Source organism: Streptomyces sp. NPDC029296, from assembly GCF_055569255.1.
The window spans coordinates 170,851-223,144 of record NZ_JBVHXT010000008.1 but is presented as its reverse complement, the minus strand read 5'-3'; the positions used below and the strand labels follow the sequence as shown (position 1 = coordinate 223,144).

Annotated in this window: 45 protein-coding genes; 24 read left to right on the top strand and 21 right to left on the bottom strand. The window is 73.2% G+C overall.

Going from position 1 to position 52,294, the window contains the following annotated elements; translation table 11 throughout:
* On the bottom strand, nucleotides 1-1,408 hold a 1,408-nt coding region (locus tag ACZ4W9_RS09830), incomplete at its 3' end, for an ABC transporter substrate-binding protein (RefSeq protein WP_467934439.1).
* 117 nt (nucleotides 1,409-1,525) lie between these two features.
* Between ACZ4W9_RS09830 and ACZ4W9_RS09825 the strand changes: the two genes are divergently transcribed.
* Together ACZ4W9_RS09825 and purU are read left to right on the top strand one after the other, a co-directional pair.
* Nucleotides 1,526-2,026, top strand: a complete 501-nt coding sequence (locus tag ACZ4W9_RS09825; protein ID WP_467934438.1) for an SCO4402 family protein — start codon at nucleotides 1,526-1,528, stop codon at nucleotides 2,024-2,026.
* A gap of 46 nt (nucleotides 2,027-2,072) precedes the next feature.
* Nucleotides 2,073-2,954: a formyltetrahydrofolate deformylase gene (purU, locus tag ACZ4W9_RS09820; protein ID WP_467934437.1), complete on the top strand. Its 882-nt coding sequence runs from the start codon at nucleotides 2,073-2,075 to the stop codon at nucleotides 2,952-2,954.
* Nucleotides 2,955-2,976: 22 nt separating this feature from the next.
* Here the strand turns inward: purU and ACZ4W9_RS09815 are convergent, their stop codons facing one another.
* Nucleotides 2,977-3,495 (bottom strand): EF-hand domain-containing protein, encoded by a 519-nt coding sequence (locus ACZ4W9_RS09815; protein WP_467934435.1) that lies wholly within the window; start codon nucleotides 3,493-3,495, stop codon nucleotides 2,977-2,979.
* A gap of 197 nt (nucleotides 3,496-3,692) precedes the next feature.
* Nucleotides 3,693-4,067, bottom strand: a complete 375-nt coding sequence (locus ACZ4W9_RS09810) for an STAS domain-containing protein (RefSeq protein WP_318202867.1) — start codon at nucleotides 4,065-4,067, stop codon at nucleotides 3,693-3,695.
* Nucleotides 4,068-4,407: 340 nt separating this feature from the next.
* Here ACZ4W9_RS09810 and ACZ4W9_RS09805 point away from each other — a divergent pair, with 340 nt between their 5' ends.
* On the top strand, nucleotides 4,408-4,965 hold the full coding sequence (locus ACZ4W9_RS09805; RefSeq protein ID WP_467934434.1) for a sigma-70 family RNA polymerase sigma factor: 558 nt from the start codon (nucleotides 4,408-4,410) through the stop codon (nucleotides 4,963-4,965).
* Nucleotides 4,962-6,434 (top strand): zf-HC2 domain-containing protein, encoded by a 1,473-nt coding sequence (locus ACZ4W9_RS09800; protein ID WP_467934433.1) that lies wholly within the window; start codon nucleotides 4,962-4,964, stop codon nucleotides 6,432-6,434. Before ACZ4W9_RS09805 ends, ACZ4W9_RS09800 begins: the two co-directional genes overlap by 4 nt.
* Nucleotides 6,435-6,464: 30 nt before the next feature.
* Here ACZ4W9_RS09800 and ACZ4W9_RS09795 read toward each other — a convergent pair whose 3' ends face one another.
* The gene (locus ACZ4W9_RS09795) at nucleotides 6,465-8,048 is read right to left on the bottom strand and encodes an alpha/beta hydrolase (protein WP_467934431.1); all 1,584 of its coding nucleotides are present in this window, start codon (nucleotides 8,046-8,048) and stop codon (nucleotides 6,465-6,467) included.
* A gap of 743 nt (nucleotides 8,049-8,791) precedes the next feature.
* Between ACZ4W9_RS09795 and ACZ4W9_RS09790 the strand changes: the two genes are divergently transcribed.
* A complete protein-coding gene (locus tag ACZ4W9_RS09790; protein WP_467934454.1) occupies nucleotides 8,792-9,265 on the top strand; it encodes an ATP-binding protein in 474 nt (157 codons plus the stop codon).
* A 465-nt stretch (nucleotides 9,266-9,730) separates the two neighbouring features.
* Nucleotides 9,731-11,002, top strand: coding sequence for an MFS transporter (locus ACZ4W9_RS09785; protein WP_467934430.1), 1,272 nt, complete (start codon nucleotides 9,731-9,733; stop codon nucleotides 11,000-11,002).
* Here the strand turns inward: ACZ4W9_RS09785 and ACZ4W9_RS09780 are convergent.
* Nucleotides 10,895-11,929: a GlxA family transcriptional regulator gene (locus ACZ4W9_RS09780; RefSeq protein ID WP_467934429.1), complete on the bottom strand. Its 1,035-nt coding sequence runs from the start codon at nucleotides 11,927-11,929 to the stop codon at nucleotides 10,895-10,897. The genes ACZ4W9_RS09785 and ACZ4W9_RS09780 overlap by 108 nt on opposite strands.
* A 71-nt stretch (nucleotides 11,930-12,000) precedes the next feature.
* On the opposite strand from ACZ4W9_RS09780, the gene ACZ4W9_RS09775 reads away from it, so the two are divergent.
* Nucleotides 12,001-13,311, top strand: a complete 1,311-nt coding sequence (locus ACZ4W9_RS09775) for an MFS transporter (protein WP_467934427.1) — start codon at nucleotides 12,001-12,003, stop codon at nucleotides 13,309-13,311.
* A 37-nt stretch (nucleotides 13,312-13,348) separates the two neighbouring features.
* On the opposite strand, the gene ACZ4W9_RS09770 is transcribed toward ACZ4W9_RS09775, so the two are convergent.
* From ACZ4W9_RS09770 to ACZ4W9_RS09755, 4 genes are all read right to left on the bottom strand, one after another.
* Nucleotides 13,349-14,599 (bottom strand): flavin-containing monooxygenase, encoded by a 1,251-nt coding sequence (locus ACZ4W9_RS09770; RefSeq protein ID WP_467934426.1) that lies wholly within the window; start codon nucleotides 14,597-14,599, stop codon nucleotides 13,349-13,351.
* Between the two features lie 112 nt (nucleotides 14,600-14,711).
* Nucleotides 14,712-15,218: a carboxymuconolactone decarboxylase family protein gene (locus ACZ4W9_RS09765; RefSeq protein WP_467934425.1), complete on the bottom strand. Its 507-nt coding sequence runs from the start codon at nucleotides 15,216-15,218 to the stop codon at nucleotides 14,712-14,714.
* A gap of 85 nt (nucleotides 15,219-15,303) precedes the next feature.
* Complete coding sequence (locus ACZ4W9_RS09760) at nucleotides 15,304-15,972, bottom strand: pyridoxine/pyridoxamine 5'-phosphate oxidase (protein ID WP_467934423.1); 669 nt, start codon at nucleotides 15,970-15,972, stop codon at nucleotides 15,304-15,306.
* Between the two features lie 456 nt (nucleotides 15,973-16,428).
* Entirely contained in the window at nucleotides 16,429-17,262 is an 834-nt protein-coding gene (locus tag ACZ4W9_RS09755) for a LysE family translocator (protein ID WP_467934422.1), read from the bottom strand.
* A gap of 82 nt (nucleotides 17,263-17,344) precedes the next feature.
* On the opposite strand from ACZ4W9_RS09755, the gene ACZ4W9_RS09750 reads away from it, so the two are divergent.
* Nucleotides 17,345-17,797 carry an Lrp/AsnC family transcriptional regulator gene (locus ACZ4W9_RS09750; RefSeq protein ID WP_467934421.1) on the top strand — a complete coding sequence of 151 codons (453 nt, stop codon included), beginning with the start codon at nucleotides 17,345-17,347 and terminating at the stop codon, nucleotides 17,795-17,797.
* 75 nt (nucleotides 17,798-17,872) lie between these two features.
* Here the strand turns inward: ACZ4W9_RS09750 and ACZ4W9_RS09745 are convergent, their stop codons facing one another.
* Nucleotides 17,873-18,508 (bottom strand): TetR family transcriptional regulator, encoded by a 636-nt coding sequence (locus ACZ4W9_RS09745; RefSeq protein WP_467934453.1) that lies wholly within the window; start codon nucleotides 18,506-18,508, stop codon nucleotides 17,873-17,875.
* Nucleotides 18,509-18,642: 134 nt separating this feature from the next.
* Here ACZ4W9_RS09745 and kbpA point away from each other — a divergent pair, with 134 nt between their 5' ends.
* Both kbpA and afsK read left to right on the top strand, forming a co-directional pair.
* Entirely contained in the window at nucleotides 18,643-19,377 is a 735-nt protein-coding gene (kbpA, locus tag ACZ4W9_RS09740; RefSeq protein WP_467934419.1) for an AfsK-binding protein KbpA, read from the top strand.
* Between the two features lie 178 nt (nucleotides 19,378-19,555).
* On the top strand, nucleotides 19,556-21,964 hold the full coding sequence (gene afsK / locus ACZ4W9_RS09735; protein WP_467934418.1) for a protein serine/threonine kinase AfsK: 2,409 nt from the start codon (nucleotides 19,556-19,558) through the stop codon (nucleotides 21,962-21,964).
* 190 nt (nucleotides 21,965-22,154) lie between these two features.
* On the opposite strand, the gene afsS is transcribed toward afsK, so the two are convergent.
* The 3 genes from afsS to ACZ4W9_RS09720 form a co-directional block, all read right to left on the bottom strand.
* A complete protein-coding gene (afsS, locus tag ACZ4W9_RS09730) occupies nucleotides 22,155-22,346 on the bottom strand; it encodes a regulatory protein AfsS (protein WP_467934416.1) in 192 nt (63 codons plus the stop codon).
* A gap of 225 nt (nucleotides 22,347-22,571) precedes the next feature.
* The gene (afsR, locus tag ACZ4W9_RS09725) at nucleotides 22,572-25,535 is read right to left on the bottom strand and encodes an SARP-family global regulator AfsR (protein WP_467934415.1); all 2,964 of its coding nucleotides are present in this window, start codon (nucleotides 25,533-25,535) and stop codon (nucleotides 22,572-22,574) included.
* Nucleotides 25,536-25,953: 418 nt separating this feature from the next.
* The gene (locus ACZ4W9_RS09720; protein WP_467934414.1) at nucleotides 25,954-27,354 is read right to left on the bottom strand and encodes a CehA/McbA family metallohydrolase; all 1,401 of its coding nucleotides are present in this window, start codon (nucleotides 27,352-27,354) and stop codon (nucleotides 25,954-25,956) included.
* 131 nt (nucleotides 27,355-27,485) lie between these two features.
* On the opposite strand from ACZ4W9_RS09720, the gene ACZ4W9_RS09715 reads away from it, so the two are divergent.
* Nucleotides 27,486-30,071, top strand: a complete 2,586-nt coding sequence (locus tag ACZ4W9_RS09715; RefSeq protein WP_467934413.1) for a bifunctional FO biosynthesis protein CofGH — start codon at nucleotides 27,486-27,488, stop codon at nucleotides 30,069-30,071.
* Between the two features lie 58 nt (nucleotides 30,072-30,129).
* Complete coding sequence (locus tag ACZ4W9_RS09710; protein ID WP_467934412.1) at nucleotides 30,130-30,693, top strand: hypothetical protein; 564 nt, start codon at nucleotides 30,130-30,132, stop codon at nucleotides 30,691-30,693.
* Here ACZ4W9_RS09710 and ACZ4W9_RS09705 read toward each other — a convergent pair.
* Nucleotides 30,686-31,204, bottom strand: coding sequence for a DUF2165 domain-containing protein (locus tag ACZ4W9_RS09705; protein WP_467934410.1), 519 nt, complete (start codon nucleotides 31,202-31,204; stop codon nucleotides 30,686-30,688). The genes ACZ4W9_RS09710 and ACZ4W9_RS09705 overlap by 8 nt on opposite strands.
* 202 nt (nucleotides 31,205-31,406) lie before the next feature.
* On the opposite strand from ACZ4W9_RS09705, the gene ACZ4W9_RS09700 reads away from it, so the two are divergent.
* Nucleotides 31,407-32,522, top strand: coding sequence for an ADP-ribosylglycohydrolase family protein (locus tag ACZ4W9_RS09700; protein ID WP_467934408.1), 1,116 nt, complete (start codon nucleotides 31,407-31,409; stop codon nucleotides 32,520-32,522).
* Between the two features lie 6 nt (nucleotides 32,523-32,528).
* On the opposite strand, the gene ACZ4W9_RS09695 is transcribed toward ACZ4W9_RS09700, so the two are convergent.
* From ACZ4W9_RS09695 to ACZ4W9_RS09685, 3 genes are all read right to left on the bottom strand, one after another.
* Complete coding sequence (locus ACZ4W9_RS09695) at nucleotides 32,529-34,088, bottom strand: sodium:solute symporter family protein (protein WP_467934407.1); 1,560 nt, start codon at nucleotides 34,086-34,088, stop codon at nucleotides 32,529-32,531.
* Nucleotides 34,089-34,287: 199 nt separating this feature from the next.
* Nucleotides 34,288-35,985: an MFS transporter gene (locus tag ACZ4W9_RS09690; protein ID WP_467934406.1), complete on the bottom strand. Its 1,698-nt coding sequence runs from the start codon at nucleotides 35,983-35,985 to the stop codon at nucleotides 34,288-34,290.
* Between the two features lie 343 nt (nucleotides 35,986-36,328).
* The gene (locus ACZ4W9_RS09685) at nucleotides 36,329-38,818 is read right to left on the bottom strand and encodes a D-alanyl-D-alanine carboxypeptidase (protein ID WP_467934404.1); all 2,490 of its coding nucleotides are present in this window, start codon (nucleotides 38,816-38,818) and stop codon (nucleotides 36,329-36,331) included.
* A gap of 337 nt (nucleotides 38,819-39,155) precedes the next feature.
* On the opposite strand from ACZ4W9_RS09685, the gene ACZ4W9_RS09680 reads away from it, so the two are divergent.
* From ACZ4W9_RS09680 to ACZ4W9_RS09670, 3 genes are all read left to right on the top strand, one after another.
* Nucleotides 39,156-39,911 (top strand): GOLPH3/VPS74 family protein, encoded by a 756-nt coding sequence (locus ACZ4W9_RS09680; protein ID WP_467934403.1) that lies wholly within the window; start codon nucleotides 39,156-39,158, stop codon nucleotides 39,909-39,911.
* 258 nt (nucleotides 39,912-40,169) lie between these two features.
* Nucleotides 40,170-41,027, top strand: a complete 858-nt coding sequence (locus ACZ4W9_RS09675) for a helix-turn-helix domain-containing protein (RefSeq protein ID WP_467934402.1) — start codon at nucleotides 40,170-40,172, stop codon at nucleotides 41,025-41,027.
* A gap of 181 nt (nucleotides 41,028-41,208) precedes the next feature.
* Nucleotides 41,209-41,400, top strand: coding sequence for a DUF397 domain-containing protein (locus ACZ4W9_RS09670; protein WP_467934401.1), 192 nt, complete (start codon nucleotides 41,209-41,211; stop codon nucleotides 41,398-41,400).
* A 163-nt stretch (nucleotides 41,401-41,563) separates the two neighbouring features.
* Here ACZ4W9_RS09670 and ACZ4W9_RS09665 read toward each other — a convergent pair whose 3' ends face one another.
* Both ACZ4W9_RS09665 and ACZ4W9_RS09660 read right to left on the bottom strand, forming a co-directional pair.
* Entirely contained in the window at nucleotides 41,564-42,070 is a 507-nt protein-coding gene (locus ACZ4W9_RS09665; RefSeq protein WP_467934399.1) for a glutathione peroxidase, read from the bottom strand.
* A gap of 56 nt (nucleotides 42,071-42,126) precedes the next feature.
* Nucleotides 42,127-43,125, bottom strand: coding sequence for an ArsR/SmtB family transcription factor (locus ACZ4W9_RS09660; protein ID WP_467934398.1), 999 nt, complete (start codon nucleotides 43,123-43,125; stop codon nucleotides 42,127-42,129).
* A 155-nt stretch (nucleotides 43,126-43,280) separates the two neighbouring features.
* On the opposite strand from ACZ4W9_RS09660, the gene ACZ4W9_RS09655 reads away from it, so the two are divergent.
* The 3 genes from ACZ4W9_RS09655 (at nucleotide 43,281) to ACZ4W9_RS09645 (ending at nucleotide 46,585) form a co-directional block, all read left to right on the top strand.
* Complete coding sequence (locus tag ACZ4W9_RS09655; protein ID WP_467934397.1) at nucleotides 43,281-44,474, top strand: MFS transporter; 1,194 nt, start codon at nucleotides 43,281-43,283, stop codon at nucleotides 44,472-44,474.
* Nucleotides 44,475-44,557: 83 nt separating this feature from the next.
* Nucleotides 44,558-45,748 (top strand): PD-(D/E)XK nuclease family protein, encoded by a 1,191-nt coding sequence (locus ACZ4W9_RS09650; RefSeq protein WP_467934452.1) that lies wholly within the window; start codon nucleotides 44,558-44,560, stop codon nucleotides 45,746-45,748.
* A gap of 63 nt (nucleotides 45,749-45,811) precedes the next feature.
* A complete protein-coding gene (locus ACZ4W9_RS09645) occupies nucleotides 45,812-46,585 on the top strand; it encodes a hypothetical protein (protein WP_467934450.1) in 774 nt (257 codons plus the stop codon).
* Nucleotides 46,586-46,795: 210 nt separating this feature from the next.
* Here ACZ4W9_RS09645 and ACZ4W9_RS09640 read toward each other — a convergent pair whose 3' ends face one another.
* A complete protein-coding gene (locus ACZ4W9_RS09640; protein ID WP_467934395.1) occupies nucleotides 46,796-47,332 on the bottom strand; it encodes a GNAT family N-acetyltransferase in 537 nt (178 codons plus the stop codon).
* Nucleotides 47,329-48,606 (bottom strand): XRE family transcriptional regulator, encoded by a 1,278-nt coding sequence (locus ACZ4W9_RS09635; RefSeq protein ID WP_467934394.1) that lies wholly within the window; start codon nucleotides 48,604-48,606, stop codon nucleotides 47,329-47,331. Before ACZ4W9_RS09635 ends, ACZ4W9_RS09640 begins: the two co-directional genes overlap by 4 nt.
* A gap of 313 nt (nucleotides 48,607-48,919) precedes the next feature.
* Between ACZ4W9_RS09635 and ACZ4W9_RS09630 the strand changes: the two genes are divergently transcribed.
* From ACZ4W9_RS09630 to ACZ4W9_RS09610, 5 genes are all read left to right on the top strand, one after another.
* The gene (locus tag ACZ4W9_RS09630; RefSeq protein ID WP_467934393.1) at nucleotides 48,920-49,330 is read left to right on the top strand and encodes an ATP-binding protein; all 411 of its coding nucleotides are present in this window, start codon (nucleotides 48,920-48,922) and stop codon (nucleotides 49,328-49,330) included.
* The gene (locus ACZ4W9_RS09625; RefSeq protein ID WP_467934391.1) at nucleotides 49,327-49,668 is read left to right on the top strand and encodes a hypothetical protein; all 342 of its coding nucleotides are present in this window, start codon (nucleotides 49,327-49,329) and stop codon (nucleotides 49,666-49,668) included. The genes ACZ4W9_RS09630 and ACZ4W9_RS09625 overlap by 4 nt, the downstream gene beginning before the upstream one ends.
* Nucleotides 49,665-50,138, top strand: coding sequence for a hypothetical protein (locus ACZ4W9_RS09620; protein WP_467934390.1), 474 nt, complete (start codon nucleotides 49,665-49,667; stop codon nucleotides 50,136-50,138). The genes ACZ4W9_RS09625 and ACZ4W9_RS09620 overlap by 4 nt, the downstream gene beginning before the upstream one ends.
* On the top strand, nucleotides 50,135-50,827 hold the full coding sequence (locus ACZ4W9_RS09615) for a hypothetical protein (RefSeq protein ID WP_467934389.1): 693 nt from the start codon (nucleotides 50,135-50,137) through the stop codon (nucleotides 50,825-50,827). The genes ACZ4W9_RS09620 and ACZ4W9_RS09615 overlap by 4 nt, the downstream gene beginning before the upstream one ends.
* Before the next feature lie 109 nt (nucleotides 50,828-50,936).
* A complete protein-coding gene (locus ACZ4W9_RS09610) occupies nucleotides 50,937-51,428 on the top strand; it encodes a P-loop nucleotide/nucleoside kinase family protein (RefSeq protein WP_467934387.1) in 492 nt (163 codons plus the stop codon).
* The last annotated feature ends 866 nt before the right edge of the window (nucleotides 51,429-52,294 follow it).

Here is a 52,294-nt window from a genome sequence, read left to right as displayed (position 1 = left end):
CCTGACCCTGGACGACGACCCGTACCGGGCCTACCGCGCGCAGATCTTCCTGAACGGCTGGAACCTGGGCCAGTACATCAACCACGTCGGCCCGCTCCAGCACCGAGGTCGTGTCGGCGACCCCGTTCTTGTCGCCGATGCGCTGCCCGGCCGCGACCAGCCGGCCGTCCCGGACCACCTGGAGGGTGACGTCGGCGTTGACCAGCCGCGGGAAGCCGACCGCGGCGAGCCTGCCCGCGTAGGGCCAGCTCAGGGTCGGGGTCAGGCCGTTGGTGGAGATCCGCAGGCCGTCGTTGAGGGTGCGCCGCACGGTGTCGGCGCTCACCTCGCCGTCGCCGATCTTCTCCAGGACGGCCCGGAGCACGGTGTAGGCGATCCACGTGGTCTGCACCCCGGCGTCGGCGGGGTCGATGCGGTCGTCGTCGAAGGCCGCCTCGCTGATCACCTTCTTCATCGGACCCCAGCGCGGATCGGAGGCGGCCGGGTACCAGCCGGTGATGTACGCCCCCTCGTACGGCCCGGACGCCCCGCCCGTGGCGTTGATCACCGTCTGGTCGACGCTGCCGAGCACGGTGGCCGTGCGCACGTCCGGGTGGTTCGCCCGGGCCCGCCGGAAGGAGTCCATGAAGGTGTCCGTGCGGTCGCCGAGCGCGGGCACCACACAGCCCTTGCGGGCCGGGTCCTCGGTCGCGTAGCGCAGCGCCCGGTCGGCCTGGCCGCCGTACTCGGTGGCGTCCTCGGCGGCGAGCTGGTCGCCGGCGTCCGCGTGCCCGCCCGCCTTCAGGCCCGCGTCGAGCAGCACGGGCAGCTGGTCGCCGGCGATGCTGTCGGGGCGGACCAGGGCGACGTTGCCGCAGCCCGCCGCCAGGGCCCTGCCGAGGCCGGCCAGCAGGGCGGGCTGGCCGCCGTTGACCGGGTAGGACATGGAACCGGTGAACTCGTCGTTGGTGACGCCGTAGCCGCCGATGTAGGGGATGCCGGCGCCCTCCAGCGGGGCGAGGTAGGAATCGCCGAACTGGCTGTAGGAGCCGACCACCGCGACCGCGTGCTCGGCCGCCGCCCGCTTCGCGCACCGCGCCGCGCCCACGCTGTCGTTGTGGTCGTTGCAGGTCAGCACCTTCAGCTCGCGGCCGTTGACGCCGCCGTGCGAGTTGACCCACTTCGCGTAGGCGAGGGCCATCGCGGGCATGCCGGGCTTGTTGGTCGCGTCGGTGTCCTGCGGGGCCCAGGTCATCACGGTGACCGGGTCGTTCCCGGAGCCCCCCGTGGCACCGGGGACGAGTCCGCACGCGGCGGTGAACGACGCGCACAGGGCCATGGCGCCCGCGGCGAGGGCGGTGCCCCGGACGGGGCCAAGGAGGCGGGAAGAGGCGGAAAGGGTGGTGCGAGTGCGTCGCCTGCCGGTCATGCACCCGCACGATTCCCTCACACCGCTAACCCGGGAGTGACCCACGGTCAATGAAAGGTGACGCGGGGGTGAATTACGGGGTCCGCTGGGCCGGGGGCGGCGCGGAACGTACGATCGGTGACCGTGCAAGGTTCGGAGAACTCTTCCCGTCGCGGCCGCCGCTCCTCCACCATGGGCGGCATGCCCCTGAACGACATGCCGTGGTGGCGGTGGCGCAGCAACGTGCGCTCGGCGCTGCACATGCTCTCCGACCCGGTGTTCCAGCGCGAGGTCTGGCTGGCCGGCGTGGACGGCTACGGCGACGTCACGGACGCCGTGTACCGGCTGGTGGAGGACACCTGGCTGGACAACTGGTCGGCGGAGAAGTACGTCGGCACCATATTCCGGGACTCGCAGGAGGCGGCGCTCGTCGACACCGCCGTGCTGCGGGTGCTGCGGATCATGCACGAGGTCGGTCCGGACGCGCCGGTCGCCGCGTATCTGGACCACCCCTCCTGGCCGGACGCGGTGCGGGCGGCGCGTGACGCGCACGTGCGGATGTCGGTGAGCGACGGGGAGGACCCGGACACGGCGCCGAAGAGCCTCGAGGTCCTGCGGATCCTGACGCGTTCCGCTTAGCGGACGGCGGCCCGCGCGGGGCGGCCGGTATGGGACCCTGTGGTGCATGACCGATCAGTCCGCTTCCGCCGCCGCCCCGGCCGACCAGTACGTCCTGACGCTTTCCTGCCCGGACAAGCAGGGCATCGTGCACGCCGTGTCCAGCTATCTGTTCATGACCGGCTGCAATATCGAGGACAGCCAGCAGTTCGGCGACCACGACACGGGACTGTTCTTCATGCGCGTCCACTTCTCGGCCGAGGCGCCGGTGACGGTGGAGAAGCTGCGGGCGAGCTTCGCCGCGGTCGGCGACTCCTTCCACATGGACTGGCAGATCCACCGGGCCGACCAGAAGATGCGCATCCTGCTCATGGTCAGCAAGTTCGGGCACTGCCTGAACGACCTGCTGTTCCGGGCGCGGACCGGCGCGCTCCCGGTGGAGATCGTCGGTGTGGTGTCGAATCACACCGATTTCGCAGAGCTGGTGGGTTCGTACAACATTCCCTTCCACCACATCCCGGTCACCAAGGACACCAAGTCCGAGGCCGAGGCGAAGCTGCTGGAGCTGGTGCGCGAGGAGCGGGTCGAGCTGGTCGTGCTGGCCCGCTACATGCAGGTCCTCTCCGACGACCTGTGCAAGCAGCTCAGCGGCCGGATCATCAACATCCACCACTCGTTCCTGCCGAGCTTCAAGGGCGCGAAGCCGTACCACCAGGCGCACGCGCGGGGCGTGAAGCTGATCGGCGCGACGGCGCACTACGTCACCGCGGACCTGGACGAGGGGCCGATCATCGAGCAGGAGGTCGAGCGGGTCGGGCACGGTGTGACGCCGGACCAGCTGGTGGCCGTCGGCCGCGACGTGGAGTGCCAGGCGCTCGCCCGGGCCGTCAAGTGGCACGCCGAGCGGCGCATCCTGCTCAACGGCCGCCGCACCGTGGTGTTCGCCTGAACCCGGGCGCCCCGGGCGGCCCTCAGGGCTGCTCGGTCACCGTGAAGTAGCGGGCGAAGGCGGGGACGACGTCCCGCTCGTCGATCCTTCCGTCGCCGTCGGTGTCGAGCGCGGCGGCGGCCGTCCCGGCGGCCCCGGCCGGCACGCGCAGGGCCCGCAGGACGCGGGCGGCGTCGGGGACGGTGATCCGGCCGCCGGCGTCCGTGCCGGCCACCGCCAGGGCCGCGTGCAGGAAGGGGCGGGCGATCTCGGCGAACCGGTCGGGGGTGTCGCGCAGCCGCTTGACCGCGCCGGTGACGAACTCCTGGCGGGTGATGCGCTGGTCGCCGTCCCGGTCGGCGATGCCGGCCATGCCCTGCCAGAACGCCTCCGCGCCGGCGTACAGCGCCTGGCCCGCGGCGGAGCGGGCGGGCACGGCGAACTCGGCGAGCAGCGCCTTGGCCGCCGCGTTGAAGTCCGCGCGGTCGATATAGCCGTTGCCGTCCTGGTCGAAGCCGGCGAACCGGGCGGCGATCCGGCGTTCGTACTCGGTGCTGACCATGTGGGGGGCCGCCTCACGTGTGCGTCGTACATGTCGTACATGGGGGGCCGCGGGACCGCGCGGGTCCGGGGGCCTGGCTGGGAGCGTACGACGCCGGTGGCCGTCGGATGGCGGAAAACCGACGACTGCACCAAGACCGGGGAAATTCCGCGACAACGCCGTGGCCGCGCCGGGACGTTGTCACGTCCGGCGGGCGCTCAGGCGGACAGAGGCCCGGCCTCGTCGGTGGTCGCGGAGTCGAGGTCGGGGTGGACGTCGAAGAGGCGGCGGACGCCGAGGGCGCCGAGCACCCGGTTGACGTGCGAGCCGTCGACGGCGCCCCGGTCCGGCAGGATCAGCCGCAGCCGGCCCTGGCAGGAGCGGATCAGCCGGCGGGCGGCGATGAGGACGCCGACCCCGCTGGAATCGCAGAAGAAGACGTCGGAGAGGTCCACGACGAGGCTGTGGTGTCCCTCGGCGACGGCGTCGTGCACGTGCTGGCGCAGCACCGGCGAGGTCATCAGGTCCAGTTCCCCGGACACCCGGAGCACGGCCCACTGGCCCTGTTCGACGCCGGTCACCTTGAATGCCACGGCCCTGCTCCTCCGCTCGCCGGATGTCCCGGAACCGCTTGGAAACGGAAGCAGTTCCTACGTTTCCTTTCGCGCGGCTGCCCAGCGGCCGTTCCCTGAAACGTGAGGCCGCAAACGGGGGTTGATCACTAAGGGTCTTGTTTCGGTCATCAACGATCACGCTCGATCAGGCGGACTCGAGTCCTGCGTGAAGGTTGTGTGAAGAGGGCACTATCACGAGAAGGGGCTCCGGGGGCGCACATTGGCACAAAGGGGCGTGCCCTGTCAGAGTGCCCGACTACATTCGAGAGGACGGGGCCGGCCGGCCCGGTGGCCGGACACGGTGAGGGGAGGGAACCGCGTGGCCAGGAACGACCTGTCGCCCCGGTGGGACCGCAAGATGCAGCAGCGGCTCGCCCGCGGCGAGGCGGCGGCCCTCGGCGAGATGTACGACCGGTTCGCCTCCCTGGTGCACCACCTCGCCCACCGGGTGCTGGACGACGAACGGGCCGCCGACGCCGTCACCCGTGAGGTCTTCGCCCACGTCTGGGAGCACCCCGAGGGGTACGACCCCAAGGAGGGCCCGCTGCGCTCCTGGCTCGCCGAGGTCACCCAGCGGGTCGCGGTGCGACGGCTGCGGGACCGCGCGGAACGGGAGCGGCCGCGGCACGGGGAACCGGAGAGCACGGTGCGCCGCGCCTCGGTCGCCGCCCGCGCCGACTACATCGTCCACTCCATGCCCGCCCCGCTGCGCGCCGCCCTGGACCTGGCCTACAACCAGCGCCGTGACTACCGCCAGGCGGCGAGGGACCTCGGCGTCACCGAGGACGAGGCCCGCCGCCGGCTCCGCCTCGGCCTCCAGCTCCTGGCCACCGCCCACGACGCCGCCACCCCGCCGGGATACCGGGGTGCGGTGTGAACGGCCCGGACCGCTCCGGGGCGACGCACGAGAACGCCCACGGCGCCGCCGACGACCGCCGGGACGGGGAGGAGCCGGGGGAGCACCGGGGGAGCGGCACCGGAGGCCGCCGCGCCGCCGACGGCTCCGGCGGTCGCCGCGACCCGGACGGTCCCGGCGGCCGCCGTGGGCCGGGTGGCTCCGGTGGCCGCTTCGGGCCGCCGGGCGGTGCCGGCCGGAGCGCCGGACGGTCCGGGGCCGTGCCCGGCCCGCGGATACCCACGCCCCGAACCTCCGTGGAGGACAGCGGACTCGCGCTGCCCGGCCTCGCCGACCTGGGGGACCTCGCACCCGTGCCACCGCTCGACCTGCCGCACGACGTACTGAAGTCGCTGCTCGGCGCCTGGGCGCTGACCGCCTGCTCGGCCGCGGAGACGGCGGCCGTGGAGGACCACCTGGGCGGCTGCGGCGCCTGCGCCGACGAGGCCCGCCGGCTCCGCGAGGCGGTCGGCCTGCTGCACCAGCCGGAGAGCCTCGACCTGGACCCCGGCCTGCGCACCCGCGTCCTGGAGAGCTGTCTGCGGCGCCGGCCGCCGCGCATCCCGGTGCCCGACTGGGCCGCGCCGTACGACGCCGAGACCGCCCGGCTGGACGCGCTGCTCCAGGACTTCGGGAAGGCGGAGTGGGAGGCGCGGGTGGAACTGCGCTGGTTCGAGAACGACACCCCGGCGAGCCGTCGTACGACCGTCGCCGGGGTGATGGCGCACCTGCTCGCGGTGGACGGGCTGATCGCCGCCGCGCTCGGACTCCCGGACCCGCTGGCCGGGCTCTCCGGCGCGGCGGACCGGGGCGCCCCGGGACCGGCCGGCCGCACGGAGGCGTACTGGCGGGCCGCGCGCCCGGCGCCCGCGCACGCGGTGCGCGGGCCCTGGCGGGAGCAGAGCCACGCGCTGGTGCGCACGGCGTCCTTCACCGGCGGCCACACCGGTGGACTGCCCGTGTCCTACGGCGACTTCACGCTGCCGCTGCACGACGCGATGCTGGACCGCGCCTTCGAGTGCTGGGTGCACGCCGAGGACATCGCCCAGGCGGTGGACTACCCGTACCCGGTGCCGACGCCCCGGCATCTGCACCGGATGATCGCCTTCGCGGCCCGCGTGCTGCCGGCGGTGCTCGCCGAGCGCCGCCGCGCGGGCCTGTCCGAGCCGGGCCGCAGCACCCCGCACCTGGTGCCGGCCGGCGCGCCCGGCCGCAGTCTGCGGCTGGAGATCGAGGGCGACGCCGGCGGCGAGTGGCTGATCCCGCTGGACTCGCCCGCGGCCCGGGGCTCCGCGGAACTGGAGGTGGCCCATGTGGTGCTCGACGGCGTGGAGTTCTGCAGGCTCGCCGCGGGCCACGTGTCCCCGGAGGACGCCGCGGCGGGCCAGGACGGCGACCGCCGGGCGATCCGCGACGTGCTGTACGCGGCGGCGAGCCTCAGCCGGATGTGACCGGTGGAGTCCGGTCGGAGGCGACCGGGATCAGAAGCGGCTGCCCGGGCCCGGCAGGCCCCGGGACCCCGGCAGGGGCAGCGGGAGCAGGCCGGCGCGCTCGGCCGCTTCCGGCGCGGCCTTGCAGGTGGTGTCCTTAGACGGCAGCCTGCCGGTGGTCAGATAGGCCGTGGCCGTCTTGTCGGCGCACGACTTGGTGCCGTAGACGCCGTGCCCGACGCCCCCGGCGACCGTCACCATCTTCGCGCCCTTCATGGCGCGGCGCAGGCCCTGGCCACTGGTCAGCGGCGTCTGGGGGTCCCACTCGTTCTGCAGGATCAGCGCGCGGACGGTGTTGTCCACCTTGGTCGTGCGCTCGCCGCCGGTCTTCCAGAAGGCGCACGGCTTGATGGAGGAGCCGAAGTCGCCGTACAGCGGGTACTTCTCCTTGTCCCGGATCGCGTCGGCGCGGTACCGCTCGGGGTCACGCGGCCAGTCGCGCTGGTCGGCGCACAGGACGGACCAGAAGGCGGCGTCGCCGTTGTCCTCGGGCGTGGCGCGGGCGAACGACGGCGGGACGGGCGTGGGCGTCCTGAGCCCCCGGCCGGCGGGCTTGCCCGCGGCGGCCTTCTTCAGCGAGACGATCCACTCGGCGCCGTCCCGCACGCTGAAGAACGTGGAACGGCTGAAGGCGCGGATGTCGTCCCCGGTCATCCGCATGCCGTCGAGGTCGATCGGCTTGCGGTCGGCCTGGGCGACCAGGTCGTAGAAGGCCTTCCGGACCGCCTCGGGCGTCGTGCCCAGCCGGTAGGTGGAGTGGTGGCGGGCGGTCCACTGGGTCCAGCGGGTGAAGGCGGGTTCGGCGCCCTCCGCCCAGACCTGGATCATGCCGCGCCAGACGCGGGCCGGGTCGACGGCGCTGTCCAGCACGAAGCGGTCGGTGCGCCCGGGGAACATCTGCGTGTAGACCGCGCCGAGGTAGGTGCCGTAGGAGTACCCGAGGTAGGAGATCTTCTTCTCGCCGAGCACGGCACGGATCACGTCCATGTCGCGGGCGGTGTTGCGGGTGGAGACGTGGCGGAGCTTGCCGCCCTGCCGGGCGTGGCACTTCTCGGCGACGGTCCGGGCCCACGCCACGTCCTTGGCGAACGTCGCCGCCTTGTAGGGGCGTTCCCAGTTCTGTTCCTTGTCGGTCAGGCCGCAGCCGACCGGGGAGCTCTCGCCGACGCCCCGGGGGTCGAAGCCGACGAGGTCGTAGGTGTTCTTCACGGACCTGGGCAGCTCGCCGCCCAGGAACAGGGGCATGTCGAGGCCGCTGCCGCCCGGTCCGCCGGGGTTGAGCAGGAGCACGCCCCGGTGGTCCTTCCTGGTGCTCGTCTTCCACCTGGATATGGCGAGGTCGAGCTTCTTGCCGCCCGGTCGGCTGTAGTCGAGCGGCACCTTGACGGTGGCGCACTGGAAGGCGGCCGGCGCGTCCGGGGCGCAGCGGTGCCACGCCGGCTTCTGCGTGAGGTACCGGCCGAGCGGGTCGGTGGTGGCGGACGCGGTGGCGGAGGCCGTGGCCGGGAGGAGCACGGGAACCATGACGGCGGCGGCACCGGCCGCCAGCAGAGAGGCGGTTCTGCTGCTTCGCACGGGTGGAGGTCCTTCGGTCGGTGGACAGGGAACCCGTCCACCCTTTCGCGCCCGCGATCCGGACGAATCCTCCCTGGCGGCAGGGTTTCTGACCCTCGGTCGGAGGCGGCGCCCCGGCGAATGGTCCCGGAGTCGGACAACCGCGTCGCGCTTCCCGCCGTCTTGTCCAGGAGGTCGGAAAAAGCTGTCGGGGACGGTACTCGAACCCCCCCCGCGCGGCAAAGCCTTGGCCCATGATGTTACGGATCGTGGCAACCGATGGTTACGGAGCGTCGACAGTCGAGGGTGCCGCCGACCGGAGTCGTCACGGTCCGCGAGCGCCCGGCGGCTCGGGTACCGTGGGGGAGAGCGCGAGGGGCCGCGCGCACGAGCCCGGCCGGCGCCGCCCCCGGGGCGATGCCGGACCACGCGGCGCCCGCCGCTGCTCGCACGGCGGTTGGGGATGTGGCCCCGGGTTTGTTCGACTCGGCGTCAAGAGCGTCGCACAGTATCCCTCACACGTACTCCTTCGCGCGGGAATATGCCCGAAGCGCTTGTTGGCGTGACTGTCAGTCAACCATGCTGTGCAGTAAGGGAGTCACAGTCCGTGACTCCCGGCTCTGGTCGTTGTCCTGGCCATGCAGAAAATGGCTACGATCGTGGCCCTCGTCGTGATCGTCGCCGCGGCGGACGCCGTGGCGCACGGATGGCGCGGGGTCATGTGTCCGCCGGTTCGGATGGTGTGAGCGGTGCAGGTGCTTCGAGTGCAGCTGGAGATCCGGCCCGACCCCGCGGAGGTGGGGAGGGCCAGGCGGTGGGCCCGCTCGCGGCTGGCCGGGTCGGGGATAACGGCCGACGAGCCGCTGGCCGAGACCCTGATCCTGCTCGTCTCCGAACTGGTGACCAACGCCGTGGTGCACACGGGCCGGCCGGCCGTGCTGCGGCTCGCTCTGCCGTGCGCGGCGGCCGGGGGCGGCGCGTCGGACCCGGTGCGGGTGGAGGTCGCCGACAGCAGCGACCGGGCGCCCCGGCCCCGGTGTGCCGACGACGACGCCACCGGTGGGCGGGGCCTCGCCCTCGTGGAGTGTCTCGCCGACCGCTGGGGCTGGATCCCCGAGGGCGCCGGCAAGAGCATCTGGTGCGAACTGGACCGGTGTTCACCGCCCCGGCGGGGCGCGGCGCTGGCGTACGGAGGCGGACTGTCCGCGTACGAGGGGCTCGCCTTCGAAGCGGTGTAGCCGAGCGGCCGCCGCTCTTCACCCCACCGTCCCGCGCGCACCGGTGCCGCCGGTCACCGGACCGCCGCCGGTCCATCGGCGTGCCCGTCGCGCCGGCGAACGGCTCGGGCATCGCCGACAGCCGGAACGCGCCCCGCTCCGTTTTCTCCACAGGCTGTGGACAACTCTTCGGGATTCCGGCTCCGGCCCCTCGGCATGCCCGTCTCCAGCAAGTGCGGGGTGTGCGCGGGAAGCCCAGGGATTCTCGATCGCGGGCGGGAAGATCTCAAAAGTGCCGAGTAGTGCCGTCCGGCGCCTCCCCGGGGCCTGTGTCCGTGCCCCCGCCGGAGCACGGCGGCTGACGAACCGTCACTCTCCCTGCCGGGGCTCCTGGTTCCCGGCGGCGCAGGACGGGCGGGTCGGAGTTATCCACAGGCTCTGGAAATGGGGGAGGCGGTTGTCGGCGCCGGCCCCTACCGTCGGGGCATGAGCTACCGCGATGTCCTCTCCCGGCGGGTCCTGACCTGGGCCGTGGTGGCCGTCGGCGCCCGGATGCCGGTGGCCATGGCCCCGCTGGCCCTGGTCTTCCTGGCCCGCGAGCGCCCCGGCGGCTACGCGCTGGGCGCGGCCCTCGCCGCCGCCTACGTCGTCGGCGAGATCGCCGGCGCCCCCGTCCTCGGCATGCGCCTGGACCCCGCCCGGGCCCGTCCGCAGCTGGCCGCCGGCCTGGCCGCGGGCGCCGCCGGCTTCGCCGGCCTCGGGGCGTTCGCCGGCGCGCCCGCCGCGCCGCTCGCCGCCTTCGCCTTCCTCGCCGGGGCCGGTCCCGCCGCCGCGCCCGGCGGGCTGCGGGCCCTGCTCACCTCCCTGGCCCCCCGGCACGCGGCGGCCCAGGCGCTGTCGGTCGAGTCGATGCTCACGTTCGGCATCTGGGCCGTCTCCCCGGCCGCCGTCACCGGGCTCGCCCTCGGTGCCGGCCCACGCCTGCCGCTGCTGCTCGCGGCCGCCCTGATGGCGGCCTCCGCGCTGGGCCTGTGGCTGCTGCCGGCCGGCTGGGCGGCGGAGCCGGACGGCCCCGGCGCGCGGGGCGTCTCCAAGCTGCGCGTGCTGGCCGGCGCCTGGCCGGTGTACGTCACGGGCGCGGCCGGGCTGTCCCTGCTGTCGCTGGCCGAACTGGTCCTGCCCGCCCTGCTGGAACAGCGCGGCATCGGCGTCGGCTGGGCGGGCCCGCTGCTGACGGTGATGTCGGTGGCCTCCGCCGTCGGCGCCTTCGTGTACGGGCTGCGGTCCTGGCCGGGCCGGCTCGCCACCCGCAGCGTGGTGCTGATGGCGGGGATGTCGGCGGCGGTGTGCCTGGTCGCCCTGATACCGGCGGTGCCGGGCATGGCGGTGGCGCTGGCCGTGGCGGGGCTGCTCCAGTCCGGCGCGCTGCTCACCCGCAACCTGTCGCTGCGCGAGGCGCTGCCGCCGCACGCCCTGGCGGCCGGCTACTCGGTCATGTACGCCGCCGTCGGCGCCGGCTACGCGGCCACCGGCTCGCTCGCCGGTGCCCTGCTGCCGCTCACCACTCCCTCGACGGCGATCCTTGCGGGCGTGGCCCTGACCCTGCTGCTGACGGCGGTGGGCTGGTGGGGCGAGATACGCGTCGGCCGGTCAACTCGGGGTGCGGGTGCGGGTGCCGGTGCCGTCGTGCCGCTCGGCGCCGCCGGTGCGGAAGGTGCGCCGGTAGGCGGTGGGGGTGACGCCCAGCGCGGCCTGTAGGTGCTGGCGCATCGACTGGGCCGTGCCGAAGCCGGACTCAGCCGCCACCCGGTCCATCGACAGCGCGGTGGACTCCAGCAGTTGCCGGGCCCGCTCCACGCGCTGCCGGGTGAGCCACTGCCCGGGACTGATGCCGGTCTCCTCGCGGAAGCGGCGGGTGAAGGTGCGCACCGACATCGCCTCCTGGGCGGCCATGTCCCGCAACTGGATCGGCTCGTGGAGCCGGCCGAGGGCCCAGGCACGGGCGGTCCCCGTCGTCGAGCGCCGGGGATCGGGCACCGGGCGCTGGACGTACTGGGCCTGGCCGCCGTCCCGGTGGGGCGGTACGACCGTGATCCGGGCGACCTCGTTGGCGACCGTCGTGCCGAAGTCGCGGCGCACCAGGTGCAGGCACAGGTCGATCCCGGCGGCCACCCCGGCCGAGGTCAGCACGTCGCCGTCGTCGATGAACAGCACGTTGGCGTCCACCTCGACCTCGGGGAACAACCGCTGGAACCGCTCGGCGTCCGCCCAGTGCGTGGTGGCCGGGCGGCCGTCCAGCCGGCCGGCGGCGGCGAGGACGTAGGCGCCGGTGCAAATGGAGGCGAGCCGGGTCCCGGGGCGTACATGGGAGAGGGCGACGGCGAGTTCGTCGGTGAGCCGCCCCTCCTCGTAGACCGGACCCAGCTCGTACGAGGCCGGGATGATCACCGTGTCGGCGGTGGCCAGCTCCCGTGGGCCGTGCGGGACGTCGATGGAGAAGTCGGCGTCCGTCCGGACCGGGCCGGGCGGCCGGACGGAGCAGGTCACCACCTCGTACAGGCGCCGGCCGCGCGCGTCCCGGGGGCGGCCGAAGATCCGGTGCGGGATGCCCAGTTCGAAGGGCAGCAGACCGTCCAGGGCGAGTACGGCGACCCGGTGCGGCCGGAACTCCCCCTCGTCGGTCATGGCCCGATCCTAGCGAATGCTGTCCTTCGGGCCACTCGATGGGACGCGTGTGAAAATCGGAGGCTCGGGAGGTGACTCAGACAACCCCAGCAGCCGCCCCCGTCCAGGCCCCGCCCGCCCGGCGCCGCCGCCGTGTGCACCGCGCGTGGTTCGTCGCCGCCGTCACGTTCGTCACGATCACCGGCGCGGCGGCCTTCCGTTCGCTGCCCAGCCTGCTCATCGACCCGCTCCACGGGGAGTTCGGCTGGTCGCGCGGCACGATCGGCGCGGCCGTCTCCGTCAACCTGGCCCTGTACGGGCTGACCGCGCCCTTCGCCGCCGCTCTGATGGATCGTTTCGGCATCCGGCGGGTGGTCGCCGCCGCGCTCACCGTGATCGCGCTCGGCTCCGGCCTGACCGTGTGGATGACGGCACCCTGGCAACTGCTGCTGTGCTGGGGCCTGCTGGTGGGACTGGGTACCGGCTCCATGGCGCTGGCGTTCGCCGCGACGGTCACCAACCGCTGGTTCGCCACGCGGCGCGGACTGGTCAGCGGCATCCTCACCGCGGCCTCCGCCTCCGGCCAGTTGGTCTTCCTCCCGCTGCTGTCCCGGGTCGTGGAGGACCATGGCTGGCGGCCCGCCGCCGTCACGGTGGCGCTGACCGCGCTGGCCGTGGTCCCCCTGGTCTGGCTGCTGCTGCGCGACCATCCGGCCGACGTGGGCGACAAGCCGTACGGCGCCGCGGAGTTCGTGCCCAAGCCGCCGCCGGCCGCCGGTGCCGCCCGCCGCACGCTCACCGTGCTGTCCCGCTCCGTGCGCACCGGCACCTTCTGGCTGCTCGCCGGCACCTTCGCGATCTGCGGCGCCTCCACCAACGGCCTGGTGCAGACCCACTTCGTGCCCGCCGAGCACGACCACGGCATGCCCGTGACGACGGCGGCCTCGCTGCTCGCGGTCGTCGGCGTGTTCGACGTCGCCGGCACGATCGCCTCCGGCTGGTTCACCGACCGGTTCGAGCCGCGCCGCCTGCTCGCCGTCTACTACGCCCTGCGCGGGCTGTCCCTGCTCTTCCTGCCGATGCTGCTCGGCCCCGCGATAAAGCCCTCGATGATCTTCTTCATCGTCTTCTACGGACTGGACTGGGTGGCCACCGTCCCGCCCACCCTCGCCCTGTGCCGCGAGCGGTTCGGCGAGGACAGCGCCATCGTCTTCGGCTGGGTGCTCGCCGCCCACCAGGTCGGCGCGGCCCTCGTCGCCTACCTCGGCGGCGTCGCCCGGGACGTCTTCGGCTCCTACGACCCGGTCTGGTACGCCGCCGGCACGCTGTGCGCGGCGGCGGCCCTGATGTCCCTGGTCATACGCCGCACCGCCCCGGCCCACCCGACCCCCGCCGTGTCCTGAACCCGGGACCGGGCACGGGAGGGGGCGGCGGCGTTCCTCACCGGCCCGGCCCGGTCGTCGGCGAGCCGGGCGAGGGGAACGGACCGGAAGGCCGAAGGCGCGGGGCCGGCCGCTCCCCCCGCTTCGCGACCGCCTTCGCGATCCGCCCCGCGTCGATCGCCAGCTCCCGCAGCATCCCGCTGATCGGATTGGTGAACCCGGTGAAGTACAGGCCGGGCGCCCGCGGAGAGGTACGGCCGCCGTGCACCACCGGCCGGCCGCGCCCGTCCAGCACTCCCAGATGCCCGACCAGGCCCTCCAGCGCGCGGACGTACCCGGTGGCCGCGATCACCGCGTCCGGCGTGATCCGGCCGCCGTCGGCGAGGACCACCGTGCCGTCCTCGAACGCCTCCACGGCGGCCACGACCTCCACCGCGCCCCGGCGGACGGCGTCGATCAGACCGGCGTCCTGCACCGGGATCGCACCCTGCCGCACCCTGCTGTACAGGCCGGTGTCCGGGCGTGGCAGCCCGTGCGCGGACAGGTCCGGGGTGCTCAGCCGCCCCACCGGCCCCGCGAGCCGGTCCACCAGCCAGACCGGCAGCCGCCGGACGAGGACGCCGGTGTACTGGGCGGGCCAGCCGAGGGTGGAGCGGCGCAGGATGTGCGGCGGCGTGCGCACCGCGAGGCGCACCCGCCCGGCCCCGCCCTCCACCAGGTCCACGGCGATCTCCGCGCCCGTGTTGCCGACGCCGACGACGAGCACATCCCGGCCCCGGTACGGCCCGGCGTCGCGGTAGCGGGCGGCGTGCAGCAGCTCACCGCCGTACTCCTCGCGGCCGGGCCAGTCGGGCAGCCGCGGGGTGTGGTTGAAGCCGGTGGCGACGACCACCGCGCTGCCGGTCAGCTCCCGGCCCCCGGAGGCGTGCAGCAGCCACCCGGTACCGTCCGCGGCCGGTTCGACACGGTGCACCTCCACCCCGGTGACGATCTCCAGGTCGTGGTGCTCGGCGTACTTCTCCAGGTACCGCACCACGTCGTCCCGGGACACCCAGCGCCCGAACCTGCGGGGCATGGGCAGGCCGGGCAGCGCGGACAGCCGCCGGGTGGTGTGCAGCCGCAGCCGGTCGTAGTGGCCGCGCCAGGAGGCGCCGACCCGGTCGGACTTCTCCAGGACCACCGCCCGGCCGCCCCGCTCCCGCAGTGCCCGGGCGACGGCCAGGCCGCCCGGTCCGGCGCCGATCACGTAGACCGGGGGGTCGGCGGGGGCCGGCGTGCGGCGGACAGCGGCGGGGCGGGAGGCGGCCATGAGCGGGAGCGTAATCACCCATCCGCTTGATGGGTCTCGGTCAAGACCGGAATGGGTTGCGGATTGATCACGGGTGTACAGGAGGGGTGCGCGGCCCGTGAACGAACCCCGCTCAGTCCCACGGGTCCGTGAAGGACCGGCCGGGCACCGGCTTGGCGATGAGCGCGACCGGGATGAAGAAGTTCACCTGGCCGATCACGAACATCAGCGTGGCGAGGGCCTTGGGCTCGTAATGCTCCGCCGCCCGCGCGTACAGCTCGTCGCGGACCCGCTCGCCGGACGCGGCCGGCCGGAGCACCGCATCCACCAGCGCCAGCGCGGCCCGCTCGGCGGCGGAGAAGTACGGCGAGTCCCACCAGGACGCCACCGAAGCGATCCGCTCCTCCGACTCCCCCGCCTTGCGCAGGAAGCCGGTGTGCAGCACGGTCAGGTAGGTGCTGCCGACGATCTGGCCGGCCCGCAGCTGGACCAGGCCGATCGTGGCGCGCGGCACCGAACCGTTGCCGGTCACCCGCCACAACGCCGCCGACACCTCCGTCAGTTCGGGCACGAGCCGCGCGGGGTCCTCGGGCATGCGCGGCACCATCGGGACCTCCGCCGTGATCGAACGCTTCTCCATCGCCGTCCCCTCGGGCTGTCGCGTCGCTGTCACCTCCCTGACGGACGGCGGCGCCCGGGTGTGACGGCCGGCGCAGACGGACCTCTCACGGCCACAACAGCGTCCTGCTCCAGCCGAATCCGGTACTGCGGTACTCCAGGCGTACGTGCCGCCGCGCCGGGTCCCCCTGGAAGAATTCCACCGTCTCGGGGCGCAGCCGGTACAGCGTCCAGGTCGGCGACGGCTCCGCCGGGTTCTCCCGGGCCCGCTCCCAGGCGGCCTCCGAGGCCTGTCGCAGTTCCGCCAGGGAGTCCAGCACCTCGCTCTGCCGGCCGGTCAGCGCGGCGGCCAGCGCGCCGGTGGACCGCGCGTGCAGGTCGGCCCGGCTCTCCTCGGCCGGCGCGGGGACGACCGGCCCCCGCAGCCGCACCTGGCGGCCCAGCGCCGGCCAGTAGAAGGCGAGGGCCGCCTGCGGCCGGGCGGCCAGCGCGCGGCCCTTGCGGCTCGTGGCGTGCGTGGCGAAGGACCAGCCGTCCGCGTCGGCGCCGTGCAGCATCACGATCCGCACGTCCGGCAGTCCCTCCTCGTCGACGGTGGCCAGCGACATGGTGTGCGGCTCCGGCTGCCCCGCCGCCACCGCCTCCGCGAACCAGCTCGTGAACAGGGCGAGCGGGGTGGGCGGGGCGGTGTCCGGGTCGAAGGGCGGCAGCCGGGTGACGTCGGGGTCCCAGACCCGCAGCGAGCGGAGCAGTTCGTGAAGATCGTCCTGTGCCATGGGGCGAGTATCACCGCTGAGGCCGCGCTCACTCCCGCCGCGCCCGTGCTCGTTCCCTCCCCGGCACCGTCGTCGCCGGGGAGGGGAACCAGCCGCCGGTGCCCGAGGCCCCGCCCGGGCGGGGCAGGGTGCCCGGGCCCGTGCCCGCCGCTTCCCGGCCGGCCGCCCCGCCGGTCCCGGCGGCACCGCGTACCGGAGGAGGCCGGGCTCCCGACCGCATCCGACACCGGCCGTCCCGCCCGGCCCCGACCCGCTCGCCCACCCGGCGCGGCGACCAGCCGGCAGGGCCGGGACGTCCCGGGGACGATCCGCCTCCCCGCCGGGCGGAGACGCACGACGGCCCCCGGCCCTCGCCTTCCGGCCGCGGCGCGTCGTGTACCAGGACCGGAGGGAGCGGGAACCGGCTCTTCCGGCCGGCCCCGCGCGTGCCGGACACCGCCCCCGGGGCGCGGGAACCTAGAGCGTGGCCAGGCGTTCCGCCAGGAGGAACGCTCCGATGCCGAGCATCGCCGCGCCCGAGGTGCGGGTCACCGCGCGGGCCGCCGTCGGGCGGGCCGCGAGCAGGGCGCGGGCGAGGACGCCGACGGTGAGGTAGACGGCCGCGCAGCACGCCATGTGGAGGAGGCCGAGGACCGCCGTCTGCGCGGGCACGGGGAGGTGCGCGCCGCGCAGGGTGAGGAACTGGGGGAGCACGGAGAGATAGAGGAGCAGCCCCTTGGGGTTCAGGCCGCTGATCGTCGCACCGCGCAGGAAGGGCCGGCCGCCGTCCGCCGGCACGGCATCCGCCTGCGAGGCCACCGGGCCCGCAGCTCCCGGGACCGCCGCACCCGCGGCTCCCGGGGCCACCGGGCCCGCAGCTCCCGGAGCCACCGCACCCGCAGCTCCCGAGACCGCCAGACCCGCAGCTCCCGAGGCCATCGGACCCGCAGCTCCCGGGGCCGCCGGGCCCGCAGCTCCCGGAGCCGCCGCACCCGTAGCCCCCGGGACCGCCGCACCCGTAGCCCCCGGGACCGCCGGCCGGCGCAGTACCCCCCAGCCCAGCCACAGCAGGTACGCCGCGCCCGCCACCGTCACGGCCGTCAGCAGGCCGGGGGAGCCCGCCACCAGGACCGCCAGGCCCGCCGTCGCCAGGGCCGTGTGGAGGGCGTAGCCGCAGACCAGGCCCGCCACCGCGCGCGGCACCCGGCCGCCGCGCAGGGCGGTCGTGACGACGTACGCCCAGTCGGCGCCCGGTACGCACACCAGCAGCAGGTCCACGGCGAGGAAGGAGAAGAGGAGTCCCGAGTCCATGCGGGGCACATTAGGCGCGAATTACCCGAAAGTGTTTCCGAAGTTTGCTCATGATCGCGACTTCTGCGCAAATATCTTCTTCATGGACGACGTGGACCGGAAAATCCTTGCCGAGCTCCAGCAGGACGGGCGGCTGACAGTGACCGAGCTGGCCGCCCGGGTGCGGCTCAGTGTCTCCCCCTGCCACCGGCGGCTGCGCGAGCTGGAGCGGGCCGGTGCCATCCGGGGCTACCGCGCGGTGGTGGACCCGGGCTCGCTCGGGCTGAACTTCGAGGCGCTGGTCTTCGTGTCCATGCGCCAGGAGGACCGGGAGACGGTCGCCGAGTTCGAGCGGGCGGTCGGCGAACTGGACCACGTGCTGGACGCCCAGCGGCTGTTCGGGGAGCCGGACTATCTGCTCCGGGTGGCCACCGCCGACCTGGCCGCCTTCCAGCGGCTGTACGACGAGCGGCTGGCGACCCTGCCGGGGGTGCAGCGGCTGACGTCGACGCTGGTGATGAAGCACGTGGTGCGGGACCGGCCGCTGCCCGCATAGGCGAACGGGCGGTGGTTCAGTAGCTGAACCACCGCCCGCGAGACAGGACTTGGATCTTGGTAAAAGGTGCGGCGCCTACTTGGACGGCTTCTTGCCGGTCACGCCCAGGTGCACCAACAGCGCCAGATTCGGCTTCAGTTCGGCCTGCTTCACCCCCCAGGAGGTGAAGCCCTTCTGGTGGGCGGCCACCGCCGCGAGCATCGCGACCAGCGAACCGGCCACCGCCGCCGGGTTCACGTCCTTGTCCACCCGGCCCTTCGACTGGAGCTCCGCGATGGAGTCCGCCAGGGAGTTGTTGACCGAGTTCAGGATCTTCATGCGGATCTTGTAGAACCGTTTGTCCCCCTCGGCCGCGCCGAGGTCCACCACCCGCAGGATCGCGTCGTTGCGGCGCCAGAAGTCCAGGAACCCGTCCACGAGTTCCTGCGCGGTCTGCCAGCCCGACTTTCCGGTCCAGGTGCGCCCTTCGAGCAGTTCGGTCAGCCCCGCCCCCTCGGCCGCCATCCGCTCGGCGATCTCCAGGACCGCGCCTTCGACGTCGGGGAAGTACTGGTAGAAGGTCGCGGGCGAGGTTCCCGCCTTCCGCGCGACATCGATGACCTTGACGTCCCGGTAAGGGGAGGAGCTGAGCATCTCGCTGAGGCAGTCGAGCAGCTTCTGCCGGGTCGCCTGCCCACGCCGGCCGGCCACGCGGCCGTCGACGGTACGCACTTGTCCTGTCATGCCGTCAGCTTACCGAGGGGGGATGGGAGCGCGATTCGGCCGACTGCAAATGGGGTGCGCGGGGAGATCGGGGATGGTGTGCCTGGTCTGCGGGGTGCGCGCCGCCCGGTTACTTTTGCGGCATGGCCGAAAACAGGGCATCCGCGAACGAAAAGACATACGGGGAGGGCGTCCCCTGCTGGGTCGACGCCCAGCTCCCCGACGTCGAGGCGGGAAAGCGGTTCTACGGTGAGCTTTTCGGATGGACCTTCCAGGAGGCGTACGGCTCCTCGGTGTGGGCCCTGCTGGGCGAGGACCGGGTCGCGGCGCTGGCCCCCAAGACGGACGGCCGTATGCCCACCGTCTGGACGGTCTCCTTCGCCACCCCGGACGCCGGCGCCCTCGCCCGGCGGATCACGGCGGCCGGCGGACGGATGATCACCGATCCGTACCCGGCCGACGGCCTCGGCACCGCGGCCCTGGCCACCGACCCCGAGGGGGCCGTGTTCGGCCTCTGGCAGCCGGGCACCCACCGCGGCTTCGGGCGGCGGCGGGCGCCGGGCACCTTCGTCTGGGCCGAGCTGTACACCCGGGACACGGCCGCCGCCAACGCCTTCTACGGCGACCTCTTCCACGACGCCCTGTTCGGCTCCGGCGCCGGGCCCGACTTCGGCCGGGCCGAGGTGACCGAGGTGTTCCCGGCCGAGATGCCCCCGCACTTCGTCGCCCACTTCCGGGTCACCGGCCTGGACGACGCCCTCGGCACGGTCCGGCGGCTCGGCGGCAGGGTGCAGGCGCCTCCCTTCGAGACGTCGTACGGCCGGGTGGCCGTCGTCACCGACAATCAGGGGGCGTCCTTCGCACTGCTCCAGCGGTGATCCATCCGTTTTTGGGATGAATTAATGTGAGACACCCCGACTGTCACCGGGTTCGCAACCGGCCGCCCGGCCAGGAAGAATCGGGGTGCGTGCCGCCATGGCGGTGCGGTGGTGAGACGCTGCACTTCGGTCGCGTACATATGGGGTGGCGCGGCTCGTACGGGGAGGTGGCAGGCAAGTGGTGGATCAGCTGACGCAGCACGATCCGCGGCGGATCGGGCCGTTCGAGGTGCTGGGCCGGCTGGGGGCCGGCGGCATGGGGCTGGTCTATCTCGCGCGCTCGGCGTCCGGCCGGCGCGTGGCGATCAAGACGGTGCGCACCGAACTGGCCGAGGACCAGCTCTTCCGGGTCCGCTTCACCCGTGAGGTGGAGGCGGCCCGCGCGGTCTCCGGTTTCTACACCGCGGCCGTGGTCGACGCCGATCCGCGCGCCGCCGTGCCCTGGCTGGCCACCGCCTACGTCCCCGCGCCCTCGCTGGAAGAGATAGTGAACGAGTGCGGGCCGCTGCCGGCGCAGGCCGTGCGGTGGCTCGCGGCGGGCGTGGCCGAGGCGCTCCAGTCCATCCACGGCGCCGGGCTGGTCCACCGGGACCTGAAGCCCTCCAACGTGCTCGTGGTCGAGGACGGCCCCCGGGTGATCGACTTCGGCATCGCCTCCGGGGTCTCCAACACCCGGCTGACCATGACGAACGTCGCCGTCGGCACCCCGGCCTACATGTCCCCGGAGCAGGCCAAGGACTCCCGCAGCGTCACCGGCGCCAGCGATGTCTTCTCCCTCGGCTCCACCCTCGTCTTCGCGGCCACCGGCCATCCGCCCTTCCACGGCGCCAACCCGGTCGAGACCGTCTTCATGCTGCTGCGCGAGGGCCCGGACCTCACCGGCCTGCCGGACGAGCTGCGCCCGCTGATCGAGGCGTGCATGCAGATGGAGGCCACCGCCCGGCCCACCCCCGCCGACCTCCAGGCCCAGCTCGCCCCGCACCTGTTCGGCTCCGGCTCCGACGACAGCGGCACCGCCTCCGCCTGGCTGCCGGAGAAGGCCGTCGCCCTGATCGAGACCCGCCGCGGCGGGCGCCTCGCCGCCCAGCCCGCCGCGGCTCCGACCGGCGGCCCGCGCGGCGCCGTCCGGCAGACGGTGCCCCCGCCCCCGCCGTACGACCCGCCGGTCCCCGTACCGCCCTCGGCGCCCGTGTCCATGCCGGGCCCCGCGCCCCTGCCGGTGGCGCCCCCGGTCCCCGTGCCGGTTTCGGCCGGTGCCCCGGACACCGGTCCGGTCCGGCTGGCCGGCGCCCCGGTGCCCATCGGCCCCGGCCCCCGGGTCGCCGACGCCCGCGCCGCCGCCGTCAAGGCGCCGCCGCCCGAGGCCGGCCTGGTGGCCAGCTGGTCCCGGCCCCGCCCCGGCGTGGCCGTCGCCGACCCCGCCGCACCGCCCGTCCCGCCGGTGCCCCCGGAGCCGAGCGGCTGGCGGCCGTGGCGGTTCCGCATGTCGAACGACGTGTGGGGCACCCCGGCCGTGGCCGGCGACCTGGTCTACGTCACCTCCTTCGAGGTGCACGCGCTGGACGTGGCCACCGGCCGCCGCCGCTTCAAGACCCGGGACGTCGCCTGGTCCATGGCGGTGGCGGACGGCCGTATCCACGCCTCCGACGGCCCCACCCTGTACGCGCTGGACGCCCGCGAGGGCACCGACCTGTGGCGGCTGTCCACGGACGCCTGGGTGTACTGCCTCAAGGCCGACCGGGGCACGGTCGTCACCGGCACCCGCGGCGGCGGAGTCCAGGCGTGGGAGGCGTCGAGCGGACAGAAGCTGTGGGAGATCACCGGCTGCCAGACCGACTTCGAGTCCCCCGAGGCGGGCCCGGTCGTGCACGACGGCACCGTCTACGTCTGGCAGGACGCCCGGCTGCGCGCGCTGCACGCCCGTACCGGCGAGGAGCGCTGGTCGTACCCCATCGGCGACGCGGCCTCCTGCGGCGGGGTCCCGGTGCGCCTGACCCCGGCGCCCGACGGATACGTCTACATCTCGGCCGGCACCCGCGTCCTCGCCGTCGAGGCGGTGAGCGGCCGGGTCCGCTGGCACTTCGAGGCCCCGGCGGTGTTCCTGTGCCCGCCGGCCTTCGCCCCCGGCCCGGCCGTCACCGGCGGCGGTGTCTACCTCGCCGACTACCTCGGCACGGTCTACGCCCTCGACGCCGCCGACGGCCGCGACCGCTGGCGCATCGCCACCGAGGCCCGCTCCTCCGTCGAACCGGTGCTGGTCGCCGCCGGGCACGTGCACGTCGGCAGCGGCAAGGGGCTGTACACCCTGGACGCGGTCACCGGCACCCCCAAGTGGCGCTTCCAGGCGGGCGGCGACGTCGTGGGCGCGCCCGCCGTGGCCGAGGGCCGTATCCACTTCGGCTCCACCGACCACCTCCTGTACACCCTGAAGGCCGACGACGGCCGGCTGCGCTGGAAGCTCGCGACCGGCGGCGAGATCACCGGCTCCCCGGTGGTCAGGGACGGTGTGGTGTACGCGTGCAGCAAGGACCGGTGCGTGTACGCGCTGGACGCGGAGAAGGGCACGGGCACGGCACGGACCACGTGACGCCCCCGGGTGCGCAGGCCGGTGCACCCGGAACCCCCGCCGCCTCTCGGCCGGCGGACCCCGGGCATGGTGCGGCGGCGGGCCCGGGAGCGGGGCTTCCCCCGACCCGCTCCCGGACACGCCTCGGCCGCGGCGGCTCCCCCTCCGCGCCGCCGCGGCCGATCCCCGTCGGAATGAAAGTGCTGGGGCCCTACTTGCCGTTCAGGTCCAGGGCGGGCGGCGGTGTCGGCATGGCGTTGTTGAAGGTCGTGATCGTCTCTTCGCCGACCGGCTCGCCGGGCATGGCGTTGTTGAGTGTGGTGATCGACTCGTCCGTGGCAGGCGGCGCGGGCATCGCGTTGTTCTGCGCAGTGACGGTCGCGTCCTTCTTCTGCTCGCTCATGGGACTGAGTTCCTCTGCTTGGTGACGAGTGGGGGACACCCGTCCGGTAGCTCCCCCGTTGGCCGCCGGACGGGTGTCCGGAGCCGCACACTAACTGGCCGGCTCCTGGCCGGACCGTCTGCCCCCCGACGCGACGGTCTGCCCACTAAGACCATGCCGGGTAGCGATAAACAAACGCTGAACGCGCACGGGCTCCGGGAAGGGAGGCCGGTCAGGGGAGGCCGGTCACCTCTCGGACGCCGCCGTGACGAGCGGGCGCACGTCGTCGGCCTCGGGGGCGCCGCTCAGTTCGTAGAGGTTCAGGGCCTCGTGCCAGCAGGCCTGGGCCCGGTCCACCTGCCCGAGCCGGCCCAGTGCCCGGCCCAGGAGGGTCAGGACGTTCCCGCGCATCCGGTCACCGCCGATGCACCCCAGGTTGAGGGCCTGTTCCGCGTGTTGCGCGGCCTGTGTCGGGTGGTGCGTGGCGAGGTGCACCTGGGCGATCCGGAAGTTGGTCACTCCCTCCCACAGCCGTTGCCGGTGGTCGTGGAAGATGCCCATGGCGTGGGCGAACTCGTCGAGCGCCTCGGAGTGGCGGCCGGCCTGGGTCAGGGCGACGCCCAGCGCGAAATGGCTGTTGGCCAGGCGTACCGACCGGCCGATCTCGCTGTGCGTGGCGAGGCCGTGCCGGGCGATCTCGACGGCCTTCCTCGTCTCGCCCATGCCCAGGTAGGCCCGTGACAGGTTGCCGAGGACGGTGGCCTCGAACGGCCGGTTCCCCGCGGCCCGCAGCCCTTCCAGCGCCTGGTCGAAGAAGGCCTTGCCGTCGGCGGAGCGGCCCTGGTGCAGGCAGATGAGTCCCCGGTTGTTGGCCACCCAGCTGACGGTGGTGGAGTCCCGCACGCTCTCCGCCAGCTCCATGGCGACACGGGCCTCCTCCTCCGACTGCCGGATGCGGCCGGAGACCAGGAGGACGTCGCTGAGCACCGTGCGTGCCCTGCCCTCGGCCCACGCGTCGCCCATGGCGTGGGTGGCCGCGCAGGCGGCCCTCGCCGTCATCTCGTACTGGTAGGAGCTGGCGCCCGACTCGGTCAGGTCCTTGGCCACCCACAGCAGATCGACGGCCCGCCGCAGCCTCGGTGTCCCCGCGGCCTGCCGCACGCAGGCCAGCAGCGACGCCGCCTCCGTGTACAGCCAGTCGAGAGCCGCCGGACCCTCGCTGAACCGCAGCCCCGGATACCGCGTGGTCTCCAGGTTGTCGATGAGCCGGTCCCCGGGCTGCTCGATCGCGTAGACCCCCGCCGTCGTCGCCAGATAGAAGTCCAGCAACCGCGACATCGCCGCCTCCCGTTCGCTCGGGGGGTCCTCGTCGCGTTCGGCGCAGGCGCGGGCGTAGAGGCGGACCAGGTCGTGGAAGCGGTAGCGGTTGGGGGCCGCGGATTCGAGGAGGGAGGTGTCGACCAGGGACTCGAGGAGTTCCTCGGTGTCCTCCGGGGGGAGGTCCAGGACCGCCGATGCCGCGGCCAGCGAGATGTCGGGGCCGTCGGCCAGGCCGAGGAGGCGGAAGGCGCGGGCCTGGGCCGGCTCCAGCTGGCCGTAGCCGAGTTCGAAGGTGGCCTTGACCGCGAGGTCGCCCGCCTGGAGTTCGTCCAGGCGGCGCCGTTCGTCGGCGAGCTTGGCCGCCAGCACCGACACCGTCCACGTGCGGCGGGCCGCCAGGCGGGACGCGGCGATGCGGATCGCCAGGGGAAGGAAGCCGCAGGCCGCCACGACGTCGAGCGCGGCCTCCCGCTCCGCCGCCACCCGCTCCTCGCCCACGATCCTGGTGAAGAGGCACAGGGCCTCGTCGGGGGACATCACGTCGAGGTCGATCAGATGGGCGCCCGCGAGGTCCAGCATGCGGACCCGGGAGGTCACCAGGGCCGCGCAGCCCTCGGTGCCGGGCAGCAGCGGCCGTACCTGCGCCGCGTCCTTGGCGTTGTCCAGCAGGACGAGGACCCGGCGGCCGTCCAGGACGGAGCGGTAGAGGGCCGAGCGCTCCTCCAGGGAGTCCGGGATCGCCGAGTCCGCCGTGCCCAGCGCCCGCAGGAAGGAGCCGAGCACCGTCTCCGGTTCCGCAGGGCGCGGGCCCGCGCCCTGGAGGTCGACGTACAGCTGCCCGTCGGGGAAGGCGGCCCGCGCGCTGTGGGCCACGTGCACCGCCAGCGTCGTCTTGCCGACCCCGCCGATGCCGGCCAGCGCGGACACCGCCATCACCCGGCCCTCGGTCTCCGACGCGGAGGAGAGCACGGAGCCGAGTTCGTCCACGAAGGACGCCCGGCCCGTGAAGTCGGGCACCGTCGCGGGCAGCTGGGCCGGGCGGACGGGTGTCGCCGCCGGTTCGGACGCCGGTGCGGAGGGCTCGGCCAGCGCCGGGTCGGCGCGCAGGATGCGCTGCTGGAGGTCGCTGAGCCCGGGGCGCGGGTCGACGCCGAGTTCCTCGGCGAGCAGGCGGCGCGTGTCCGCGTAGACCGCCAGCGCCTCCGCCTGCCGCCCGCTGCGGTACAGCGCGAGCATGAGGAGTTCGCGCAGGCGCTCGCGCAGGGGGTGCGCCGCCGTCAGGGCGGTCAGCTCCGAGACCGCCTCGGCGTGGCAGCCCTGCTCCAGGTCCAGGTCCAGCCGGGCTTCCAGCAGGCCGAGCCGCCACTCCTCCAGGCGGGCCCGCTGCGCCTCGGCGTACGGCCCGGGCACCCCGGCCAGCGGCTCGCCGTCCCACAGCGCCAGCACCTGGTTCAGCAGCCCGCGGGCCCGGCCCAGATCACCGGCGCCCCGCGCCTTCTCCGCCTCCGCCGCCAGGTCCTGCGCCACCGAAGCGTCCAGCGCGCCCTCGCGCAGCCCGCGCACGGCGTACCCGCCGGACTCGCTGACCAGGACCCCGGGGTCCAGGATCTTGCGCAGCCGGGACGCGTACGTGCGCACCGCCGCCAGCGCCTGGGGCGGCGGCTCGGACCCCCACAGCGCGTCGATCAGCTCGGCCGCCGTGGCCGTACGGCCCTCCCGCAGCAGCAGTGCGGCCAGCAGGGCGCGCTGCTGCGGGGAGCCCGTGCCGAGCGCCTCCTCGCCGCGCCAGGCCCGCACCGGACCGAGCACGCCGAAGCGCAGCGTGCCGGTCTCCGCGGTGGCCGCGGAGCCGGCGCGCCGCTGCTCGGGTACTCGCGGCCCACCGTCCATGCGTTCGTCCCCCTCGGCATCACGAACAACCCCGTCAGTTTGCCTTGTTCGGGGCGGTTGCGTCAGCCGTGCGAGACGCCGATCACAAGGCGGCGCCCCCGGGACACAAGGCCCTCACGCGTTCCACAGGGTCCTCACACCCCCTTCGCGCGCTCCCGGGAGGGCCGCTCCGCGGCCGACGGCCGTCCGGCGGCGGCGCGAGGTGGCCGGGCACCGGGCGCGCGTCGGGGCGTACGCCGTACTCGGCCGGACGGAAGGCGCGGGGGCGGTGACCGGTGGTGAACGGCCGCCGCGCGGCCGGGGGTTCTCCGTCCCGCCCGGACCGGAACCGAGGCCCGTACGCCCCCTTCGCCCGGCTCCCGCACCGACGACGAGGTCCTGCCCCCCACCGGCGGCGCCGTGCTGCCGCCGCGCCGGGTCACCCGCCGCCGGCCGGCCCGAGGAAGACCGGGTTGGTCAGCGCGGCCATCGCGCCCGGTACCGGTCCCAGTGCCGTCTCGTGCCGCACCTCGGCCCGGACGTAGGCCGCGCGGGCGGCGGAGGTGTGCCACTCCACGGCACCCGAGCCGGACACCGGCAGCGGCTCGCCGGTGAAGACCAGGCCCTGGTCGGTGAGGAACCGCACCGCGCAGCGCGGCGCGCCGGACACCTCCAGCCGCACGGTCACCGGGGTGTCCGCGGCCACCGCCAGCCGCTCCCCGATCCCGGCCCGCCGGCCGTCCCCGGCCGTGACGGAGAAGGCCAGCGAGACCTGGCCCGACTCGGCCACGTAGGACCGTCCGGCGCGCAGCCCCTCCTGGACGGCCTCCCGGGTCAGGTCGTCGGCGAGGACGACCGTCTGGGGATGGCCGACCACGTCCGGATCGCGGTGGGCGTCGCTGTTGCCCATGGCGGGCAGCCACGCCCGCTCGCCCCGCGCCGCCGCCACCAGCCGCGCGTCCCAGCCCGCCAGCGCCGTCTCGTCGTCGGGCGTCCACACCCCGTTCCACACCTCCACGGCGTCCGCCTCCGCGAACCCGAACCGCCAGGAGCAGCCCACGCAGTCGCCGTGCGGATGGGCGGGCACGACGAGACCGCCGCGGTTCCGGATCGCCCGCGCGAAGTGCGCCCAGCGGCCGTCGCGGGCCCGGTAGCGCCAGTCCACGAAGGTGCCCGGTTCGGTGCCGAGCGCGAGTACGTGTCCGTTGCGGGTGGTGACCTCCTCGCCGAGCAGCACCAGCAGGTCGTCGCCCGCCGCGTCGGCCCAGTGCGGGTGCGAGGAGTTGGTGTTGTGGTCGGAGCTGTTGAGGAAGTCCAGCCCGGCGGCGCGGGCCAGCGCCGCGATCTCGGCGGGGGTGCGGCGGCCGTCGGAGTGCCAGGAGTGCAGGTGGCAGTCGCCCCGGTACCAGTCCCGGCCCCGCCCCCGGGCCCGGCCGGGCGGATACACCGGCTCCGGGGTGATGCCGGCCGCGCCCGGGGCCGGCGTGACGGTCACCTCGTAGGCCAGCCCCCGCGGGGCCACGGTGTAGGGGCCGAGGGCGATGTGCCAGGTGCCGGGGGTGAGCGGGCCCGGGAGGTAGCCGGGGGTCGCCGCGTCGGCCCGCACGAAGAACTCGCTGCGCGCCCCGCCCGACCAGCCCCGGAAGCCCCGTCCGCCCACCTCGGTCCCGCGCGGGTCGAACAGGCCGATGTCGAGGGCGTTGCCGGGGGTGCCGGGCGGCACGGCGGGCTTGTCGTAGGTGTAGGAGACTCTCAACTCGCCGGTTCCCGGCGGGACCTCGAAGGGCAGGTACGCGAAGTCGGGGGAGCCGGGTGCGAAGGTGCCGCGCAACGTCGTCACACCGTCAACGTAGGCCGGCCCGGGGGGCGCGGGGAACGGCGCTACAAGCCAGGTCGAGCCCGCGCGCAGCCGCGACGGGCGCCCCTCCCCGGGAACGCCGGTGTTGATCACCGCGACCGTATGCTCGAAGGATGACGACTTCCGCGACCTCCGGAACCGGCCCCACCGAGAACTCCCTGCGTCGCGCCCTCAAACGTGCCCGGGACGGCGTCGCCCTCGATGTCGCCGAGGCGGCCGTACTCCTCCAGGCGCGCGGTGCGGACCTGACGGACCTCGCCGCCTCCGCCGCGCGGGTGCGGGACGCGGGCCTGGAGGCGGCGGGCCGGCCCGGCGTCATCACGTACTCCAAGAGCGTCTTCGTCCCCCTGACCCGGCTGTGCCGGGACAAGTGCCACTACTGCACCTTCGCCACCGTCCCCGGCAGGCTCCGCCGCGCCGGCCACGGCATGTTCATGTCCCCCGACGAGGTGCTGGACATCGCCCGCAAGGGTGCCGCTCTCGGCTGCAAGGAAGCCCTGATCACCCTCGGCGACAAGCCGGAGGACCGCTGGCCCGAGGCGCGCGAGTGGCTCGACGCGCACGGCTACGACGACACCATCGCCTACGTCCGCGCGGTCTCCGTCCGCATCCTGGAGGAGACCGGCCTGCTGCCCCACCTCAACCCGGGCGTCATGACGTGGACGGATTTCCAGCGGCTGAAGCCGGTCGCGCCGAGCATGGGCATGATGCTGGAGACGACCGCCACCCGGCTGTGGTCCGAGCCCGGCGGCCCGCATCACGGCTCCCCGGACAAGGAGCCGGCCGTGCGGCTGCGGGTCCTGGAGGACGCCGGCCGCTCCTCCGTGCCGTTCACCTCCGGCCTGCTGATCGGCATCGGCGAGACGTACGAGGAGCGTGCGCAGTCGCTGTTCGCGCTGCGTAAGGTCGCCCGCGCCTACCAGGGCATCCAGGAACTGATCATCCAGAACTTCCGCGCCAAGCCGGACACGGCGATGCGCGGCATGCCGGACGCCGAACTGGACGACCTGGTCGCCACGGTGGCCGTCGCCCGGCTCATCATGGGCCCGAGCGCCTGCCTCCAGGCCCCGCCGAACCTGGTCGACGCCGAGTACGAGCGGCTGATCGGCGCCGGCATCGACGACTGGGGCGGCGTGTCCCCGCTGACCATCGACCACGTCAACCCCGAGCGCCCCTGGCCGCAGATCGAGGAGCTGACCGAGCGGTCCCGGGCGGCCGGCTTCGAGCTGCGCGAACGCCTGTGCGTCTACCCGGAGTTCGTCCGCCGGGGCGAGCCCTGGCTGGACCCGCGGCTGCGCCCGCACGTCTTCGCCCTCGCCGACCCGGCAACCGGCCTCGCCCTGCCGGACGCGGTCGTCGAGGGGCGGCCCTGGCAGGAGCCGGAGGAGGTGTTCACCGCCACCGGCCGCACCGACCTGCACACGGCCGTCGACACCGAGGGCCGCACCGGCGACCGGCGCGCCGATTTCGACGAGGTCTACGGCGACTGGGAGGCGCTGCGCGAGGCGGCGGCCCCCGGGATGGTCCCGGAGCGCATCGACGCCGACGTGCGCGAGGCGCTGCGCACGGCCGCCGACGACCCGACCCGGCTGACCGACGCCGAGGCCCTGGCCCTGCTGCACGCGGACGGCCCGGCGCTGGACGCGCTGTGCCGGGTGGCCGACGACGTGCGCAGGTCGGCGGTCGGCGACGACGTCACCTACATCGTCACCCGCAACATCAACTTCACCAACGTCTGCTACACCGGCTGCCGGTTCTGCGCCTTCGCCCAGCGCCGCACCGACGCCGACGCGTACACGCTGTCGCTGGAGCAGGTGGCGGACCGCGCCCAGCAGGCGTGGGAGGTCGGCGCGGTCGAGGTGTGCATGCAGGGCGGCATCCACCCCGACCTGCCCGGGACGGCGTACTTCGACATCGCCGAGGCGGTCAAGGAGCGCGTGCCGGGGATGCACGTGCACGCCTTCTCCCCGATGGAGGTGGTGAACGGCGCGACCCGCACCGGGATGTCGATCCGCGAGTGGCTGACCGCCGCGAAGGAGGCCGGTCTGGACTCCGTCCCCGGCACGGCGGCGGAGATCCTGGACGACGAGGTCCGCTGGGTGCTCACCAAGGGCAAGCTGCCCGCGGCCACCTGGATCGAGGTGATCCGGACCGCGCACGAGCTGGGCATCCGCTCCTCGTCCACGATGATGTACGGCCATGTGGACCAGCCCCGGCACTGGCTCGGCCACCTGCGCACGCTGGCCGGCATCCAGCGGGAGACGGGCGGCTTCACCGAGTTCGTGACCCTGCCGTTCATCCACACCAACGCGCCGGTGTACCTGGCGGGGATCGCCCGCCCGGGCCCGACCCTGCGGGACAACCGGGCGGTGACGGCGATGGCCCGGCTGCTGCTCCACCCCTGGATCCCCAACATCCAGACGAGCTGGGTCAAGCTGGGCACGGAGGGGGCGGCGGAGATGCTCCGCTCCGGGGCGAACGACCTCGGCGGCACCCTGATGGAGGAGACGATCTCCCGCATGGCGGGCTCCTCCTACGGCTCGTACAAGTCGATCCGCGACCTGGTCGCGGTGGCCGAGGCGGCAGGCCGCCCGGCCCGGCCGCGCACCACCCTGTACGGCGAGGTCCCCGAGGAGCGGCGGCGGGTCGCCGAGGCGTCCGACGGGCACCTGCCGGACCTGCTGCCGGTCCTGGACTGAGTACGATGATCCGACCCCCGATGCTGGACGGGGACCCGTAGCGGAGGAGATGCGTGCCGTGGCTGCCCGACTGCCCTCGTGGGCCTGGGTCACCGGTCTGACGGCGGGGGCGACCGCGGTCGTCGTCGCCCTCGCCGTGCAGGCGGACGCCGGGCCGCATCCCAGGGCCGCCGCGGCCCGGCCCGGCCCGTCGGCGTCCGCGAGCGCGCACGCGTCCGCGCCGGCGCCCGCCCCGCGGGAGCCCGCGCTGCCGGAGGACTCCGGTGACGGCCGCCGGATCGTCTACTCGCTGGGTGCCAAGCGGGTGTGGCTGGTCGACGCGACGGGCAAGCCGATCCACACGTTCCCGGTGTGGCCGGGCACGGTCGACCCGCGGCCCGGCCGCTACTCGATCACCCTGCGCACCCAGTCCCTCAAGGGCTCGGACGGCGTGGAGATCGAGCACGTCATGTACTTCACCAAGGCGGACGGCGTGAACGTCGCCTTCTCCAACGCGCTGGACGGCTCCTCCCCGCCCCCCGCGAACGGCCAGAAGCTGGGCGGCATCCGCCTGCACAAGGAGGACGGGGCCGCGCTGTGGTCCTTCGGCGACCAGGGCACCCGGGTCGCGGTCGTCAACTAGCGTCCGTCCCCGTCCGCGGCTGCCGGGCGGGAAGCTGGTTGACGATCAGCGCGACCCCGCTGACGAGGAAGATCCGGGTCGCCGCCTCCAGTCCGTTCCACGACTTCGACTGCCACATGGCGAACCACTCCCCGCCGATGGCGATGAACCCGCCGCCGAACAGCAGCATCAGCATCAGCAGCCCGTAGGTGGACCAGCGCCGCGCGGCCTCGTCCCTGCCGCGCGCCCACAGCCACGTCCCCCGGACGAGCAGCACGGCCGCCACGCTCTCCCACGCGATGATCAGCACATACGCGGTGTCCTCCAGGGCCGTACTCGTCACGGCCCGCCACATCAGGTCGTCGTCCTGGAACGTCGTGTCCATCGACAGCACGTGCCGGACGTAACTCTGATTGGTCCCGAAGTCGGTGATGTTCCCGAGCGCGACCAGGGCGATGTACAGGGCGAGTATGCCGGTGAGCACCCCGGCGGCGAGCCGGAGGCCGGTGGGGCGGGTGGGAGTGGTGGTCATGGCTGGATTCTCTCCCGGCCCATACCGGTCCGGCCCGGGGGTATTGAGCCAGAGGCCGGTGAACCCGGGGGTTCGCCGGGGCGAACGGGGCCGGTCGGCCGGACAACGACCCGTGAGGGCGGTTTTGTCCCACTGAACGGGCCGTTCCCGGTCGATTACAGTGCTGCGCGTCGTACAGGCGGGCGGTGCCAGGGGAGGTCTGGTGGGGGTGACGACCGGTGCCGTCTGGGGCCGTGCCGAACAGCAGGACTACCGCAGCAGGGTGCGCGGCACGCTGCTCGGGGTCGCGGTGGGCGACGCGCTCGGCGCGCCCGCCGATCCGCTGTCCCTGGCTCAGATCCGGGCCGCGTACGGCGACGAGGGGCTGCTCGACCTGGCCTCCGGGCACGGCCGGCGCGGCAGCGTCACCCACCACACCCAGCTGACCCTGTTCACCGTGGACGGGCTGATACGCGCCCAGGTACGACGGGACACCGGGGCCTGGCATCCGCCGACCGACCTGCACCGGGCCTATCTGCGCTGGGCGGCGACCCAGCGCGACTGGGGTCCCGACGAGCGCCGCGAGGAGGACGGCTGGCTGGCCCGCGAGGAGTGGCTGTACGCCCGCCGCGACCCCACCCGTGCGCTGCTCATCGGGTTCGGCGACCGGACCATGGGCACGCTGGAGTCCCCCAAGAACCCCGACGAGCCGGGCCCCGAGGCGGTCGCCCGCTCGGCACCCTTCGGGCTGCTCGTCGGCTGGGAGCCGCAGCTCGTCGTGCAACTGGCCGTCGAATGCGCCGCCCAGTCCCACGGCCACCCCGTCGCCTGCCTCTCGGCGGGCGCGTACGCCGTGATCGTGCACGCCGTGGCCCGGGGCGACGGCCTCGACGGCGCCGTGCGGCGGGCGCTCGCCCTGCTCGCCGCCCGCCCCGGCCACCAGCCGGTCTCCGACGCCCTGCGGCACGCGCTCGGCGCGGTGCGCCAGGGGATACCGGCCCCGGCCCGGGTGGAGGAGCTGGCCGGCGACGGCACGGCGGACGGGCTGCTGGCCGCGTCCGTGTACTGCGCGCTGGTGGGGGAGGACGTACGGCACGGGCTGTGCCTCGCGGTCAACCAGAGCGGCCCGTCGGCGGCGGCCGGCGCCCTCACCGGCGGCCTCCTCGGCGCCCTGCACGGCGAGACGGCCCTCCCCCCGGCCTGGCTGGCCGAGCTGGAGGGCCGCCCGACGCTCCTCGAACTCGCCGACGACTTCGCGATGGAGATGACCCAGGGCCCCGCCCTGCACGGCCCCGCCGGCGCGTCACCGGGGTGGCTGGCGCGGTACCCGAGGGCATGAGACCCCCTACGGCGCCCCCACCACGTCGTCGCCCGCCCTGGCCGGCGCCGGAACCGCCGCCGCCCCGTCGCCGTCGGTGTTGACCTTCTCGATGACGGCCAGCCGCTCCGGGGTGTCCTCCGGCTTCAGGTAGCCGATCAGGACGTACAGGACCAGCGACACCGCGAGCGGCACCGAGACCTGGTACTGGAGCGGTACACCGCCGTCCACGTTCCAGTTGACGGGGTAGTTGACCAGCCAGAAGGCCAGCAGCCCCGCCGCCCAGCTGGTGAGCGCGGCCGTCGGGCCAGAGCGGCGGAAGGCCCGCAGCAGGCCGAGCATCATCGGGATCGCGATCGGCCCCATCAGACCGGCCACCCACTTGATGACGACCGTGATGATGTCCTTGAAGGCGGGGGAGTTGACCTGGGTCGCGACCGCCATGGACAGGCCGAGGAAGACCACCGTGGTGACCCGGGCCGCGATCAGCCCCGAACGCTCCCCCCAGCCCCGCGCCCGGGCCGACAGCACCGGCGCGAGGTCCCGGGTGAAGACCGCCGCGATCGCGTTCGCGTCGGAGGAGCACATCGCCATGGTGTGGGAGAAGAACCCGACGATGACCAGGCCCAGCAGCCCGTGCGGCAGCAGCTGTTCGGTCATCAGCGCGTAGGAGTCGGAGCCGTCCGGCTTCTCCGCGTGCACCAGCAGCGGGGACATCCACATCGGGAAGAACAGGACGACCGGCCAGAGGAGCCACAGGATCGCCGACAGCCGGGCCGACCGCTCGGCCTGGTGGGCGCTGCCGGTGGCCATGTAGCGCTGGGCCTGGTTCAGCATGCCGCCGTTGTACTCGAACAGCTTGATGAAGAGGAACGCCAGCAGGAACACCGTGCTGTACGGGCCGACCAGCGGCTTGCCGTGGCCGTGCAGCGCGGGCTCGTCCCAGGCCCCGAGGAAGCCGATGTCCTTGTCGTTCAGCTTCATGACGACCGCGACGAACATGGACACCCCGGCCAGCAGCTGGATGACGAACTGGCCGAGCTCGGTCAGCGCGTCCGCCCACAGGCCGCCGATCGTGCAGTAGACGGCGGTGATCGCGCCGGTGATGAGGATGCCCTGGTTCAGCGAGACGCCGGTGAACACCGACAGCAGCGTGGCGATCGCCGCCCACTTGGCGCCGACGTCCACGATCTTCAGCAGCATGCCGGACCAGGCCAGCGCCTGCTGGGTCGGCAGGTTGTAGCGGTTCTTCAGGTACTCCAGCGGGGAGGCCACGTGGAGCCGGGAGCGCAGCCGGTTGATGCGCGGCGCGAACAGCTTCGACCCGATGGCTATGCCGAGCGCGATGGGGAAGGACCAGGTGATGAAGGAGGTGACGCCGTAGGTGTAGGCGATGCCCGCGTACCCGGTGAACATCACGGCGCTGTAGCCCGACATGTGGTGCGAGATGCCGGAGAGCCACCAGGGCATCTTGCCGCCGGCCGTGAAGAAGTCGGAGACGTTGTCCACGCGCTTGTGCGACCAGACGCCGATCGCGACCATCACACCGAAGTAGCCGATGAGCACGGCCCAGTCGAGAGCGTTCATGTGCCCGATCGTGGGTCCGTCTACATGAACGCGACAAGCAACGGGAAGGTCAAGTCGCGGCAAAATCGTTCGTTGTGGTGACCTTCGTTCACACTCTTGAATGGATCGACTGTGCCGGACGCCCGTGCCGGGTGATCCCCGGCACGGGCACCTGTGTCACCGGGCCGCGCGGCCGACCGCCGCCGTCACCGCGGCCCGGTCACTTCAGCTCGTCGGGACACGGCGTGCCGCGCGGCAGCTGGTACGGCGCGGCCAGCCGGTACGTCCCGGGCTTCGGCGCCACCAGCACCGTCCACCGGTCCCCGTTCGCGTCCTCCGGGGTCTGCGTGAGACATCCGTTGACGTTCCGGTAGGTCTTCGGCGTACCGGAGGACTCCTGCGGCGGCTTCAGGCTCTTGCCGTGCTCGTCGACCACGCTCAGCCACGGCGAGTACGGGATGCGCACCAGGACCCGGCCGGGCTTGCGCACCCGCAGGGTCATCTCGACCTGGTCGGCGCGGTCCACCACCGCGTTCGGCTCGGCGAGCGGCGCCGGGTCCGTCACCTTGAACAGCTGCCAGTTGGCGTCGCCCCACACCTGCTTCAGGTACGGCATCCCGCGCCGCAGCAGCTCCCGCTCGCGCTGGCCGCCGGACCCGTCCAGGTCGTCCTTGGGCAGCACCACGTAGTGCACGGCCCAGCGCTTCAGCCACTCGTGGTAGTTCGCCGAGTTCAGCGTGTCGTCGTAGAAGAGCGGGTTGCGCTCCATGTCGGCCTGCCGGTTCCAGCCGCGGGCCAGGTTGACGTACGGCGCGAGCGCGGAGGCCTCGCGGTGCGAGCGGGCCGGGACCACCTCGACGCGGCCCTTCTCGGCGCCGCCCTTCTGCAGCTCGTTCACCAGCGGGGCCAGCTCCCGCGCCCAGGAGGCGGCCGGGGTGGTGTGGATGATGTCGTCCACCGACTTGTAGCCGATCCAGCCGACGAAGCCGAGGAAGGCCAGCACGGTCAGATACCACTTGCGGGACTTCGGCACGGTGTACGGCAGCGCCGCGATCAGGGCCGCGCCCGCGAACATCATGGGCAGCCGCGAGATGTTCGACCCGATCTGCGAGTTGATCAGCCACACCAGCACCACGGCGACGCTGTAGACGGCCGCCGTCAGCCGGACGGTCACCCACCGCCTGGGCACCAGGAACAGGCACAGCAGGCCGTACAGCAGCGGCATGACCACCGAGCCGAACCCCATCGGCTGGGTGCCGGAGAACGGGAACAGCCAGGCCGACACCGCGACCACCGCCGACGGCGCGAGCCCCAGCGCCCAGGCGCCGGGCCGCCGCTTCTGGAGGAACAGGGCGACCGCGACCAGGCCCACGAACAGCCCCGCGACCGGCGAGGCCATCGTGGCGAGCGCCGCCAGCGGGGCGGTGACCAGGGCCTTCGCCCAGCGCTTGGTCCGCCAGCGCTGCGGCCAGCAGAACACCGCCGCGACCGCGCCGAGCGCGAACATCGTGCCGAGCCCGAAGGTCACCCGCCCGGAGATCGCGTTGCACAGGAACGCGAAGACGCCGGCGAGCGAGGCCCACAGCGGGTTCCGCACCACCCGGCTGCGGATCAGCACCAGGGTCAGCAGGCCCGCCGACGCCGTGCCGGCGACCATCATCGTCGTACGGACGCCGAGGACCGACATCAGATACGGCGACACCACGCTGTACGACACCGGGTGCATGCCCCCGTACCAGGCGAGGTTGTACGCCGAGTCCGGGTGCCGGCCGACGAACTCCGCCCACGCGTCCTGCGCGGCGAGATCGCCACCGCTATTCGCGAAGGTGAAGAACCAGACGATGTGCAGCACGCCCGCGAGGGCCGTGACCGACAGCACGGGGTGCCGCAGCAGCCGTCTGCGGAGCCTTCCGGGCACGGTGAGCGGCTCCGCGGGCCCGCCGGAGGGCGTCTCGCGGGCGCGGCTGTCCGCGCCGGTCGTGATCGGACGTATTCGCGCACCGGCTCCCGGGCCCGGTTCGGCGTCGTCGGCGTGTGTCGGCTCCGCTGTGGCCACTGAAGGCACTCCCCGTGTCCCGTCTTCTGTTCTCGGCCGCTTCCACGGTGTACCCGGCCGCTTTCCGTTTTCTTCCAGTTCGCGGTCCTGTCTCGCGCGACCGGCGACCTGCCCCGATTCGTGACGCTAGCACGCACCCCGCCGCCGGGGCTCCCGGGTGGGGCCCCGGCGGCGGGGTGCGGGTGCGGGACCGGGTGGCCGGTGATCAGCCCAGACGGGTCAGCTTGGCGCCGAATCCGGGTTCGGCCAGATCCTTCTGGAGGGCGACCGGAGTCTTGACCGCGGCGGCCGAACCGTCCCCCACGGTGAGCGTGCCGACCCGGGTGCCGGCCTTCGCGGTGTGCGGGACCGTCCCCGAGGCGAAGGTCAGTTTCACCTTCAGGCCCGGCCAGCCGACCGCCGTGACGTCCTTCGTGACCACGACCGGGGTGTGACCGCCGAGCCGGTCGTCCACGTACCCGACCACGTCCCCCTTCTTCAGGACCTTCGACGAGGTCAGCGCGTCTTCGGCGGCGAGCAGCGCGGCCTTGCTGACCTTGTTGGCAGTGTCCAGGATGTCCGGCTTGTGCTGGCCGAGTATCGCGCCGACGACCGTCACCGTCTGTCCGCCGACCTTCTTGCGGGAGGCGAAGAGCAGATTGCCGCCGGCCGCGGTGGTGCTGCCGGTCTTGATGCCGATCGCGCCGATGCGGTACGGCAGCTCGTTCGTGTTCGGCCAGAAGTGACCGGAGGGGTCCGTCCAGCTGGCCACGCTGGTGATGGCGACCAGCGCCGGGACCTTCACGACGGCGCGGCCGAGCTTCACCTGGTCCTCGGCCGTGGAGACGGTGGTCTCCTTCAGGCCCGAGGGGTCGGTGTACGTCGTGCCGGACATCCCCAGCTGCTCGGCGGTGGCGTTCATCTTCTTGACGAACGCCGCCTCCGAGCCCGCGTCCCAGCGCGCGAGCAGCCGCGCGATGTTGTTGGCCGAGGGGATCATGACGGCGGACAGGGCCTGCTTCTCGGTGAGGTACTGGCCGGCCTTGACGGTGGTGAGCGTGGACTCGCCGGCGGTGTTGTAGCCGGCCTCCTTCTCCGCCTTCTTGTCGATCTTGATCTTCGGGCCCTCCTGGCCCGGCTTCAGCGGGTGGTCGCGCAGGATGATGTACGCGGTCATGGTCTTGGCGACCGAGCCGATGGCCGCGGGCTTCTGCTTCCCGAAGTTCCCCATCGTGCCGATGCCGTCCACGTCCACCCAGCCCTGGCCCTCGCCGGGCCACGGCAGCCGGGTCGTGCCGCCGTCGAAGGTGTGGGTGTCCTCCGCGGTGAGCGCGAGGGTGGGCGACGGCAGCGGACGGAACGTCTGTACGACCGCGAAGATGATCGCCAGCAGCAGGACCAGCGGCGTCCAGATCTTGACCCGGCGCACGAGGGTACGGACCGGGGTCTCCGGGGGCGGTGGCGTGTTCGTCAGCTCCGCCAGCAGGTCCAGCGGCGGCTTGGGCGGCAGCGGCTGCTGGGTGGTGCGCTCGGGGCCGAGCTGGGGGACGGGGGTGGTGGCGTCCGCCACGGCGGCCTTGGCGGCCGGGCGCGCGTCGTCCTTCGGCGCGGTGGCCTTGCCGGCCGGGCGCATGTCGTTCTTCAGCGCGACGAACTTGCTCGTGCGCTCGGCCTCGGACTCGACGGGCTCGGGCTTGGCCTTGGGCCTGGTCTTGCCGGTGTCGCCGACCTTGAGCATGGTCGTGGGCTGGTCGACGGCGGGCTTCTCGGGCTGGACGGCCTTGAAGACGGTGGTCGGCTGATCGACGCCTGCGGCGGGGGCGCCGGGCTTGGGGTCGGTGCCGGGCTTGGGGGTGGCGCCGGGCTTGGGGGTGGCGTCGGCGGCTGCGTCTTTCTTCGCGTCCGCCTCGGGCTTGGCGTCGGCCTCGGCCTCGGCGTCGGGCTTTGCGTCTGCGTCCGTGTCGGCGTCTATGCCGGCCTTGGCGGCCGGGGCCGCGCCGGCGCCCGCGCCGGGCTCCGTGCCGTCCTCGGCCTCCGCGTCCGCCTCGCCCTTCGGGCCGGCGTCCGCGCGGGACTCGGCCTCGGGCTCGTCCTCGGCGTCGGCGTCGGTGTGGGCCTGGGCGTCGGCATCGGTGTGCGAGTCCCCGTCGGCGTCGACGCCCGCGCCGGACTCGCCCTTGGGCTGGTCCTTGGCGTCGCCGGTGGCCTTGACGCCAACGCGGTCGTCGGCTCCGGCCTCCGCCTCGGCCCCTTCCTGCGCCTCTTCCTCTTCCCCGGTTCCCTCTGCCTCTGCGCCCGCCTTGCCGGCGTCCCCGGCCGAAGCCTCCTCCGAGACCTCCCCGGCACTCTCCGCGACGGCACCCGACGCACCCTCAGGCGCGTTCTCCGCGCGGGAGTCGGACGCCGCTTCATCCTTCGGCTCCCCGTCGGGCGGGCCCTCGGCACCGGCACCGGCCGCCGCACCGGACGAACTCCCGGTCCGCGCATCGGACTTCCCGTCGGCCGAACCCTCGCCCTCCCCGCCGGACGACTTCCCGGCAGCGCTCCCCGCCACACCGGCCCGCTTTGCGGTCGCGTCGGTTCCCGGCTCGCGGATCCACGCCGAGGCGGCGGCGCGCAGGGCCGTGTCCCCCTCGCCCGGCGCGGGGTCCTCCGCGCCCGACGCCCCGGACCCGGCCGGGGTTTCGGACCGTACCGTCAGGACCCGGGTCGCCATGTCCCTACCGCCGGCCGGGGAATCCTTTTCGCGGGCCGCCGTCAGCCGCGGATCGGACTCGGGAACCGGATCCGCGCTCCGCGGCGTCGGTTCCGCCGACGACTCGCGCTGCTTCGACCTGTCGGGGGACTCGCCCGCCACCGATGCCTCCTCCATGCGCCGCACGCTTACGCGCACGCCCTGTCCGAACCATGTACCAGTGTCCTGTGTGAGGGCTTGGCCCCTGCGGTAGACGAGAACGACATACCTACCGGTTCCCTTACGAACCGGTCACGCGCCCTCGACAGACCAATGTGAGAGGGGTCACCCTGTCATTCATCCACGCGGGGAGGCATGGATGGGCAGGAGCCGCAGAACACTTCCGGAGGAGCTTCTGCTGCTGGCACTGGACCCGGCCACGGGTACCACTGCGCAGCCGCAGTCGCTCGACCTCGGTCTGGCCGGTGCACAGCTAGTGGAGCTGGCGCTGGCCGGACGGATAGCCCCAGACGGGGATCGTATCGCCGTGGTGGTGCCACGGCCGACAGGAGATCCGACTCTGGACTGCGCGTTGGAGTTGCTGCGAAGGCGTGGCGCTCCGGTGCGTGCCGTCCATTGGATCGGCGGGCCCCGGCTGGGGCTCAGGCAGACCTACCTCTCGCATCTGGAGCGGTGCGGCATGGTCGCCGCCGTACCCGGCCAGATGTGCGGGGTGCTGCCGACGACGCGTTACCAGGCGACCGACACCGCCATCAGCCGGGAGATCCGTTCCCGGCTGGACTCCGCGATCCGCACCGGCGTACCACCGGACCCGCGGACCGCGGCGCTCGCCGCCCTGGCGCACGCCGTCGGGCTCGGCAAGCACCTGTATCCGGGGAACGAGGGACGCTCGTCCCGCTCCCGGCTGCGGGATCTGATCCGGCACGACCCCATGGGCGGGCTCGTCGCGCACGCCGTCATGGACGTACAGAACGGCGCGGCCGCTCAGCCGCGCCGTGGTTCGGCACCGGCGGGCCGGCAGGCCGCGCCCGGCGCCAGGGCCGCGGCGGAGCCCGCACGCGGGGTTCCGATGCAGCCGCACCACGGGTCCATGGCCCGTGCCGTGGCCCACTGAGCCGTACACCCGGGCCGGGGACGCCGCCGTGCACACGGCCGCGTGCCCCGGCCCGCACAGACCCGGTTCGGGAGCCGCTGGTCGGAGCGGGGCGGTGAGACCGCGGTCGTGGTCCCGCCGTCCCGCTCGACTGCGTCCACCCGAGGGCGTCGCATATCCCCCGTTTCCCAGCGGCGGCGAGCACCTTGGTGGCAGTCTGCTCAACAGCAGATACGCAAAGTGTCGAGGCACAGGCAGGCAGCCGGAGGTGCACGTCCCGTGGCGTCCAATGTCAATCCCACCGTCAGGCGGCGCCGGCTGGGCCAGGAGCTGCGCAGACTCCGCGAGCTCAAGGGCATGACGGCCGAAGAGGTGGCGGAACGGCTGCTGGTGTCGCAGTCGAAGATCAGCAGGTTGGAGAACGGCCGCAGGAGCATCAGCCAGCGCGATGTGCGCGACCTGTGCGGGGTGTACGAGGTCGAGGACAAGCGGATCGTCGACTCGCTGATGGAGATGGCCCGCGATTCGCGGCAGCAGGGCTGGTGGCACACCTTCGGGGACATCCCGTACAGCGTGTACATCGGCCTGGAGACCGACGCGGAGTCGCTGCGGGTGTACGAACCCCAGATCGTCACGGGCCTGTTGCAGACCCGGCGCTACGCCGAGGCGCTGGTGCGCGGCGCGCTGCCGGAGACCTCGGCGGAGGAGATCGAGAAGCGGGTCGAGGTGCGGATCCGGCGGCAGGAACGCATCACCACCGAGCGCAACCCGCTGCGGCTGTGGGTGGTCCTGGACGAGGCCGCACTGCACCGCGTGGTGGGCAGCAGGCTGGTGATGCGGGAGCAGCTCGAGCACCTCATCGAGCTGTCCGAGCTGCCGCACGTCACCGTGCAGGTGCTGCCGTTCGAGGTGGGCGCGCACCCGGGCATCAACGGCCAGTACGCCATCCTGGAGTTCGCCGACGCGGCCGACTCCAGCGTGGTGTACCTGGAGGGCGTCACCAGCGACCTGTACCTGGAGAAGGCGCAGGACGTGCAGAAGTACGCCGTGATGTACGAGCACCTGCGGGCGCAGTCGCACAACGTGGACGTGTCCCGGCAGTTCATCGCCGAGGCGGCGAAAAGGTTCGCCGACTGAGGGGAGGGGCGCGGGGCACGGGATCGTACACCGCCGGTCCGCTCCAGTGGAAGGCTCGCCCGGGATATGCCATCCGGTCGAGTGAACGGCTCCTCCGTCAGGGGAAGTTGCCCGCTAGCGTCGATCAAGCCGATCGGGCGAAACGGTTGGCGCGAACCGGACTACCGCAACAGGAGTGGACATGGCACTGATTCAGGGCGCTTCGGAGACGTGGATGAAGTCGTCGTACTCCGGGGGCAACGGCGCTTGCGTCGAGGTCAAGTCGCCGACCGGCGCCGAGCTCGCCGTCCGTGACTCCAAGGACATCGAGGGCCCGGTCCTGGCCTTCCCGGCCGACGCCTGGAACGCCTTCGTGGCCTCCGTCAAGGCGTAAGGAGTCCTTCCGGACCCCACCCGGCACGACAACCGCACCAGCACCACCGAAGAGCCCTCTCGACGAGTCGCCGTCCTTGCCGAGGGGGCTCGCCCCTTGCCCCGGCTCCGCGCACGCGGTCCGGACCAAGGGGCGAGCACGTCGCCGCACGGGGCGACCGGGCTCAGCCCAGCTGGCCCTCGATCGCGGTGACGACCTCGGACGAGTCCGGCGTGGTCTGCGGCGAGAACCGGGCGACCACGCTCCCGTCCCGGCCGATGAGGAACTTCTCGAAGTTCCAGCGGATGTCCCCGCTGTGCCCCTCGGCGTCGGCGAAGTCGACGAGCCGCTCGTACAGCGGGTGCCGGCCCGGGCCGTTCACCTCCACCTTCTCGGTCAGCGGGAAGGTCACGCCGTAGGTCGCCGAGCAGAACCGCGCGATCTCCTCGGCGGAGCCCGGCTCCTGCCCGAGGAACTGGTTGCAGGGCACGCCCAGCACGGTGAAGCCGCGCTCCGCGTACCGCTTCTGCAGCTCCTCCAGGCCCGCGTACTGCGGGGTCAGGCCGCACTTGGAGGCCACGTTCACGATGAGGACGGCCTTGCCCGCGAACCGCGACAGCTCCGCGGAGCCGCCCTGGAGGGCACCGATCTCGACGTCCAGCGGAGACCCGCTGTGCTCAGTAGTCGTCATGCACCGGATGCTAGCCCCCACCACAACCCCGCCTCCGCGCCACGGGCCCCGCCGCCTCACACCCCCCTCGGCCCCTGCCGCACGCCCCCACCCCCGCTTGCCTCGGCCAGGACGTCCCCGGCCGCCGTGCGCACGTACAGCACCGTTCGTCCGGCCCTGCGCCGCTCCACGAGGCCCGCCTCCCGCAGCACCTTCAGATGGCGTCCGACCGAGCCGAGGGCCTGCCCGGTCACGGCGGTCAGCTGGGTCGTGCTCAGCGGCGCGCCGAGCAGGACGAGCACCCGGGCCCGGGCCGGCCCCAGCAGGGCGCCCAGCCCCGCCGGCACCGCGGGCCCGCCGTCCCCGGCCAGCACACCGGCGCAGGGGTAGACCACGGCGTACCGCTCCTCGTCCGCCCAGGACACCCAGCCCAGCCGCTGCGGGGTCACCGGCACGAAGAGCAGTTCCGCGCCGGAGATCTCGCGCGGCGGATACTCGTGCAGGTTGACCTGGAACCGGTTCTCCCCGAGCCAGCGCGTCCCGCCCGGCCGGAGCCCGTCCAGCACCTCCGCCCAGCCGCCCCGGCTCGCCTGCGCGGTCCGCGCCAGCACGTCCGCCTCCAGCACCCGCCGGCGCCGCTCCCAGGAGGGCCGTACGGTCTCCTCCCACACCCACTCCAGCAGCCGGGCCGCCCGCTCGGTCAGGTCGTCCCGGTCGAGCACGGCGGGCAGCGGACCGGCGAGCGAGCGCCGCAGATGCGCGCGGGCGGCCCCGGGCCCGACCGCGCGCACGCGGCCGACCTCCGCGGCGAAGTCCTGCCCGGGGCGCGGCGTGGGCGTCAGGAAGTCGGCGATCCACTCCCGGCCCAGCCCCGCCCGCACCAGCCGCGCCGTCACGGGGTCGGCCGCGAGCCGGGCCCGGTAGGCGGGCAGATGGGCGCCCAGCCAGGCGTGCTCCCCGGGATGCGCGCCCTGCCCGGCGTGCAGCAGCTTCAGACAGCCGAAGGTCTCGGCGAGCGGGGAGACGACGAACCGGCTCCGGGCCAGCGTGTCGGCGTCGAGCTGCCACCACCCCATGAGCCGCCCCTCCCCGTAGCACTCACGCCGTCGGACCCGTAGGACCCGTAGGACCTGCACGACCCGCGCGACCCGTAGGGCTGTGCGCCGTACGGCCTTTCGCGCGAGGGCGAAACAATAACGGGCCCTCGTCGCCCCGCTCGAGACTCCGGACCATGACCGGCTACCGATCCCTGTTCCGCACCCCGGAGTTCACCCCGCTCTTCCTCGGCACGGCCGCGCAGACCGCCGCCCAGACCGTCGGCGGCCTCGCCCTCGGCACGCTGGTCTTCCGGGCGACCGGCTCCCCGCTGCTGTCGGCGGTGAGCATGTTCGGTCACACGCTGGCCCAGGTGCTGGGCGCCACCGTCCTGCTGTCCGGCGCCGACCGGCTGCCCCCGCGTACGGCGCTGTCGGCGATCACCCTGCTCTTCGCGGCCGGTACGGCGGCCCAGGCACTGCCCGGACTGCCGGTCGGCGCCCTCTTCACCATCGTCCTGCTGCTGGGCCTGGTCGCCTCGCTCGGCGGCGGGGTCCGCTGGGGCCTGCTGAACGAGATCCTCCCCAAGGACGGCTACGTCCCGGGGCGTTCGCTGTTCAACATGGTGAGCGGGCTGGCGCAGGTCGCCGGCTTCGCCACCGGGGGCGCCCTGCTCGCCGTACTCTCCCCGCGCCTTGGCCTGCTCCTGGCGGCGGCGCTGTACCTGACGGCCGCGCTCGTCCTGCGGCTCGGCCTGTCCGCGCGCCCGCCCCGCGCCACGGGCCGACCCTCCGCGTCGGCGACCTGGCGTGCGAACGCCGCCCTGTGGTCGTCCCGGCCGCGCCGCCTGACGTACCTGGGCCTGTGGCTGCCGGGCGGCATGGTCGTCGGCTGCGAGTCGCTGTACGTGTCGTACGCCCCGCACGCGGCCGGCACCCTCTTCGCGTGCGGGGCGCTCGGCATGCTCGCCGGGGACGTGACGGTCGGCCGGCTGCTCCCCGCCGCCGTCCGCGCCCGCCTGGCCACCCCGCTGCTGCTCCTGCTGGCGGCCCCGTTCCTGATCTTCTGCGCGCACCCGCCGGTTCCGGTGGCGGCGGCGTGCGTGACCGTGGCGTCCGCCGGTTTCGGCGCGGGCCTGGTGCAGCAGGAGCGGCTGATGCGGCTGACCCCCGACGCCCTGGCCGGCCAGGCGCTGGGCCTGCACTCGGCGGGCATGCTGACCCTCCAGGGCGTCGGCGCGACGGCGGCGGGAACGCTGGCCCAGTCCACCTCGCCCGCGGCGGCGATGACGGTGATGGCGGCGGGCTCGCTCTGCACCACCCTGACCTTGGCCGGGGCCGCCCGGCGCACCGCGGACCGGCAACGGGAAAGCCCGCTCCCCTCGACCTGAAACCCCCTATTGTCTGATCACCGGGTCGCCAGGGTCGTCAGGGTCGGCCGTCCGGGTATTCCCGGGGAGGGCGGGTGGAGGCGATGGTGGACTGGCCGGTCGCGGACGAGGAGATAGGCCGGCTGACGGCCGCGGGCCTGTGGAACCCGCCGGCCGGCACCGCGATGGAGGTCCTCGGCCTGGACCGGCGGGAGCTGCCGCACAGCCGCATGGTGGGCTGGCTGCTCGACCCCGCGGCCTCCCACGGACTCGGCCCGCGGCTGCTCAACGCCTTCCTCCGCCGGTCCGGCCGCGCCGGCCTGGCGGACACCCCGGGCCCGCGACGGGTCCGCGTCCAGTGGGAGGTCACCCTCAGGGGCAACGACGAGCACCGGGACCGGCGCGCCGACATCGTCGTGTGGGTGGACGGCACTCCGGTCGTCATCGAGATGAAGGTGGACGCCAAGGAGGGCACCGACCAGACCGGCGACCTGGCGGGCCACTTCACCACGGCCCACGCCGAACCGCTCTTCGTCTACCTCACCCTCGACGGCTCGCTCCCGGAGCATCCGGCCTTCCTGCCGATGCGCCTGCGGGACATCGCGGACGACCTGCGCACCGCCCTCGCGGCGGCGGGCCCCGCCGACACCGTGGGCCGCCGCACGGCCGCCGACTACCTGGAGACCCTGGCCATGCTGACCCGCACGAACACCGCGTCCCTGGCCGCCGCCCGCTTCTGGCTGCGCCATGGCGACCACCGCGCCTACGACGAGGCCCGCGCCGCGGCCTGGACCGTCCTGAGGCAACTTCCCGACCGCACCGCCGACCTCCTCCGCCGAAACCTTGCCGACGACCGCGTGGTCATCACCCGCACGGAGAACACGCGGGGGAGACGAGGACGCCACGACGAACGCGTGGTACTCCTGACCGCCCGACGATGGCTGACCGCCCGCGAGGAACCGAGAGCCGGCTTCGGACTGGCCGTCCGCGAACACCGCCAACCCGAGGACGACCACTGGACCTCCTGGAACATGCCGTACCACGGCATCTGGCTGGCCCCCTCGCGCACACCCCGGCACCCCCTGCTCCCCCCACCCGACCAGCGCAGGCCCTGGGGCAACTGGGGAACCGACTGGTCCCCGTTCCCCCTGCACCTCGACCCCACGGACCCGGACCCCGACCCGTTGCCCCTCTACACCACCCGCGCGGCAAGCCTCATCCGCGACCTCTGGGCTACCTACGAACCGGCGATCGACAGGCTCCTGGACACGACGCCTGACGGGGAGCGTCCGTGAGTCTCCCCGGTGGCGAGCCCCGCCCTGATGGCCCTACTCCGAGAGCAGGAAACGGTTCTTCCGATGACCACACAGTCCGCGAGCCCTGAGCGCAGCGGTCCCGAGGCCGCTTCAATCAGCGATGTCCCGCCGTTCAAGCCTTCTCTCGTCAAAGCGGTGTTCAGGGACGTGACCCCGATGCACGTCTCTCGACCGGCTGCCTGGGCCGCCGCGTCGGTGACGCGGACAGTGCTGGCGGAGATCATCGACGGCGCGAGGAGAGCGGCGGCGGAAGAGGCCCGCAGGAAGCTGGTTCCCGGGGACCTTCTCACGGCGATCGACCGGAACGTCGAGCTCGAGGTGGGGACCAAGTGGTACGACCACAGTCCGACGTTCCGGGGCTTGACCGGTGTCCTGTATGACGCCGGGGGTGTCATCGTGCCTTCTCGTCAGCGCGGCAGGTCGAGCAAACCGAGTGCTGTGGCCGGCGCCCACAGGTTCGAGGCCGGGGTCAGGAAGCTGCTGCGGAGCCGGGGGCTGTCGGCCGTCCCGGCGATGGTCCGCGACCTGGACGGAATCGCGAGTGTGTTCCTGACGGACCTCGCCCGGGATGCGGCCGTGGTCGTCCGCGAGGGCGGTGTCCGACGTTCCGGTGCGGTCACCCTGGTGATGCCGGGCGAACCGGCCCCACCCCCGGCCCTCAAGGAGTCCCTCCCGTCCCTGCCCACCCGCAGGGGGGACGGGCGGACCATAGGCAGGGACGACATCCTGGCCGCCACCACGATCCGGCTGCTCGGCGGCAACCTCAGGCGACGAGCCCTCACCGAAGCACGTGAGGCGCTGACGCGGGGGCGCTGACGGCGGGGTGGGTGCGCGCGGGGCGGACGGGGAGCAGGCTCCGTCGGTTGTCTGCCGCCGTGATGATGCGTCGGCCGGTGGCGGGCCGAGCCCGAGCCGGACTTCAGCGTCGAACGCGCCGGCCCGGGTTTGCTTGTGGGAGAAGGGGGCCTGTCGTCGTGGATGGGGATCAGCACCAGCGCTGCTGCCACCTGCCGAAGATGGTGACCGTCAGATGGAGCGGATCATCACCTTCAGGACCGGCGAGGCCGCTGATGGCTGGCTCTGGCCGATGTCCTCGTAACCCCACGACCGGTAGAGCGCATGGACCTTTCCGTCACCAGCGACCGGGTTGACCATGAGTGTCACGTACGGCTCCTCGCGTGCGGCAAGCAGCGTGTCGTGGATACGCCGTGCGGTCCCTGTGCCGCGCCAGGCGGGCCGGACGCCGATCTCCTTGAGAGCGACGGCCGGCCGCTTGGTGTACTGCTCCGCCGGTGCCGGGGTAGTCCGCTGCCAATACCGATCGCCGTGCTCGATGGTGTTGCCGTAGGCGTACCCAACCGGATGGCCGTCCGCGTACGCCAGGACGGCTTCGAATCCGGGTTCGCCCCCGTGCCGGTCCAAGCGTTCGCCGAACGCGGTCACAGCGTAGTTCGGCAAGTGGAGCAGGGGAGCGCGTACCTCGGCGTATACGTCGATCAGGTCGCCGCGGACGGTATCCAGGGTGGTGAAGCGGCGGAGTTCGATGGCGGGGGCCTTGGTCATGCGCGGGTCCTCCAGGCAGCGGTGTGCTCGGTCCAGGTCTGCACGACGGAGCTGCCGGCCGCAGTGACTCGCAAAGCAGCCCCGAACTCTTGCAGCATGCGGGACACCCGGGCGTGTTGGGTAGCGGCAGCCGGAGACACCTTCATGGCCGTGGCCGTGGCAGCATCGGCGTCACCCTGGGCGAGCTGGGCGTGGGCGAGGCGCGTCGTCGCGATGGCCCGGGACCGGACCATGTGGGGCCGCAGAGCGGACAGGCAGCGGTGGGCGTGAGCCTCGGCGGTCGGGTAGTCACCCAGCGCCAGGTACGCCGACAGCGCCAGGGAATCCAGCTCGGCCTGATCGTAGAACGCGAGCATCCACACTGGCCGGTAGGTGTCTGGGGCCGCCCGTAGCATGGCGTCCTGCGCCTGCCCGAAGGATCTACGTGCCCCGGTGCGATCCTGAGCCGAGCCGTGGATCGCCGCCTGTCGGGCAAGACCGAGGGAGGCGAACATAGGATCCCGGCGGGTGATGTGCAGGGTCCGGGCGACGTCGTTGGCCGCGATAGCGTCAGCGGGACGGCCCATGTGGCGGTACATGGTGCCGGCATGGCTCCAGATACGGAACTTGATCGCTTGGTCACCGCTCATCTCCGCGAGGGCCTGGGCCTCCCGCATGTGCGTCTGCGCCTCGTCGTACCGGCGGCCGTCGATCGCGGCCCACATCGCAGAGGAGCGGAACGCTGCTGCGGCGGCGTACAGGTTGTTCCGGACGCGCTGAGTGGCGTTGCCGGCGTTCTGGAGGTTCAGTGCCTCGTCGGCGAGAGCGGCTGCCCGCTTTTCGATGCCGAGCTGGCCGCCGTAGCGGTGGTCGCTGGCGATGATCTCCGCGAATCGGTGCTGTAGACGGGCGACGTCGCTCATACCGATGCGGCGGGTGGCGGTGCCAGGCGCTACCGCTGTGGCGGCGGCTGCGGCGACACCGCCGACGAGGGTGCGACGCTTCATGTCGGGATCCTCCTGCGGTGGGGCGAGAGTGGACTGAGTCCGGCCCCGTGGCACGAACCCTAAAGCCGTGATGGGCAGACCGGAAAGATCTTCAATCGCTCTGCGCGTGGCCGACTTTGGCCACTTCACGCGGCCAGATTTCCAATCACGCACAGATGAGCCGTCATGTCCGCCGAGCCGCCCGGTCAGCCGCTCCTGAGCCTTATTCACCGCGTCGGCCAGAGTGTTGGAGCTATAGCCGTGGTCCCTCATCCACGCCTCAAGAGCCGTATTGCGCGTGATGTCCATAAGCGCACCGTAGTCGCTTGAAGCCAGTGCGTCAGGTAAATGCTCCGTCAAATCCCCCTAGGGCATTGCAGGCGAGACCAGCCCAATCGCCCTAACCACGCGGCTGTGGTCAGGAGTTGTCTGATTACTGGCCGCCCGCCACCTCGGAGGGTGGCCACTGAAAGTCCGACCTACTCGCTTCCTCGTGATGAGGAGAAGCGGGCGGGCTCCGCCAACCTCCCAAGGCAAGGCGTGACGATGGCCAATACAGGAATGCGGATGACCAGATCAAGCGCGACCGTCGGGGCCCCCGTCGTCGTCCCAATGGACAGCGGTGATAGCTGTGTGTAGGGAACTGCCGCAGGTCCGCGTACTGTGCCGCGACTCGGTATCCGTGCCGGCCGCGAGACACTTTGTGGTCGACGTGCTCACGGACTGGGGCCTGGTCAGCCTGCTGGACGATGCCGCGCTGGTTGTGACCGAGCTGGTGACCAACGCGGTCCGGCACACCCGGACGCCGACCGTCCGGATCGTCGTGCGCCGGATGCCGCCGGACGCGGTCCGGGTCGTCGTCATCGACAAGAGCCCTGAACTCTGGGCCGCTCTCCAGCCTGCGAGCCCTCTCGACAGCGGTGGGCGCGGCCTGGTGCTGGTGGACGCCGTGACCAGGTCGTGGGGCTGCACCCGCTGGCCCTGGGAAAAGCAGGTGTGGGCCGACCTGTCTACCGCTGGGGGCCGGGTATGACCGCCACTTCGACCAGGACGCTCTCCCGCATCCCCGCCGGCCTCCGCCCGCTCCTCCCCCTGCCACCCCTGAACGGTCTCCCCGACGCCAAGGCGCGCGGGGCCGAGTGCGCCTGGTGCGGCAAGCGGCTGTCGATCGCGACCGCCGTGGACCTCGGCGAGCGCCCGGCGCCGAACGGCACCACGTTGTTCCCGCGCGGCTGCCACCCGTGCACCCTGCGAGCCGCAGCCCAGGCGTACATCGCCCACCCCGGCCCCTGCCCACAGTGCGTCTACGACCTGAAGCCCTGCCCGGTCATGCAGGCGCTGCGGACTCTGCTGCTGGAGCTGCCCCGATGACCGTGCAGGTGCCAGAGGTGCTCTACGACATGCACGAGCGTGTTTCCTGGTACGAGGTCCCCCGGCTGCTGCCCGCGCCAGCCGTGGCCGGCGAGGCATGCGTCTGGTGCACCAGCCCGGCGGACGCCACCACCGTGCAGTTGGCCCCCTCGGCAACTCGTCCCCGCCTGGCCTGCCTGCGCTGCTATACGGCCCGGCTCGCCTGGTACCTCACCTGGGCGGACTGGCACACCCACTTCACGGCCTGCACCGCCTGCAGGCAGCGCCGCACCTGCTACGCCGGCCACGGACACCGCCTCCTGCACGAACAGACCGCACAGGCCATCGGCAAGACACCCGAGTGCCTCCTGTGCCCCGCCCCGCTGCTGCCGACGGAACCGGCCGCCCCCCTGTGCTGGGAGGGCACCGCCCGGTTCAACGCCGGGTACGCGCACCTCCGGTGCCTGACCGGACGGGCGAACACCCGATGACCGTCACCAGCCCCGTCCGGCCCGTCCAATACTGGGACGGCACCCCCGTCCCGTTCATCACCGCCTGGACCAGGGAACGCATCCCGCCCCAGCCCCTGGCCAAAGTCCGGCACCCCGGAGGGACGGAACTGGGCCTTCAGGGCGAGACGGATATCGAGCGGCACTACGGCGTGCCCTGGATGCGCATGCCGGCCACCCGCGGCGGCCGGCCCCGGCACGGAACCGTCCACGCCCTGCGCCAGCGCCAGGCGATGAGCCGCCTGCTCTGCCAGCTCTGCGGCGGACCCACCACCGGGACCCGGAAAGACGCACGCACACTCTTCCTCGCAGCCGGCGCCCGCCACCCCCTCCACGACGGAGAAGTGACGACGTCTCCACCCGTGCACGCCGTCTGCGCCCGCCTCGCCGTCGAACACTGCCCGCCCCTCGGCCACCGGGGCTGGACGGCGGCCCTCGTGGAGCACACACCGGTCTGGGGAGTCGCCGGGACGCTCCACGACCCCCTCACCCTCCAGCGGGTACCCGCGCCCGAGGACGGCGAGGGACTGCACCGCATCGCGTTCACCGACACCAGACGCATCCACTGGACCCTCGCAGCCCGCCTCGCCATCACCCTCGAAGGCGTCACCCCCGTCACCGACCTCGACGCCCTGACCAACGAGGAAACCGACGCCACCCGAGCCCCATGAGAAACCCCATATCCGGCAGCACCGGGCACGAACCACTATGCGTATAACGGTAATGATTCATCGATACCGCCCAGGTTCGCGGACGCCTCCTCGCGGAAGGGACGAGCACGTGCCCCTCGCCGTTCTCCTGGCCGGGCTGACCGGTTCCGGCAAGACCACCGTTGCCCAGGCACTGGCCGCGCGCGGCTTTACCCGGCTGTCTGTGGACGAGGAGGTGCACCGCATCCACGGCCGCTACGGCGTGGACTACCCCGAGCACACCTACTCCGAGCGGGAACGGCCGGTGGTCGAGGCCATCCGCCGGCGGTTCGTCGAGGAGCTGCGAGCGGGCAACGACGTCGTCCTGGACCACGGGCTGTGGCGTCGTGGCGAGCGCGATGCCTGGCGCGAGGCCGCCCGCCGAGCAGGCGGCCCTCCGCTGATCGTCTACCTCCCGGCCGGCCGGGACGATCTGCTGCGGCGCCTTGCCGAACGCAACCGGCGCGAAGACGCCAATGCCCTCACCGTCACCCCGGAAGCCCTCGACGACTTCTTCGCCCGCTTCGATGCCCCGGCCGAAGACGAGGACGCGTGTACCCCGGCAGCGTCGAAAGCCTCCTGACCGAGCTGCGCAGGGAACGCCAGGGCTGAAGGTCTCCACCGCATCACCCTGCTGAAGCGAGGCGGTTGCGCCTTGATCAGATGGGGATTCGCCGCAAGAGGGGCCCTCATACCAAGGAGAGGGGCCCTCCCGTCCAGCGGACGGGATGTCAGCCGTGGATGTCACCTCACACAGGCTGGGGTTCACTTACGACGCTTGCGTGCCTTCGCCTTGCGTTCGGCTTCCTTGCGCTTCTCGATGGTGTACGACGACCACTCGCCACGGTGCAGATTGCATCGCGACGCCCCGACCATCGCCAGCCGCCGGCACCGAGTGCCCTTCTCTGTGAGCGCTCCACACCTGGACTGCGTTCGAGCCACGTTTCCCACCCCAAGGTCTCGACCGTTGTGCGGACCGGTGCAGGATCGCCGGGCACGTGTCCTCCGCGGAAGGCGCACTGCTCCGCGCAGCGGTGCACGGCGGGTGAGGGAGGTGGCTCGGCGGCGCACGCTTTCCAAGTCTGCTGGTGCCTGGTCGGGGCGTGTAGAGGGCCGTCCACCCGCGTTCATGGGTGCCCTGGCTACGGGAAGGACCTGGCGTACGGTCTCGTCCGAACGACGGTGAACGGGGCCGAACGAGACGGAAACCGAGTCGGCCGCACTCTTCAGCGCAGCCTGGTAGACGGCCCGCGGCCAGTTGCCGGAGCCGCCGTCATTCGTGGACCTAGGCTGCCTTGGGCCGCGCCGCGCGTAGGCCCGAGGCGGGCTCCTGTGCGTCGAGTGGCAAGGTCTCGTCTTCCCCGAAGTCGGGAGCCTGGAAGGGGTTGGTCGCCGCCGGAGGCGGCGATGCCGCGGCGGAGCGACGGGGTTGCCCTTCCGGGGCGGAGA

Bases quoted from the DNA above. Each gene is read 5' to 3' on its own strand.
- purU (WP_467934437.1), top strand. From the start codon at position 2,073: ATGACCGATCAGTCCGCTTCCGCCGCCGCCCCGGCCGACCAGTACGTC.
- ACZ4W9_RS09815 (WP_467934435.1), bottom strand. From the start codon at position 3,495: ATGGTCAGCACCGAGTACGAACGCCGGATCGCCGCCCGGTTCGCCGGC.
- ACZ4W9_RS09785 (WP_467934430.1), top strand. From the start codon at position 9,731: ATGAGCTACCGCGATGTCCTCTCCCGGCGGGTCCTGACCTGGGCCGTG.
- ACZ4W9_RS09780 (WP_467934429.1), bottom strand. From the start codon at position 11,929: ATGACCGACGAGGGGGAGTTCCGGCCGCACCGGGTCGCCGTACTCGCC.
- ACZ4W9_RS09770 (WP_467934426.1), bottom strand. From the start codon at position 14,599: ATGGCCGCCTCCCGCCCCGCCGCTGTCCGCCGCACGCCGGCCCCCGCC.
- ACZ4W9_RS09765 (WP_467934425.1), bottom strand. From the start codon at position 15,218: ATGGAGAAGCGTTCGATCACGGCGGAGGTCCCGATGGTGCCGCGCATG.
- ACZ4W9_RS09760 (WP_467934423.1), bottom strand. From the start codon at position 15,972: ATGGCACAGGACGATCTTCACGAACTGCTCCGCTCGCTGCGGGTCTGG.
- ACZ4W9_RS09755 (WP_467934422.1), bottom strand. From the start codon at position 17,262: ATGGACTCGGGACTCCTCTTCTCCTTCCTCGCCGTGGACCTGCTGCTG.
- ACZ4W9_RS09750 (WP_467934421.1), top strand. From the start codon at position 17,345: ATGGACGACGTGGACCGGAAAATCCTTGCCGAGCTCCAGCAGGACGGG.
- kbpA (WP_467934419.1), top strand. From the start codon at position 18,643: ATGGCCGAAAACAGGGCATCCGCGAACGAAAAGACATACGGGGAGGGC.
- afsS (WP_467934416.1), bottom strand. From the start codon at position 22,346: ATGAGCGAGCAGAAGAAGGACGCGACCGTCACTGCGCAGAACAACGCG.
- afsR (WP_467934415.1), bottom strand. From the start codon at position 25,535: ATGGACGGTGGGCCGCGAGTACCCGAGCAGCGGCGCGCCGGCTCCGCG.
- ACZ4W9_RS09715 (WP_467934413.1), top strand. From the start codon at position 27,486: ATGACGACTTCCGCGACCTCCGGAACCGGCCCCACCGAGAACTCCCTG.
- ACZ4W9_RS09705 (WP_467934410.1), bottom strand. From the start codon at position 31,204: ATGACCACCACTCCCACCCGCCCCACCGGCCTCCGGCTCGCCGCCGGG.
- ACZ4W9_RS09695 (WP_467934407.1), bottom strand. From the start codon at position 34,088: ATGAACGCTCTCGACTGGGCCGTGCTCATCGGCTACTTCGGTGTGATG.
- ACZ4W9_RS09685 (WP_467934404.1), bottom strand. From the start codon at position 38,818: ATGGCGACCCGGGTCCTGACGGTACGGTCCGAAACCCCGGCCGGGTCC.
- ACZ4W9_RS09680 (WP_467934403.1), top strand. From the start codon at position 39,156: ATGGGCAGGAGCCGCAGAACACTTCCGGAGGAGCTTCTGCTGCTGGCA.
- ACZ4W9_RS09670 (WP_467934401.1), top strand. From the start codon at position 41,209: ATGGCACTGATTCAGGGCGCTTCGGAGACGTGGATGAAGTCGTCGTAC.
- ACZ4W9_RS09665 (WP_467934399.1), bottom strand. From the start codon at position 42,070: ATGACGACTACTGAGCACAGCGGGTCTCCGCTGGACGTCGAGATCGGT.
- ACZ4W9_RS09660 (WP_467934398.1), bottom strand. From the start codon at position 43,125: ATGGGGTGGTGGCAGCTCGACGCCGACACGCTGGCCCGGAGCCGGTTC.
- ACZ4W9_RS09655 (WP_467934397.1), top strand. From the start codon at position 43,281: ATGACCGGCTACCGATCCCTGTTCCGCACCCCGGAGTTCACCCCGCTC.
- ACZ4W9_RS09650 (WP_467934452.1), top strand. From the start codon at position 44,558: ATGGTGGACTGGCCGGTCGCGGACGAGGAGATAGGCCGGCTGACGGCC.
- ACZ4W9_RS09645 (WP_467934450.1), top strand. From the start codon at position 45,812: ATGACCACACAGTCCGCGAGCCCTGAGCGCAGCGGTCCCGAGGCCGCT.
- ACZ4W9_RS09640 (WP_467934395.1), bottom strand. From the start codon at position 47,332: ATGACCAAGGCCCCCGCCATCGAACTCCGCCGCTTCACCACCCTGGAT.
- ACZ4W9_RS09635 (WP_467934394.1), bottom strand. From the start codon at position 48,606: ATGGACATCACGCGCAATACGGCTCTTGAGGCGTGGATGAGGGACCAC.
- ACZ4W9_RS09625 (WP_467934391.1), top strand. From the start codon at position 49,327: ATGACCGCCACTTCGACCAGGACGCTCTCCCGCATCCCCGCCGGCCTC.
- ACZ4W9_RS09620 (WP_467934390.1), top strand. From the start codon at position 49,665: ATGACCGTGCAGGTGCCAGAGGTGCTCTACGACATGCACGAGCGTGTT.
- ACZ4W9_RS09615 (WP_467934389.1), top strand. From the start codon at position 50,135: ATGACCGTCACCAGCCCCGTCCGGCCCGTCCAATACTGGGACGGCACC.